Below are 57671 nucleotides of genomic sequence, written 5' to 3'. Positions count from 1 at the left end.
ATCGAGGTGGCGGCGATCGTCTCGGCCGCGGCTGTCTTTTCAAGGCCGTCGGAACACGGCATCCCTCGCTCGGCCCTGTGGTTGCTTGCTCTGGGCCTTGCCGTGTTCTGTTTTCAAATCGTGCCGCTGCCCGCCGCTCTGTTGAGCGGATTGCGGCCTGAGGTTCTACTTGCAAATCCGTGGCTGAGCGGTGAAACCGGGCTGCGTTTCGTCAGTGTCGGCGTGGGACGTACGATCGAGTGTCTGTTGTATTTCGTAGCGATGGCTGCATTCTTTCTGAGCGTCACCCGCTTGCGCCCAGATCAGGTCTACGGCCTTCTGCCCTTCTTTTTCATGGGTGTCATCTGTAACGGACTGGCTGCGGCGATCCAGTATTCGCTCTCCGATAGGGTTGCCATACAGGGTTTGTTGCCGTTCACGATCAATGCGGGACTGTTTGCCAACCAGAACCATTTTTCAGCTTTGCTCTTCGTCTCCATTCCCTTCGTTGTCTACTACGGCCTGTTTCGCGGGCACCTTCTGTCCGGGTCGCTCGGCTTGATAACGCTGCTGCTGTTGCTTCTGGCCGCCGGTTCGCGCGCCGGTATTCTGATAGGGCTGGCGATCACCATGGTATCAGTCGTCTTTCTGTCCGCGCGCTCGAGGCTGGGCGGGTATGGAATACTCGCTGTCTTCATCGGGCTTTCACTCTACACGCTCGGGGCGTGGACGAAGATCGATGCGGAAGTGGTTGACCCGGCCTTTGGACGGGCCGAATTTGCCCGCACGACGATCGCGGGAATTGAAGAGAACTGGGCGACGGGCGTCGGCTTTGGGAGTTTTCCGAAGGTCTATCAGATTTACGAAAAGGGAGAGATGATCTTCAAGCCCTACGTCAATCACGCCCACAATGATTATCTGGAATTGGCACTTGAAGGTGGCGCTCCTGTTGTCTTTCTGGTCGCAGCTTACGCGATATTGCTTTTTGTGTTTTCCGTTACGGCACGGCGAGATCCGCTGCAGAAAATGGCGTTTCTCTCAGTATCGTTTCTGCTCGTTCATTCCCTGGTCGATTATCCCTTGCGAACGGCGGCACTGGCGATGACCTTCGCCTATATGAATGGCGTTATCTTTCACAAGGGACTTGCTGAGCGGCTGAGCCAGAGAGGCGAGTCGACCGCCGCCCATGATGACAATCTGCTTGTTCCCGTCAGGCCGGCTTTGGCAAGACGATAGCAATGCGTCGCCTGAATTGGCCATGGATTGGCGCCGGATCGTGACCCAGTCATTTGACGAACGCCGAGATTGACAAGCCAGTGCATGGAACCTAAGCACGGGCGGCTAGGACCGGGGGGTTCAGGCATGTCAAGGAGAGCTTCTTGAAAGGAATTATCCTTGCTGGAGGCAGTGGAACGCGTCTTTATCCACTAACATTAGCAGTCTCTAAGCAAATTCTGCCGATATACGACAAGCCGATGATCTATTATCCGCTGAGCGTTCTGATGCTCGCGGGTATCCGAGAGATTCTGATCATTTCGACGCCGCGTGACCTGCCGGTTTTTCGCGATCTGCTTGGCGATGGATCGGAGTTCGGGCTCGACCTGTCCTATGCCGAGCAGCCGCAGCCCAACGGGCTGGCGGAAGCCTTCATCATCGGCCGCAATTTTATCGGCAAGGACAACGTGTCGATGATTCTCGGCGACAACATCTATTTCGGCGATGGGCTGTCGCAGCTTTGCCGCGACGCTGCCTCGCGCGAAAAGGGCGCTTCGGTGTTCGCCTATCATGTCGAGGATCCCCAGCGTTATGGCGTGGTTTCCTTCGACAAGGCCACGGGAACGGCGCTGACGATCGAGGAAAAGCCGCAGGTGCCGAAATCCAACTGGGCGGTCACCGGTCTCTACTTCTACGACAACGACGTCGTCGACATTGCCCCTGCCATCCGTCCCTCGGCGCGCGGTGAGCTCGAGATCACGGCGGTCAACAACGTCTACCTCGAGCGCGGCCAGTTGCATGTGCATCGGTTGGGGCGCGGCTATGCCTGGCTCGACACCGGCACCCATGACAGCCTGCATGAGGCCTCGTCCTTCGTGCGCACCATCGAGCACCGACAGGGCATCAAGGTCGCCTGTCCCGAAGAGATCGCCTTTGAACAGGGTTGGCTGACTGTGGACCAGGTTCTGCGTCGCGCCGACCATTTGGGCAAGAACGAATATGCCGCCTATCTGCGCCGGCGTGTCGTCGACCTGTCGGAGGCCTAGGTGCTGGAAGTCAGGCCCCTTGGCATCGATGGCGTTCTGGAAATCGTTCCGAAGCGACATGGCGACGCGCGCGGCTTCTTCGTCGAAACCTACAATGCCGAGCGCTTTTCGCAGGCCGGCATAGACTTGGCTTTCGTGCAGGACAATCATTCCTATTCCGCCGCGGCGGGCGTCTTGCGAGGGCTTCACTATCAGCTTGCGCCGCGCGCCCAGGACAAGCTGCTGCGCGTCATCCGGGGCAGCATTCTCGACGTTGCGGTCGACATTCGCCGCGGTTCGAAAACCTTCGGAAAATGGGTCGCTCTCGAAGTGTCGGCCGAAAAGGGCAACCAGATTCTGGTGCCGAAAGGCTTCGCGCACGGCTTCGTGACGCTCGTGCCCGACACCGAGGTCCTGTATAAGGTGACCGATACCTATTCGCAGGCGCATGACCGGTCGATCCGTTTCGACGATCCCGCCATCGGCATCGAATGGCCGTCATTGACTGGCGGGTTCCAGCTCTCGGACAAGGACCTCAAGGCGCCGCTGCTGGCTGCCGCCGAGGTGTTCGCCTGATGGGTTATTTGAGGACAGCGGCATGAATTTTCTGGTGACGGGCGGTGCTGGCTTTATCGGTTCGGCGGTATGCCGGCATCTATGCGCCAACCCGGCCTATCGGGTGACCAATCTCGACAAGCTGACCTATGCGGGAAACCTGGCCTCGCTGCGGCCGATCGAGAACGCACACAATTATCGCTTCGCGCAGGCCGATATCTGCGACGAAAGGGCCGTGCTCGATATCCTCCGGCGCGACGATATCGACATCGTCATGAACCTTGCCGCCGAGAGCCATGTCGACCGCTCGATCGATGGGCCGGGCACTTTTATCGAGACCAACATCGTCGGCACCTACAAGATGCTCAATGCCGCGCTGGAGTACTGGCGCGGCCTGCCCGAGGACAAGAAGAGCCATTTCCGCTTCCATCATGTCTCGACCGATGAGGTGTTCGGCGATCTTCCCTTCGATGGCGGCATGTTCGTCGAGGAAACGCCCTATGCGCCATCCTCGCCCTATTCCGCCTCGAAAGCGGCCTCGGACCATCTGGTGCGGGCCTGGCACGAAACCTATGGCCTGCCGGTCGTGCTTTCCAATTGCTCGAACAATTACGGACCCTATCACTTTCCCGAAAAGCTGATCCCGCTGGTCATCCTCAATGCGCTCGATGAAAAGCCGCTGCCGGTCTATGGCGCCGGCGCCAATGTGCGCGACTGGCTGTTCGTCGAGGATCACGCACGCGCGCTGGAACTTGTCGCGACCAGGGGACTGCCGGGCGAAAGCTACAATGTCGGCGGCAATTCCGAGCGGACGAACCTTGGCGTCGTCGAGACGATCTGCGATCTGCTCGACAGCAGGCGGCCGCGGGCAGGGGGCAAGAGCTATCGCGACCTGATTTCCTTCGTCACCGACCGCCCCGGTCACGATCGCCGCTATGCCATTGACGCCTCGAAGATAGGCCGGGACCTGGGCTGGACGCCCAATGAGAATTTCGACAGCGGCCTCGCCAAGACCGTCGACTGGTTTCTCGACAACAAATGGTGGTGGGGACCGATCCGCGAGCAGCGCTATGCCGGTGAACGGCTGGGCGAAGCACGCAAGGGGGCGGCGTGAGGCTGGTTGTCACCGGGCGCGACGGACAGGTCGCGGCAAGCCTTCTGGAGGCCGGCCAGGCGGCCGCCGGCGTTGAGGTCATCGCCATTGGCCGTCCGCAACTCGACCTTGCAAGACCCGACACGGTGATCGACGCCATCGCGGCCGCGAAGCCGGATATCGTCGTGTCGGCTGCCGCCTACACGGCGGTGGATCAGGCCGAGGACGAGCCCGATCTGGCGTTCGCGGTGAACGCCCTCGGCGCCGGCAAGGTGGCGCAAGCCGCGGCGGAGCTTGGCGTTCCCGTCATCCATCTATCGACCGACTATGTCTTCGACGGCACCGCCCCTGGCGCCTATGTCGAGACCGACGCCACTGCACCGCGCAGCGTCTATGGCGCCTCCAAGCTTGCCGGCGAACAGGCGGTTGCATCGGCCAATCCGCGCCATCTGATCCTGCGCACGGCATGGGTCTACAGCCCGTTCGGCAAGAATTTCGTGAAAACCATGCTGCGGCTGGCCGCCGACCGCGACGAGATCGCGGTGGTGGCCGATCAGTGGGGAAATCCAACATCGGCACTTGATATAGCCGACGCGATCCTGCATGCGGCGGCACGGCTGCACGAGGGCGCCGCCACATCCGGCATCTATCATCTGGCCGGAACCGGCGAGGCCAACTGGAGCGGCTTTGCCCGCCATATCCTCGACACAAGCCGCGTGTTGGGTGGTCCCTGGGCGCGGGTACGGGACATTGCTACGATGGACTATCCGACCAAGGCGCGCCGCCCCGCCAATTCCCGGCTATCGAGCGCGAAATTCGCCGACGTGTTCGGCTGGAATGCACCGGACTGGCGTCAATCGACGGAGGCAGTGGTGCGCCGGCTTCTTCGGTGTGCTTGACGATGTCCTTGCCCTTCGGGAACAACGCGCTTGCCTGGACTTGAAAAGACAGCGATGATTCCTTTCACTTCGACGGCATTCCGATTCCCTGACCTCGATGCTCCGTCCGCATGGATCGAGCACGTTCCATTCATATTCTGGCTTGTCGATGCGTTCCGGCCGCATCGGTTCGTCGAGCTTGGCACGCACACCGGTGTCTCCTATTGTGCCGCCTGCCAAGCCATCGAGCTGCTGCGTCTCCCCTGCAGTTGCTATGCGATCGATACCTGGAAGGGTGACGAGCATGCCGGCTTTTACGATGAGCGGGTCTATACCGATCTGGCCACCTACCACGCTCCAAAGTATGCGGCCTTCTCGAGTCTCGTGCGGTCGACTTTCGACGCGGCTGTTGACCATTTCGAGGATGAAAGCATCGACCTGTTGCACATTGACGGACTGCACACCTACGACGCCGTTCGCCATGACTTCGAAAACTGGCGGCCGAAACTTACGCGGAATGCCATAGTGCTCTTTCACGACACGAACGTGCATGAACGCGATTTCGGAGTCTATCGACTTTGGGGTGAGATCTCGGCGGGCCGGCCGCATTTCGAGTTCCTGCATGGGCATGGCCTGGGCGTCTTGGGGATTGGCGACAGCTACCCGAAAGCGGTCGAGGCACTTTTCGCTGCCGGTGAACAAGATCATGGCCGGGAGGCTGTACGAACCGCCTTCGCCCATCTTGGCCAGGCGGTTGCCCAGCGCAGAAATGCCGCAAATGCGATAAGGCAGGCGGAAGCGCAGTTTGCGCTGAGCCTTGAAGAACGGCGGCAACAGCACGAGAGCAACATTGCTGCGCTTCAGACCGAGCGCGACAGCGCTCGCGCTAATCTTGTTGAAAGAGTTGAAGACCTCCGGGTTCTGCAAGAAGAAGTATCGGCTGCGCATGCGACTGCGAGTGTGTTGCTGACCGAGCGCGACAATGCACGCTCTGAGGAAAAGCGCCTGCATGATGTCCTGGATGCCGTTTACGCCAGCACCTCTTGGCGTCTGACGAGACCCTTGCGAGGCTTCGCGCGCCGTGTCCGTGCGATCGCCAACATAATCAAGGTTCGCGGTTCTAATCCATTCAAATCAGGTCGACGCTGATGGCGAACAAACGGGTCAACGAAACATGGAATGCTGATTAATGTCCAAAATATGTGTCGTGACCGGCGGAGCCGGGTTCATTGGATGTGCGTTGTCGACCAAATTGGCAAACCGCTTCGGGCGTGTAATTGTCATCGATAGTTTGCATCCCCAGATTCACGCTGAACGGAAACGTCCTGCCGAACTGGACCCTCGCGTCGAACTCATGGTTGCCGATGTGACCGAGGCTTCGACCTGGGCGCAGGCATTGGAAACTGCCCGACCGGACGTCGTGGTGCATCTGGCGGCTGAAACGGGCACGGGGCAGTCGCTTACAGAGGGCTCGCGCCACGCGATCGCAAATGTCCTTGGCACTACCCGCATGTTGGATGCCTTCGCTGCGGTATCGCACGTTCCGGACCGTTTTGTCCTGGCATCAAGCCGTGCCGTCTACGGAGAAGGTGCATGGCGGTCCAAGAATGCAGGCGAGGTAACGTATCCCGGTCAGAGATCGAGGCAACAGCTTGAGCGCGCGCAATGGGACTTCCCCGGGCTTGAAGCTCTGCCAATGGATGCAGAAAAAACGATGCCGAATCCAACCAGCATCTACGGCGCGACGAAACTAACCCAGGAACAGATATTGCGGGCTTGGGCCCTGTCGTTCGGAACAACCGTCAACGTGCTTCGCCTTCAGAATGTATATGGTCCCGGGCAGTCCTTGACGAATAGCTACACGGGAATTGTGTCGTTGTTCATCAGAATGGCCAAAGAAGGCAAGAGTATCCCGATCTATGAAGATGGGGACATCGGAAGGGACTTCGTTTTCATCGACGATGTGGCGTCTGCTCTCGACAAAGCCGCAGCCGCGGATCTATCGCAGTCGCTCGCCTACGATGTCGGTACCGGCTCCAAGACCACGGTTCTTGACCTGGCAAGGATCATCGCAAAAAAATACGGAGCGCCGGAACCGCATGTCAACGGCATGTTCCGCAACGGCGATGTGCGGTCCGCTGTCGCCAACATTGATAGGACGGTTCGCGAACTGGAATGGCAACCTTTGAAAAGCGTGGATGAAGGGATCGGCCAGCTTTCCGGATGGATAGATTCACAACTTGGCTAGAACTACGACATCGTGACAAGGAAGTGTTCCGCCGTCGAGATACTTCCATGGGAGACGTGGTCCCTATGCCACGTGGGTTTGGTTTTGCGGGGAATTGGGAATGCGTCGTGGGGCAATTTTTTTCTTCTATAATGAAACAGGTCTTGTCGACGAATACATACTCTTCCTGCTGGGCGAACTGAGACCATTCGTAGAGACGATTATCTTTGTCTCCAACGGCGACCTCTCAAGATCGTCGGAAATTTCAGTCCGGTCTGCTGTGGACGAGATAGTCATCCGTGAAAATACGGGGCTCGACGTTGGAGCGTACAGCGATGGGCTCGAGTTTATAGGCTACGACAAGCTCGGCAACTATGATGAAATCCTTCTGCTTAATCACACGTTCTATGGCCCTCTTTTCCCATTCTCGGAGATGTTCTCGGAAATGGAGCGCCGAGATTGTGATTTCTGGGGCATATCCGGCCACAGAGAAATGGTACCCAATCCTTTCACCGGACAGGGGAGCTTGGCCAACCATCTAAACTCTCATTTCATTGCGATAAGAAGGACGATGCTTATCTCGCTCGCTTTCCGGAATTATTGGGAAAGTATGCCGATGATCAAGGACTATAAAGACTCTGTGTTGATTCACGAGTCGCGGTTTACGAAGTTTTTTGAAGATCTCGGATATGGTTCTGATGTTTACGTTGAATCAGAAAAGTATACATCAAAATATCCTGTTTTTATTGAGGTGGATGAGGCTATTTCGGATCGAAATCCGATTCTAAAGCGGCGCCTATTCTTCAATGATCCGATTTTTTTGGAGCAGAATGGCATTGATTTGCCGCGTGCGTTGCGTGTTCTCAAAGAGACGTCCGACTATGATCTTAACTTGATTTGGCGGAATGTTTTACGCAGCTCCGAGTTGAGGAATCTCAACACAAACGCTGCGCTGATGAGTGTCTTGCCGGATGAACGGGCGAAAGGTGATGGTGCTGCCGGCGACTACGGCAACGTCGCGGTCTGCGCGCATGTCTACTACACCGACATGCTCGACGAGATATTGGCGCTGACCGAGAACATTCCGGTTCCCTATGATTTTATCGCCACTACGGATACGCCGGAAAAAAGGGCCGAGATTGAAGTCGCCTTGGCAAAACGCCCTGGCATAAAGAAGGCCATCGTGCGTGTTATCGAGAAGAATCGCGGTCGTGACATGTCTTCGTTTTTTATCTCCTTACGCGATTTGCTCATCGACGACCGTTATGATCTCGTCTGCCGCTTGCATACAAAGAAGTCGCCTCAAGTGCAGTCGTCGCGGGGCAATCTGTTCAAGCGGCACATGCTTGAGAATCTGCTGAATACCCGTGGCTACGTTCACAACGTGTTGGATATGTTTCAGGGCAATCCCTCAGTCGGACTGGCCATTCCGCCGATCTTTCATATCTCGTATCCGACCATGGGACATTCCTGGTTTGCCAACAGGCCCAAGGTCGAGGAGATCGCGCGTCTGTTGAAGATCAACGTCAAGTTCGATGAGAGTACGCCGGTGGCTGCCTATGGCACCATGTTTTGGTTCAGGCCGCGGGCGCTGCGCAAGCTGTTCGAACACAAATGGAAATGGGAAGAGTTTAATGCCGAGCCGGATCATCTCGACGGCGGGTTGGCTCACGCGCTCGAACGGCTGATTGCCTATGCGGCTCAGGATGCTGGATACACCACGCACCACATCATGTGCGCGCACCAGGCGGCGCACAATTACACCATGCTGGAGTTCAAGCTGCAAAAGCTTGCCAGCCTGATGCCCTCGGGCGACTTCCAGTGGCAGTGTCACATGTTGTCTGAATGGAAGAAGGCCGGCTATCCCTCGGCAAACTATCTGCCAGCCCCCGTGCCGTGGGCGCAAACGTCGGTGAGACACTCTCTGGCCGGGCTCAATTTCGCCGTTAAAAGCTCGCTAAAGTTCAGAGCGCCTGTCCTGTTCAAAATACTCAGGCCGATCTATCGTGGCATGGCCTCCGTTTTAAAGCCGAACTCGTGAGCGTAACCATAGATAATCGCATTTCGCGACAATGATCGGCATCAGACAAGTAAAGTTTCCCGGTCTATTCAGGAGTGTCAGGTGCGTCGCATCGCCATATTTTCTCTCTATAACGAACGTGGGATAGCGGATGACTATGTCATATTTTTACTAAAAAAGTTGCGCGAGTTTTCTGAAAGGATTGTTATTGTCTCCAACGGGGATCTTTCAAAGGCTTCAGAAATAGCAATAAAAGATAAATGCGATCAAATCCTAATTCGGAAGAATGAGGGCTTTGATGTATGGGGATATAAGACTGGCATTGAGGCTGTCGGCTTTGATGGTCTTTCCGAGTATGATGAACTTATCCTACTAAACGACACCTGCTATGGCCCTCTTTTCCCATTCTCGGAGATGTTCTCGGAAATGGAAGGCCGGGATTGCGATTTCTGGGGCAGTGCTGCCCATCAGGAAATGACGCCAAACCCATTTACCGGTACAGGTCATCTGCCCCGTCATCTTACAGCGAATTTCATTGCTGTCCGGAAACACATGCTGAAATCGCGCGCCTTCAAAAGATACTGGGAGAACCTCCCGAAAATCGAAACGTACGTCGATGCCATTGTGCTTCACGAATCACGGTTTACCAAACATTTTATAGATCTTGGCTATACAGCCGAGGCTTATGTTGATCCGGATCGATACGGATCGCGATATCCCGCATTTATTAACGTTGATGAGACGATCGTCAGCCGATTTCCTTTGCTAAAGCGACGCCCTTTTTTTCACGACCCGATGTTCTTGAATGCTGAAGGCATTGATTTGCCGCGTGCGTTGCGTGTTCTCAAAGAGACGTCCGACTATGATCTTAACTTGATTTGGCGGAATGTTTTACGCAGCTCCGAGTTGAGGAATCTCAACACAAACGCTGCGCTGATGAGTGTCTTGCCGGATGAACGGGCGAAAGGTGATGGTGCTGCCGGCGACTACGGCAACGTCGCGGTCTGCGCGCATGTCTACTACACCGACATGCTCGACGAGATATTGGCGCTGACCGAGAACATTCCGGTTCCCTATGATTTTATCGCCACTACGGATACGCCGGAAAAAAGGGCCGAGATTGAAGTCGCCTTGGCAAAACGCCCTGGCATAAAGAAGGCCATCGTGCGTGTTATCGAGAAGAATCGCGGTCGTGACATGTCTTCGTTTTTTATCTCCTTACGCGATTTGCTCATCGACGACCGTTATGATCTCGTCTGCCGCTTGCATACAAAGAAGTCGCCTCAAGTGCAGTCGTCGCGGGGCAATCTGTTCAAGCGGCACATGCTTGAGAATCTGCTGAATACCCGTGGCTACGTTCACAACGTGTTGGATATGTTTCAGGGCAATCCCTCAGTCGGACTGGCCATTCCGCCGATCTTTCATATCTCGTATCCGACCATGGGACATTCCTGGTTTGCCAACAGGCCCAAGGTCGAGGAGATCGCGCGTCTGTTGAAGATCAACGTCAAGTTCGATGAGAGTACGCCGGTGGCTGCCTATGGCACCATGTTTTGGTTCAGGCCGCGGGCGCTGCGCAAGCTGTTCGAACACAAATGGAAATGGGAAGAGTTTAATGCCGAGCCGGATCATCTCGACGGCGGGTTGGCTCACGCGCTCGAACGGCTGATTGCCTATGCGGCTCAGGATGCTGGATACACCACGCACCACATCATGTGCGCGCACCAGGCGGCGCACAATTACACCATGCTGGAGTTCAAGCTGCAAAAGCTTGCCAGCCTGATGCCCTCGGGCGACTTCCAGTGGCAGTGTCACATGTTGTCTGAATGGAAGAAGGCCGGCTATCCCTCGGCAAACTATCTGCCAGCCCCCGTGCCGTGGGCGCAAACGTCGGTGAGACACTCTCTGGCCGGGCTCAATTTCGCCGTTAAAAGCTCGCTAAAGTTCAGAGCGCCTGTCCTGTTCAAAATACTCAGGCCGATCTATCGTGGCATGGCCTCCGTTTTAAAGCCGAACTCGTGAGCGTAACACTGCATAAACGAAGAGGCATACACATGCGGATCACGTTTCAATCAACTAAAGAGAGAGGTTGATGAAGCGTCTGGCCATTGCATTTTACTACGATCAATACGGCAAGATAGACGATTACTATTTTCACCTGATTGCATCGATCCGGCCTTTTGTCGAGAAACTGCTAGTGGTTTGCAACGGTTCGGTTGACAAAGAAGCTCAGTCTCGGCTTTCAGATGCTGCCGATGGCTTCCTGATCAGGGAAAACGAAGGGTTCGATGTATGGGCCTATCGAACCGGCCTCGAACACATCGGCTGGGATGAACTTTCGCACTTCGACGAGATCTTGCTTTTCAACCACACGTTCTACGGCCCGATTTTCCCCTTCTCGGAAATGTTCTCGGAGATGGACCAACGTCACTGTGACTTTTGGGGGATCTCCGCCCACAAGGCGATAAGGCCGAATCCGATCGACGTGCGGAAATCGGAGCTGCCTTTCCATCTCAACTCTCATTTCATCGCAGTACGGCGGTCCTTGCATCAGTCAGAGGCGTTTCGTGACTATTGGACCCGGATGGTGCCCATCAACTCCTATTTGGATTCAGTCGCGAAGCATGAGACGGTGTTCACAGCGCATTTTCAGGCTTTGGGCTACGCCTGCTCGGTGCTGCTCGATCCGGAACGATACAAGACGCCATACCCGGTTTTCATGGAGCCGGACAAAACACTGGAGGATCGCAGCCCGATCCTGAAGCGGCGCCTGTTTTTTCACGACACGCTATCGCTCGAACGCGGCGCCATCAACCTGCCGCGTGCCTTGGAGATAATAGAGAACCAATCAGATTACGATTTGTCGCTGATATGGAAAAGTGTTGGCCGCCTAGGTCAGCCTCGTACGCTAAGCGGCAACGCCGCGTTGCTCTCCGTTCTGCCGGATGTCCGTGTTGGTGCGCAAGGGAATTGGGACAAATACCGGATAGCCGTTCTTGCGCATGTATATCACGTTGACATGATCGATGAGATTCTGGGCTATGCCGAAAACGTACCGAAGGGCTATGACCTGATCATCACGACCGACAATGCCGACAAGCAAGCGTTGATTCAGCAAGCCGTCGCGAAGGCACGGAACGCCAGAAGTACCACGGTTCTGGTCGTCCAGAACGATGGCAGGGATACCTCCGCTCTCCTCATCGGATGCCGGGACTACGTGGTCGAGAACCGCTACGACCTTATCTGCCGCATCCATTCGAAGCGGTCGCCCCAAGATGGCCCGAGGGGAGAGTTATTCAAGCTCCACACTTTTGAGAACCTTCTTCACACGCCCGGATATGTCTCGAATTTGCTCGAACTCTTCGTCAACAACCCGGCGCTTGGTCTCGTTATGCCGCCGGTGGTTCATATTGGGTATCCGACCATAGGAAACTCATGGTCTGGCAACAAAGCCAGCGTTGCAAGGCTTGCCAGGCAACTGGGTCTGATCGTGCATTTGGATGATAGCACACCCGTCGCGCCCTACGGCGGAATGTACTGGTTTCGTCCCGCAGCTCTAAGGAAGCTTTTCGAAAACAAATGGAGCTGGGACGATTTTGCCAATATGGATTATCGGGATGGGAGTTTGGTCCACGCCATAGAGCGGCTCATGGCCTATGTCGCGATCGATGCCGGATACACCTTCCGACACGTGATGACCGCTGGGCATGCTGCTCACAACTACGTTATCTTGGAGGCCAAATTGCAGGCATTGTGCGCCAACGGAGCGCCGGTGGAATTTGGAAACCTGGGGGTGAGAAGAGCCTTTCATGGCCTCATCTTCTCGATCAAGAGATCAATCGTGGCCAAATCGCCAATAGCGTTCAGGATCCTCAGGCCGGTCTATCGCTGCCTGCAAAGGATAATTGCGCCCAGGGGTTAGCAGCCGGCTTTCGTGTCCTTCCTAGGCTGCTTCACGAACGACCAGTCGAGGCCGTTCTTTTCGTCCTGCCAATCGAGAGGCAAGCCGCTTGCCCCAATCGTTGGTCGGCCTTTCCAAGACGTTATAGGTCACCGCGGCAGTTGGAAGGACGCACGCCAGCGTCAGCACAAAGCAGGAAACAAACGTTTCTATCCTGCCCCCTCCCGACGCCTGTATCTGTTTAAAGATCGGGAACAGGGCAACGATGATCGGGCTGTGAACGAGATAGACCGAGTAACTGATGTCGCCAATCCAGGCCGTGGTTTTGTTGACGAGAATTCGGATCGGACAAAGGGCGAGGCCGACGACAAGGCAGGCGAACATGACGCCTAGCCAATGGTACGGCTCAATGAAAGGCACCGAACCTCCTACTATCGCATAGAACTGCACCGGGACGGAGGCCAGCAATGCGGCGCCGATGTGCTTGCTGTTGGGCCGATCCCTGAGCAAGGGCAGTCCCCAAAAAGCTACGAAACCGAACATGAAAATCGGCAGGTGGTGAAAGATCGAATACATCTGGTAACTGGCCGGGTCTACAGCGAACAGGGACACCGTCATGCTGAAGACCTTTGCCACCGCCAGACTGAGGAGCATTACGGTCGTCGCCTTCCATATGTCCTTCGTGCGGGCGTAGACGAACGGGAAGATCAGGTAGAACATCATCTCCGTGCCAATCGTCCAGCCGGCGAGAACCAGCGACGTCTGATGGCCATACCCCGGCACTAGGTTGAAGATGAATGTCACGTTCGTCAGGAACGTGCTGACATTGAGATTGAACCCAGCCGGATTGGTATTGAAGATATCCCTAGCCGGCTCGAAGACGGAGAGCAGTGTGAACGCCACCAACAGATAGAACAGCGGCGCAATGCGGAAGAAGCGGCGCAAGGCAAAACCCAAGAGCGGTCGCTGCTCATCAGCATGACTGGGCTGCATCAGGCAAAGAGAGAACGTGCTGACGACGAAGAACAGCTGGACCCCCCAGACGCCGTTGGCCACGTAGAGGTCGAACCAAGGTGGCAGCTCTATACCAGGCTGCGGCATGTGGGCGACATGGACCGATATCACCCAAAGAGCGGCAATACCACGCAGCGCGCTGAGATAGGCGTGTCGAACCTGTTTCTTCGTTTCCGCTGTATCCATTGGGGCGCCCCCATCTAAACGGTGATGGGTGTCGACTACAGGGAATGAGGTTGAGGCGCAACCTGACATCGACCAGCCAGCTTTATTGAACCCGCGCCGTTGAAGTGTGGTGTTCGCCGCTGCATGTAGCTGACTGCGGATCCGAATGCACTCTTGGTATCGATTAGGATACTGCGTTTGAGGCGAGTTAAGTCAGCGACTCAATCCGGCCAGCTCGAAGTGTCATTTTCTTCGTGCAAACGCGCTGGATGAGCGCATCGTCGTGGCTGGCCAGCACGATGATGCCGGCCTTTTCGGCCAGTTCGTCCATGCGTCGCTTGGCTTTTTCCTGGAATGAAGCGTCGCCGGCGCCAATCCATTCATCCATCAGCAGGATTTCAGGCTCAAGCGAGGTCGCTGCCGCAAATGCCAGGCGTGCCGCCATGCCCTGGCTGTAAGCCTTGAACGGCAGGTCGATGAAGTCGCCGAGTTCGCTGAAATCGATTATTTCTTCCATCTTCTCTTCGATCTCGTCCGCCGTCCAGCCGCTGATCAACCCCCTCAGCACGATGTTTCTGCGCCCGGTGGCTTCGGGACGAAACCCTATGTGGATGTTGAACAGGGCGTCGACCTTGCCCGCGATCGATATCGTGCCGCCCGACGGCTGATAGATTCCGTATAGGACCTTGAGCAATGTGGTCTTGCCGGCGCCATTCGGGCCGACAAGCCCCAACCGGTCGCCCGCCTTGAGTTCGAAGCTGACATCGTCAAGCGCCTGCACAACCTGCTTGGTGCCGGAGCCTGCTATGTTGCCGCCAAGAGCGCTCCGCCGCCGGCCAGGCGCCGAAAGCGTCAGCTTTTCGAACAGGCGATAAACGAGGCTGACATTGTTCAGTGTGATGGAGGTCATGGAACTCAGATCAGGAAAACGATGCGCTTGCGATAAAGGCCCAGCAGCAGCAACGCAAGCGCCCAGAGGCCGAGGCAGACGTAACCTGTCACGGCCAAGGCATGTCCCGGAAATATGCCCGCCGTGATCGGCTCACGCACGCCCTCCAGGAAATAGGTGAAAGGGTTCCAATGGTAGGCGTATTTTTGAACGCCGTCCTGCCCGCTATAGACCCAAAAGACCGGCGTGAAGAACATGCCCACCCGCATCAGGTTGCCGACGATGAACTCACTGTCGGGAAAGAAAGCGCCCAGGAACGCAAAAACCACGACAAATGCGGGAGTTGCCAAGATGATGAGCAGCAATCCCAGCAACGACAGCAGCCAGTTTGTGTTGATTCCATAACCGCTCAGCAGCAGAACAAGAACGCAGCCCGCCAGCGAATAACCGGCCCGGATGATGCATTGCATCGTCAATCGCATCACATAAACGAACAACGGCAGCGTCGTGCCTTGAATGAAGCTCGCTTCGCGCTGGAAGAGCGACACACTCATGGTGATGGTCTCGGTAAGATAAAACCACACCAGCATGCCAATGGCTACATAGGCTATATAGCTTGGGTTGCTTGCATCCTCTGTGACGAAAACAAAGGCAAATGTGCCGACGAAGGCAAAATAATTGACCAGCATCCAAAGCGGGCCGAGCGTCGTGCGTCTGTGCTGGTCGCCTATGTCCTCGTGGGCAAGCGCGATCCAGACCCGGTGTAATCTCATGGCCTTTGAGATGTCGTCAAAAGCGCCGTTTAGTGCCGCAATCATAGCTGGGAGTATCGCAATCCGTTATTCTGGCGCATTATTCTTCGCTGGCCATAGCGAACCACCAAGCCCGTCTCTAATAGCCATTTCGGTGGGCATATGGCAACGCATTGCGTCGTAACGCGGTGGGGAGCAGAGTCAACTGCGGCAAAACTGAACGCATGCTGATGCTGTGCGGCTTATCTATTAGCGTTTGGTAATGTTGAGTTTACGGCAATCGCCCGAGCATGATCCATATTCTCCACTGGATGCCTCTTCCCGAAAAAACCTCTAGCTATGCCCTCCGCCCCGCAGTATGCGATACACCACGGCGGGGGCCGGGGATGGCACTTAAGGTGGATTGGTCGCGAAGTATCTTCGTGTTCGCACTTCGCTGGTGTCGATGCCCTTGAGCCTGGAGTCTAGTGCCGTCCAATGAATTCCCACCTTGAAGCTGTGTTCGGGCTCAGGCCACAGATGCGGCGCGCCTTCATCATGGTCCAGGACGTGGTCATGGTCCTGGTCGCCGTGGCACTCAGCCTTATTCTTTCGCGGTCGAATCTTTCGTTCGAAGCGTTCTCCAACGAGGGTCTGGCGACATGGGCGGGCATCGTCGTCATCAGCCATCTGCTGTTCCGCTACAGTGGCCTTTACACCACCGTGTGGCGCTTCGCCTCGACGCCGGACTTTTTCAACATCCTGAAGAGCTGCGCGATTTTGACGTTCACTCTTTACATGGCGTCGCTGCTGCTGCGTTTTTACCGGCCGGTGGCGGGGCTCAACGAGCGTCAGTTCATCGTCTTCTTCCTCGTCTCCTTCACCATCATATCGGCACCCCGGCTGTTCTACCGCTTCCTGCGTGACGGCGCGAGCTGGGGGATTCTGAGCCGCAAGACCGACCAGCAGGCCAAGCGCGCTCTGTTCGTCGGCCGGCTCGGCGAGGCCGACCTGATCATTCGCTTCACCCGCACGGCGCAACCGGCGGACTATTCCATCGCAGGCATCATGGCCACCGAGCGCGGCGCACCGTTGGGCACGCGGATTCAAGGTGTTCCCGTAGTGGCGACAATGCCGCGCCTGATCGATGTCCTGGAAGACTATGCGACCGGCACCAAGAGCCTGGACTTGCTGATTTTCGGTAGCGGCGCCGAGCACGAAATCGAGGACTATTCGGAACTCGTGCGCATTGCCCGGCACGGCGACATAAATGTGGTGCAGTTCTCAGGCCTTTCGGAGTTGGAACAGCACGGAAAGCTGGTTCTCGACACCGTCGAGATGGAAACGATCCTGCGCCGGCCGACGGTCGCGTCCGATATCCAGCGCATCGGCGCCTTTGTCGGCGGCAAACGCGTTCTGGTGACCGGCGGTGCCGGTTCTATCGGTCAGACGCTGGTCAGGCGGTCGCTGGAACTCGGAGCCGAGGCGGTGCTGGTCGCCGACAACTCCGAGTTCGGCATTTTCCAGCTGAGCCAGTATGTTGACGAGAAGGACCACGACCGCCTCAAGGTCCGCATCGTCGATGTCGCGGACCGGCGCCAGATAACGCGTGTCGTCACGGAATTCCGGCCGGACATCATCTTTCATGCCGCGGCCCTCAAGCATGTTCCGCTGCTCGAGGAAAACTGGGATTCGGCCATCCAGACCAATATCTTCGGAACGCTCGTCTGTGCCGAGGTCGCCGCCAAGTGCGGGGTTGCGCAATTTGTCCTGATATCGAGCGACAAAGCGGTGGATCCCTCGTCAGTGCTCGGCATGACGAAGCGGGCCGCCGAACAGATCATCAGCGCCTTGCATGGCACGCCGGCAGGCGAGACAAGCGGGCGTCGCCCGGCCACCAAGTTCATTGCAGTGCGGTTCGGCAACGTCTTCGGCAGCAATGGTTCGGTGGCGACCATATTCCAGGCGCAGATCGAGGCCGGAGGGCCCGTCACCATCACCGACCGGCGCATGACGCGCTATTTCATGACCGTGGCCGAAGCCGTCGATCTCGTCATCATGTCGGCGGCCGATGCCGCGTCGCGGCAGAGCGGAGACGATTATGCCGTCTATATGCTCGACATGGGCAAGCCGGTACCGATCCTTGAAGTGGCCGAAACGATGATCCGCTTGTCCGGAAAGAGCCCATACAAGGACGTCGCGATCCGGTTCACCGGCATAAGGCCGGGTGAAAAACTCCACGAAACGCTGCATGGCGAAGACGAGGAACTTGTCGAACTCGGCATCTCGAAGATTTTCGGCCTCAGCACGGACGTCGTGGAATGGTCGGATGTCCAGGTCGCGCTCACGGCGCTGCAGCAGTCGGCGAAAAACCAGGACAAGGCTGCCGCGCTCGTCGCATTGGCAGGTCTCGACCGCGCCAAGAAGGCCAGGGCAAGTGCACGTCAAGACGCGATTCCGAAGACGGCCGGGCAGGCGACCTAGAACAATTCCGGGAAAAGCGCACGGCGCTTACCTTTGGGAATTGCGCCAAATCAAAGAGGTAGATCCAATCAGAATCAGAAAGCGATCTTGCTCGTGAGCAAAGATGATCTGCGCATCGCGGTCCTGATGGGCACGAAAGACGGCGCCGCCTTCATCGAGGAGCAGCTGCAGTCCCTGCTCGAGCAGTCGCACCCTCTGGTCGACCTGTGGATTTCAGACGATGGCTCCACCGATGGCACGACCGCCATCATCGAGGCATGGAAATCCCGCTGGCGGCCCAAGGGTCGAATGACGCTCGTCGAGGGGCCGCGGCAAGGCTTCGCCGCCAATTTCCGCTCCATGATCGTCGATCGACGCATCGAGGCGGACTGCTATGCCTTCTGCGACCAGGACGATATCTGGGAGCCCGACAGGCTGGAGAGCGCTATCGACTGGATGCGGACCCAGGATGCGAAAATCCCGCTGATGTTTTGTTCGCGAACCGCGACCATGACGGAAACAGGAAGCCTTGTCGGCCATTCGCCTTTGTTTGCCCGGCCGCCAACCTTTCGCAACGCGCTTGTGCAAAGCATCGCCGGCGGCAACACCATCCTGCTCAACGCAGCGGCACGCGACCTGCTGGCCAGGGCCTGCATGCGAACCGGGTTCGTCAGCCACGACTGGTGGGCCTATCTCATCGTGACCGCCGCCGGCGGCATCGTCCGCTACGATCCGCGGCCGCTGGTGCGCTACCGGCAGCACGCGGCAAACCTGGTCGGCGCCAACGTGTCCTGGAAAGCAAGGTTCTCTCGGCTTGGCCGCCTGTTCAAGGGGGAATTCGCCGGCTGGACGGACCTCAACCTCGACGGTCTCGCCGTCAATCGCGACCTCCTGACCGAGGACGCGATGGCGTGCCTCGACCTTTTCATCCGCGGGCGCAACGGTGGCCTTTCCCGCCGCTTGGCAGGCTTGCGCCAAAGCGGCGTCTATCGGCAGACCGTTTCCGGAAACATTGGGCTCTATCTCGCCTTCATCCTGGGGCGCATCTGAACATTGCGACGGCTGCGTGGCGCGCTTGGTCAAGAGATCGGCTCATGCTACGTCGACCGGATTGACGGCATTGGCCTGCGGCATTGCCTCGGGACTTCGGCAGGGAGCACTATCGGCCGTTCATGAAGGCAGCCAAGCAAATCTTCGATATTGCCGGTGCGGCTCTGCTGCTGGTGGCGACATCTCCTGTCTTGGCGCTCACCGTCCTTGCCGTTCGGGCATCGTCACCGGGCCCGGCTATTTTTTCGCAGGTGCGGGTCGGCCGTGACGGTCGGCTTTTCCGCTGCCACAAGTTGCGCACGATGTATGTAGGCACGCCGTCGCTACCCTCGCACGAGGCGCCGGCGGATTCCGTGACATCGGTTGGAAAGGTCTTGCGGAAGTTCAAGCTGGATGAGCTGCCGCAATTCTGGAACGTCTTGAAGGGCGAAATGAGCCTGGTCGGGCCGCGGCCCTGCCTGCCGACCCAGACGGAATTGATCGAGTGTCGCAGGCGGCTGGGGGTTTTGGCGGCGCTGCCGGGCATAACGGGCCTGGCCCAGATCAGGGGCATCGACATGTCTAACCCGGAGCTCTTGGCGCAAACGGATGCTGCCTACCTCCGCACCGCATCGTTCTGGCTCGATCTTCGGATCCTGTTTGGAACGCTCTACCGAAGCTGAGCAGACCATGATCCCAAAAGTGGAAACCGGTTTTTGGAAAAGATCATGGTCAAGCAAGAAAGTCAGGATCTGCTGAGCCGCGCCAGCTCGGCCAGCCGCTCAAGCGTGCCGGCTTCGGGCGTCCACCCCTGCGATACCAGCAGGGCGGGGTCGCATATCTGTGTCGCGGTCAGGCTGTCCCAGAACGCCCGCCTGCCGAGTGCGGCCACCACCGGCCGTATCAGCCCGGCCGGCACCGCCATCAGGCGCACAGGCCGCCCCAAACCTCTGCGAAAGGCGGCGATGACGGCGTCGAGGGCGACCGGCGGCACATCGGCGCCGACATAGATCGGGCGAAGCGGCCCGGAATGGCTGAGCAGGTGCGACACTGCTTGCACCGCGGCCTCGGAAGACATCAGCGAACGGATTCCGGTCAAGGCACCCGTCGGCAGCGGCAGCGGCGTATCGGCAAGGCGCATCAGCGTTGCCAGATTTCCCCTCATGCCGCTTCCATAGACCGGAGGCAGGCGCAACACGGCGGCGTCGGAGCGGCCATGCGACGCATAGGCGTTCAAAACCGTGATCTCGCTTTCGCGCTTCGAGCGTCCATAGGCGCATTGTGGGGCAGGAAGCGTGTCCTCGTCGATCGTTGCGCTGACGTGCGCGCCGATCACCGCCCGGATCGAGGAGAGATGAATGAAACGTCCGCTTATCTGGGCCGCCGCTGCATGCGCCAGCCTTGCGCTCAGTTCCACATTGGCCGCCTGGTAATCGGCTTCGGTTGCATTTCCCCGATCATTGTTGAGGCCAGCGCAATGGACGACGTCAGTCATATGCCGGGTCAGTTCCAGGAAGGCGGCGGCCGGCGCATCGAAGCCGGGCATCGGCACAGTCTCGTTCTCCGAACCAAGCCTCTCGGGATGGCGGGAGGCGAGGCGAAGCTCGGCACCGGCTTCGCGTAAGTGGCGCACGACAAGACGCCCGATGAAACCTGTCGCGCCCGTGACCAGAACCTTCATGGCCTTGCCCGAGACAGGTCTTGCGTGACTGGTGCAAGTGCCGGCTCGTCCAGCAAAGGAACATGGCGTCCGGAGGCGAGATATGTTCCGCTCACCAGGAAGACCATCAGCACCGAGTCCAGAATGTCATGGCCGACCAGGATGCCTGTCATTCCGGCCGTCAGATAGGTGATCACCACGACGACAATCATGGTGGCGCCGAACCGCTCGTTCGGATCGCTGCTGTTTCGCAAGACCCGGGCGGCATTTCCAGCGGCAACGATAAAGATCGCTGCCAGCGTCACGGCGCCCAGAATTCCTGCTTGCACCAAGGCGGTCAGGAAGCCGTTGTGGAAATGGTTGAAGCCTGTGTCCATCGCGAACTGCTCATGAAAGCCCTGTTTGATCAGAAGCTGGGTTGCACCCACACCGTGCCCGAACAGTGGCATGTCATGGAATGCTTTGAGGCCGATCTCCCAAAGCGCAACACGTATTCCCAACGAGGTGTCGTAGTTGCCGCTGGCTCCAAGCGCACCCCAATCGGAGCGCAAAAAGTCGACCCGCCCGGATATCGCCTGGAAGCTGGAAGCGGCGATCACGACGCCGACCGCCGCCAGCAACAGCAGCAGGCGAGCGGCATTCCTGCCCCTGAGCCTGTGCCTGTTGATCAGCATGACGGCTATGCCGGCGATCAGCAGTGCCAGCCAGATGGTACGCGAGCCGGAATAGATGACGGCGATCGTCCCGGCCAGTGTCGCGTAGAAGAGGGGTGTCCGGGCTTGCTCAATACTGGACAAGGCGCCAGCCACACACGTCACCACGGCAAGGCAGACGACGGTTGCGAAGACGATCGGATTTCCGGCTCCCCCCTCCGCCCTGACGCCAATCCAATATTGCTGGATGACGGCCATGAGCAGCGCGACAAAGCAGGCGGCCATGCTGGAAAGCACGACGATGCGGGCAAGCGTGGTTTTCTGCGTGTTGCTCCAGGTCGAATAGGACACGGGAAAAAACAGGAAGGTGACGAGCGGGATAAGATGCGGCGCATCCCGCACAAACGAGTTGTTGACGATGGACGCCAGGAGATTGGCGGCGCAGTAGGCATAGATCGCGACCGTCATCCAGATCATGGGCCGGTCGGCGTTGAAGCGCCTTTTCCCTAAAGCAATCAGCAGGGCGGACGAAAGGCCTCCGCCATTGAACACAAAGCTGACCACCGACCCCAGAACCGGTGGAAAAAAGAAGCAAAGGATGGAGAAGTAGTTGTTGATCCGCGAAGGCGAGAATTGCTGTGTGAGGGATGAAAGCCGGCTCAATTTTCGGGCTCGCTGTTTTCGGCAAGTGTCATGCGGCGGATCTTGTTTAGCGAAGTTGAATGCGCTCGCCTCGAAATTGCCCAGGCCTCATAACGCGCTTGCCCGCTGCCGAAGCTGGTATAGCGGCCGCCCCCCGTTTTCGATAGTGTATCTGGTGGATTGCCACCGAAAATCGGCGGCAGGCGACGGTCGGCCAAGGGAAGTCGCTTGAAAGCCGTAGCCGGCCATTCAAGCAATATTTTCCCCGCGTTTTCTCGGTTGTTGAGCTTGCGGGCAGGAATTTCCGGGTTTGATGGTATCTGTGGAAAATTCATTCTCGAACCATGTGCGGCCGGGCCAGTCTTGCATTGTTCTTGACAACGGCGATCTGCTAGAACGCCGGCACGAGGAAGATTGTCCAGAAACAAGGCTCGAACCGGGCGCAAAAGCTCGATGATTTGAGGCAGGTCTTCTGTTGGAAATACGAAAGAACGCCCACGGTCCATGACAACAGCGCTTACGCATCTTCAGCGGCTTGAGGCCGAGTCCATCCATATATTCCGCGAGGTTGCGGCCGCCTTTGCCAAGCCGGTCATGCTCTATTCGGTCGGCAAGGATTCATCCGTGTTGATGCATCTGGCGATGAAGGCGTTTTATCCCGCCAAGCCGCCATTTCCCTTTCTTCACGTCGACACGACGTGGAAGTTCCGCGAGATGATCGCCTTTCGCGATCAGATGGCGCAGAAACTCGGCTTCGATCTCCTGGTTCATGTCAACGAAGACGGCGTGCGCGACAACATCAATCCGTTCGACCATGGTTCGAACACCCACACCCATGTCATGAAGACCGTGGCGCTGCGCCAGGCGCTCGACAAATACGGCTTCGACGCGGCCTTTGGCGGCGCACGTCGCGACGAGGAGAAATCGCGCGCCAAGGAGCGCATCTTTTCCTTCCGCAATGCCCAGCATGTGTGGGATCCGAAGAACCAGCGCCCCGAAATGTGGAAGATATTCAACACCCGCATCGCATCGGGTGAATCGATCCGCGTCTTTCCGCTGTCGAACTGGACCGAGCTGGATATCTGGCAGTACATCCTGCAGGAAAGTATCCCGATCGTGCCGCTCTATTTCGCCAAGGAACGGCCGGTGGTGGAACGCGACGGCATGCTGATCCTGCGGGACGACGAGCGCATGAAACTCCGCCCCGACGAGACAGTGGAGAACCGGCTCGTGCGGTTCCGCACGCTTGGCTGCTATCCGCTGACTGGCGCCATCGAATCGGAGGCCGACACGCTGGAAGCCATCGTCGGCGAAATGCTGACGGCACGGACATCCGAACGGCAGGGGCGCCTGATCGACCGCGATGAAGCCGGCTCGATGGAAAAGAAGAAGCGCGAGGGGTACTTTTGACCATGCGCCACATCATGGCAAAGAGCCTCGCCCCCACCGACGGCGTTCGCGACTATCTGGCGGCGCAGGAGAAGAAGTCGCTGCTGCGCTTCCTGACCTGCGGCTCGGTCGATGACGGCAAGTCGACGCTGATCGGGCGCCTGCTGTCCGACACCAAGCAGATTTTCGAGGACCAGCTCGCCGCGCTCGAACGCGATTCGCGCAAGCATGGCACGACGGGCGACGACATCGATTTCGCACTGCTGGTCGACGGCCTCGAGGCCGAGCGTGAGCAAGGCATCACCATCGACGTCGCCTACCGTTTCTTTGCCACGCCGAAGCGCAAATTCATCGTCGCCGACACACCTGGTCACGAGCAATACACCCGCAACATGGCCACCGGCGCCTCGACCGCCGACCTGGCGATCGTGCTGATCGATGCCCGGCAGGGTGTGCTTCGCCAGACAAGGCGACATTCGATCATCGCCTCGCTGCTCGGCATCCGCCACGTCGTGCTGGCCGTCAACAAGATCGATCTTGTCGATTTCGATCAGACGGTTTTCGACCGGATCGTCGAAGACTACGGGCAATTCTCGCGCGATCTCGGCTTCCAGACCATTGTGCCGATCCCGATGTCGGCCCGTTATGGCGATAATGTCAGCCGTCGGTCGGAAAGCATGGAATGGTATTCCGGCCCAACGCTGATCGAGCATCTCGAAACCGTGTCGGTCGACCAAGCGATGGTCGAACTGCCGTTCCGTTTCCCGGTCCAGTATGTCAATCGTCCCAATCTCGACTTTCGCGGCTTTGCCGGCACGGTCGCTTCCGGCTCGGTTGCGCCCGGCGACGAGGTCGTTGTCGCCAAGTCGGGCAAATCCTCGCGCGTCAAGCGGATCGTCTCGTATGGCGGCGATCTCGCCCAGGCGGCTGCCGGACAGGCCGTCACGCTCGTCCTCGACGACGAAGTCGAAATCTCGCGCGGCAACATGCTGGTTTCGCCTGCCGCACGGCCGCAGGTCGCCGACCAGTTCGCCGCCAACATCGTCTGGTTCGACGAGCATGCGCTGCTGCCGGGCCGCTCCTACATCCTGCGCACCGAGACCGACCAGACCAGCGCCACCGTCACCGATCTGAAATACCGGATCAACGTCAACGACTTTGCCCATGAAGCGGCCAAGTCGCTCGAAATGAACGAAGTCGGCATCTGCAACATCTCGACGCGGACGCCGATCGCCTTTGATCCCTTCGCCGAAAACCGCACAACCGGCGCCTTCATCCTGATCGACCGCATCTCCAACGCCACGGTCGGCGCCGGCATGATCCTGCACTCGCTGCGTCGTGCCGAAAACATCCATTGGCAGTCGCTCGATGTCGGCAAGCGCGTGCGCGCCGACATGAAGAACCAGCGGCCCGCCGTGTTCTGGTTCACCGGGCTGTCGGGATCCGGCAAGTCGACCATCGCCAACCTGTTCGAAAAGAAGCTGTTCGCCACCGGCCGTCATACTTATATCCTCGACGGCGACAACGTCCGTCACGGTCTCAATCGCGATCTTGGCTTTACCGATGCCGATCGCGTCGAGAACATCCGCCGCGTCGCCGAGGTGGCGCGTTTGATGGCCGATGCCGGGTTGATCGTCATTGTTTCGTTCATTTCGCCGTTCAGCGCCGAACGGCGCATGGCACGTGAATTGATGGCCGACGGAGAATTCGTCGAGGTGTTCGTCGATACGCCCTTCGAGGAATGCGCCCGGCGTGATCCGAAGGGCCTCTATGCGCGCGCGCTGAATGGCGAGATCAAGAATTTCACCGGCGTCGATTCCCCTTATGAAGCGCCGGAAACCCCGGAGATCCATCTGCAGACACTCGGCAAATCGGCCGAAGAGATGGTCGACGCCCTGGAACACTGGCTGAACGAGCGCGACATTGCCGAAGACCAATACGATAGCGGCGGCGGCATCTGACGACAGGCTGATGCTTGAAATCTTCGAGCGCCTGGCCTTGTCGGCCGGGCGCGAGGTGATGCGCGTGTTCCACGCCGGCTGTGCGGTTGACCGCAAGTCCGACGCCTCGCCGGTGACCGAGGCGGACCGCGAGAGCGAAAAGATCATTCTCGCCGGACTGCGTGCCGCATTTCCCGATATCCCCTGCGTGGCCGAGGAAGAAGCTTCCGCCGGCATCGTGCCGCCCGACCTAAATGGGGCTTTCTTCCTGATCGATCCGCTCGACGGCACCAAGGAATTCGTCAACCGCCGCACCGATTTCACCGTCAACATAGCGCTGGTTCGCGATGGCGTGCCGGAGGTCGGCGTCGTCTTTGCGCCCTGCACGGGCCGCTTCTTTTCCGGCCTGCCGGGAAGGGCGGAATCTCTCGAAATCGATGGCGGCTACCAGATCGTCGGCCGCCGGCCGATCTCGGTGAGAACGGCCGTGGCGCCTCTGGCCGTCGTCGCCAGCCGTTCCCACAACACGCCGGAAACCGAGGCCTATATTCGCGACCTTGGTGCCGCCGAAATCGTCTCGGTCGGTTCCTCCTTGAAATTCTGCCTTCTCGCCAGTGCCGAGGCTGATGTCTATCCGCGCTTCGGCCGCACCATGGAATGGGACACGGCGGCAGGCGACGCCATCCTGCGCGCCGCCGGTGGCATGACGCGCACGCTCGATGGCCAGCCTCTGGTCTATGGGAAGCGCCGGCAAAGCGACGACGAGGATTTCGCCAATCCGCATTTCATTGCCAGCGGCGGGGCAGGGGTCAGCCCCGCCTGAGAAGGCCCGGTAGCTTACTCGGCCGCTGCCTGCGCCGAATTCGAGCCTATATAGTTGCGGATCGTCTCGATGATGCGGTCCTGGTCGGCTTCGCTGAGATAAGGGTGCATCGGCAGGCACAGGATCCGCTTCGGCAGGTCTTCCGAAACGGCAAGGCCGGTCGGCGTGCGCGGATAATCGCGATAAGCGACCTGGGCATGCAGCGGCTTCACATAGTAGATGACAGACGGAATGCCCTTTTCGCCGAGATGCGCCCTCAGCCCGTCGCGCTTCGGCGTCTCGATGGCGTATTGCGCCCAGGCCGAACGGCTGCCGTCCAGATTGCGGGCGGCGGTAACGACGTCGCCAAGCCCATCGGCATAGCGCTGTGCCACGACCTGCCGGGCGACCATCTCGTCTTCGAGAATGGCCAGCTTCTCGATGAGGATCGCCGCCTGTATCGTGTCGAGCCGCGAATTGATTCCGACGCGGACATTGTCGTACTGCGTCTCGCCCTTGCCATGAAAGGCGAACGAGCGAAGCTGTTCGGCCAGCGCATCGTCATTGGTGAACATCGCGCCGCCGTCGCCGTAGCAGCCAAGCGGTTTTGCCGGATAGAAGCTGGTCGAGCCGACCGCACCGAAGGAGCCGCACATCTTGCCGTCGAGCGAACCGCCCATCGACTGGGCGGCATCCTCGATCACCATCAGGCCTTCGCGGTTGGCGATCGCCATGATCGCCTCGTAATCGGCGGCAAGGCCAAACAGATCGACGGGAATGATTGCCTTCGGCTTCAGCCTTCCTTCCTTCTTGATCATGGCAATGGCCGCTTCGAGGCTGGCAATGTCGATGTTGTAGCTGTGCGGGTCGACATCGACGAACACCGGCTCGGCCTTGGCCAGCGCCACCACTTCGGCGGTGGCGGCGAACGTGAAGCTCGGCACGAACACCGCGTCACCCGGGCCGACGCCGGCTGCAAACAGCGGCAACAGCAGCGCGTCGGTGCCGTTGGCGCAGGCCACGACATGCTTGGTACCGATATAGGCGGCAAGCTTGTTCTCGAATTCGGTGACTTGCGGGCCAAGAATATAGCGGCCCTCGTCGACGACACGGTCGATCGCGGCCTTCAGCCGGTCGCGGATTCGTTCGCGTTGCGCGCCAAGATCGATGAACTGCATGTCGGCCTCAAAATGGGTTAGCCAGATAATCGGCCGCTGGTACCAGAGTTGCGCTTGCCGAGAAAGCCGGGCAGGCGGAGCCCTAAATTGCGGAAGTGTCGCAGTCCGTTACCAGTTTTCCCGGCGAATGTCAGTCAGATGCCGGAAATCCGGGCTTCGTCGGGCGCCATCCCGCCCTTATAGCCTTGGAAAGAGCCCCTGCGAAACATAAAGTGATCGATTGGGCTCAACTTATGTTGAGCGTTGCTCAGGCGATTTCATGTCGCCAGGGTGGATTGGCGCCGGCCCGCGACACGGTCACTGCCGCCGCCTTCGCGCCGAGCGCCAGCGCCTTATGGATGGCGTCTTCCGACAGTCCGGAAATCGCCGCTTTCGTCAGCAGGCCTTGCTCGTGCAGCGAGGCGAGGATGCCGGCGTTGAACGTGTCGCCGGCGCCGACCGTGTCGACCACCTCGACCCTTTCGGGCACGACGGCAACCGCATGTTCCCTGGTATAGCCGACCGCGCCTTCGCCGCCATGGGTGACGACGATCAGCTTCGGGCCGCGGTCCAGCCAATTGCGGATGACATCCTCATGCGAGCCGGCTTCGCCGAACCAGTTCAGGTCTTCGTCCGACAGTTTCACGATGTCGGCCATCGCCATCATGGTGCGAATGCGCTTGAGGTGCTTGGCCTTGTCCGGGATGAAGTTCGGCCGGATGTTGGGGTCGAGCATCATGACGCGGCTTTCATGCTCGCGCCGCATGAACTCTTCATAGGCACTGCCGGCGGGCTCGGAAATCAGGCTGATGGCGCCGAACAGCATGGCTTCGATCTCGTTGCCGAGCTGCGGCAAATCGTCGATCGTCAGCATGCGTCCGGCGGTGTTCTCGTCATAGAAAGTGTACGTCGCCTGGCCGTTGGTGAGCTTGACGAAGGCCAGCGTGGTTGGCCGTGGCGAGGTGTGTGCATAGGTGGAACTGACCTTGCTCGCCCCAAGCGCATCCCGGAATTGGCCACCGAACAGATCCGACGACAGGCCGGAAAAGAAGCCGGCCGGCGCGCCGAGCCGGCCAAGTGCGATTGCCGTGTTGAACACGGCGCCGCCGACATAAGGCGCAAAGGCCGGCTCGCCCGCTGTCGTCGTGCGCGGCAGCATGTCGATCAGGGCTTCGCCGCAGCAGAGAATCATGGCTTCTTGGTCTCCGGCGGATAGATCACGCCCTTGCGTATGATGATGTTGGCGTAGAGCCGCGGCTCGCTTGTCGCGACGATGGCATGCGCCGATTTGACTCGTGCATAGAAGTCGGCGCCGGCCAGCGCAACCACCTTGCGGCCTGGTACCCGTTTGGCGCAGATCGCTTCGATCTCATGATGGACAGGATCGGCAAGCGAGGGATCGCCTCGGACCGAGGCGCGAAACAGCGCCTCCGGCACGGCGTCATCGACAGGCAGGACACTCAATATCGCGTCGAGTACCGGGATAAGAGGGTGGCCATCGGCGCGTACCAGTCGGGTTGCCTGCTGTTCCGCCGGATAGTTTCCGTCGACAAGGGCGATTTCGTCGCCATGGCCCATGCCGCGCAGGATCGCCAGAAGCTCCGGACCGAGCAGCGCCGGGATTCCGATCAGCATCAGGCGCTCCTGGAAATCGTCGTCGAGCCGATCAGGAAGCGTTCGGAAAGTGGCAGGCTGGCGCCGCCGAGCGCCCGGGCATGGATACCGACGGTTCCCTCGCGAATGGCGGGCAGCTTCAAGCCTTCGCCGTCGATCGTGGCGATTGCCGCAATGATGGCGTCGACCAGCTGGCGGCGCACCGCCTTCGGCATCCAGCCGTCGATCACCGCCGCTTCGAAATCGATGATCGAGGATGCGGCGACGATGGCGTAAGCGAGCGCCCTTGAGGCGCTGGCGATCCAGCCGTCGAGTTCGGGTCCGATCTCGCCCCAGTCTTCCGGCGAGGTCCACAGATGCGAGGCCTCGATGCCGCGCGCATTGAGCGCCTTTTCGAGCATGGCGATGGAAGCGACATCGATCAGTTGGGTCGGCTTGCCGTCCGGCCCGGGCACGGGCATGGAGCCGAGCGCTCCGGCATTGCCGGTCGGGCCGCCGAAAAGCCGGCCGTTCAGCACAATGCCGCCACCGGCGAAGGCGCCGATATAGAAATAGACGAAGTCACGCGCAGCGCCCGCCTGCCCGAAGACGAGTTCGGCGCCGCAGGCCGACGTGGCGTCGTTCTGCAAATAGACCGGAAAATCGCATTGCGCCTGGATGTCTGCCCTGATGTCGCGGTGACGCCATTCGTCCATCACGTCGCGCGGGGCGCCGGCGGTATCGGCCCAGTTCCACAATTCGAACGGCATGGCGATGCCCAGCCCGGCGATGCGCTTGTCTTGCGCGGGCGTGAGCTCGCCGCGCATCTGCCGCATGCCGTTGCTGACGAAGTCCACCGTCTCGCGCGGCGCCGGGTAGCGATAGGAATGCTGCAGCATCGAACGGACATTGCCAAGGAAATCGATCAACACCAGTTCAGCGCTGCGGCGGCCGATCTTCAGGCCGATGAAGAAAGCGCCTTCGGGATTGAGCGCCATCGGGATGGAAGGCTGGCCGATCTTGCCGCGCAACGGCGCCTGACGCAGCAGGAGGCTTTCTTCCTCCAGCTCGCGCATGATGACGGAAACCGTCTGCGCCGAAAGTCCGGTCATGCGGGCGATGTCGGATTTTGCCAGGCTGCCGTGTTGACGCACCAGCGACAGCACCAACCGCTCATTGTGGTCGCGCATGCCGCTCTGGTTGGTGCCGCGGTGAATGAGACTGTCATTCACCTCGGGCGAACCGTGCCTCGCAATGGCCGTTTCCACCCTGTTCCTCCCGTCGTTTCCCCTCAATGCTTTTGGGCCAGAATGGGTGAACGAAGCAATGCTGTCAATAATAAATAAGAGTGATTTAATTATTGACACAGGCTTCGGCCTGGTGTCTGTTAAGGCAGCGTCCACGCTGGGAGAATTTCGTTGGATGCGCTGCAGGTGCCGGTTGGCCGGCATCGGAATGGTTCCACTGGGAGGAAAATCGTGACCAATACAAAATTGTTGAAATCGACCGTGTTTGCCGCCGCGGCTCTGGGGCTGATGGCGTTTGCCTCGTCCGCATCCGCGGCCGGTGTCGGCGCCTGCCTGATCACCAAGACCGACACCAATCCCTTCTTCGTCAAGATGAAGGAAGGCGCGACCGCGAAGGCCAAGGAACTCGGCGTCGACCTCAAGACCTATGCCGGCAAGATCGACGGCGACAGCGAGAGCCAGGTCGCGGCGATCGAAAGCTGCATCGCCGATGGCGCCAAGGGAATCCTGATCACCGCATCCGACACCAAGGGCATCGTGCCGACCGTGAAGAAGGCGCGTGATGCCGGCCTGCTGGTGATCGCGCTCGACACGCCGCTCGATCCGATCGACGCCGCCGATGCGACCTTCGCGACGGACAATCTCGAGGCAGGCAAGCTGATCGGGGCCTGGGCCGCCGCCACGCTCGGCGACAAGGCCAAGGACGCCAAGATCGGTTTCCTTGACCTGACACCTTCGCAGCCGACTGTCGACGTGCTGCGCGACCAAGGCTTCATGATGGGCTACGGCATCGACGTGAAGGATCCCAACAAGATCGGCGACGAGACCGATCCGCGCATCGTCGGCCATGACGTCACCAACGGCAACGAAGAGGGCGGCCGCAAGGCGATGGAGAACCTCCTGCAGAAGGACAACACCATCAACGTCATCCACACCATCAACGAGCCGGCCGCTGTCGGCGCCTACCAGGCGCTCAAGGCTGTCGGCCTCGAAAGCCAGGTGCTGATCGTTTCCGTCGACGGCGGCTGCCCCGGCGTGAAGTCGGTGGCCGAAGGTGTCATCGGCGCCACTTCGCAGCAATACCCGCTGCAGATGGCTGCACTCGGCATCGAGGCGATCGCCGCCTTTGCCAAGGACGGAACCAAGCCGAAGCCGACCGAAGGCAAGAACTTCTTCGACACCGGCGTCAACCTGGTGACCGACAAGCCGGCCACCGGCGTCAAGTCCATCGACACCAAGGAAGGCCTCGCCAAGTGCTGGGGCTGATGCCGTTCTGACCGGCATCCAAGGAACCTGAGCGGTCGGGGCTTGATCCCCGGTCGCTTCGGGTGGACGATGGCTCGCGTGACCGCGAACAATCCCGGCAGCAGACCGGAAAGGCGTGGACTGGCGTCGGCGTTTGGCTGAAGCCTACGGGGAGAAAACATGGCTCAAGCTCAGGAATTCGAGAAGGTTCTCTCGAGCAGCGACACCAGCGTCGCTGCTTTTGACGAGCACAAATCGGCCGTCAAGCGTATCCAGCATTTCTTGCATTCGACGCCGGCCGCGGTGCCGCTGATCGTCCTGGTTCTGGCGATCATCGTCTTCGGCATCACCATCGGTGGGCGTTTCTTTTCGTCCTACACGCTGACGCTTATCCTGCAGCAGATCGCCATCATCGGCATTCTGGGGGCTGCGCAGACATTGGTCATCCTGACCGCAGGCATCGACCTGTCGATTGGTGTGATCATGGTGATTTCAGCGGTGATCATGGGCAATTGCGCGGTCTCCTACGGCATGCCGAGCGCGCTCGCAGTGGCGATCGGGCTTGCCGCCGGCGCCGCCTGCGGGCTGCTCAACGGGGTGCTTGTCGCCTACATGAAGCTACCACCCTTCATCGTGACGCTTGGCACCTGGAACATCGTCATGGCCACGAACTTCATCTATTCGGCCAACGAGACGATCCGCGACACCGACGTCGATACCCAGGCGCCGCTGCTGCATCTCTTTGCCATCAGCTTCAAGGTCGGCACTGCGGTGCTGACGCTCGGCGTCATTGCCACGGTCCTGCTCGTGATGATCCTCTGGTACGTGCTCAATCACACGGCGTGGGGCCGCCATGTCTACGCCGTTGGCGATGACCAGGAGGCGGCGAAGCTGTCGGGCATCCAGACCAAGAAGGTGTTGATGACGGTCTACACCTTGGCCGGCCTGATCGCCGCTTTCGCGGCCTGGGTCTCCATTGGCCGCAACGGCTCGATCTCGCCGTCGGCTGCCGTCACCGACTACAATCTGCAGGCCATCACCGCGACGGTGATCGGCGGTATTTCCCTCTTCGGCGGACGCGGCTCCATCCTGGGCACGCTGTTCGGCGCGATGATCGTCGGCGTCGTTTCCATGGGCCTGAACATGCTGGGCGCCGATCCGCAATGGAAGGTGCTGCTCACCGGTGTGCTGATCATCGGCGCCGTGGCAGTCGACCAATGGATCAGAAAGGTGTCGGCATGACCATGACCCAGGAACCCATCCTCACCGCGCGTGGCCTGATCAAGCGCTATGGCCGTGTCACCGCCCTCGACAATGCCGACTTCGACCTTTATCCCGGCGAAATCCTCGCCGTCATCGGCGACAACGGCGCCGGCAAGTCGTCGCTCATCAAGGCGATTTCCGGCGCGGCCGTGCCCGACGAAGGCGAGATCCGGCTTGAAGGCAAACCCGTCGCCTTTAAATCGCCGATGGAGGCACGCGAAGCCGGCATCGAGACCGTCTACCAGAATCTGGCACTGTCGCCGGCGCTCTCGATCGCCGATAACATGTTCCTTGGCCGCGAGATCCGCAAATCGGGTTTTCTGGGCGATTGGCTGCGTATGCTCGACCGTCCGGCGATGGAAAAGCGCGCCCGCGACAAGCTTACCGAGCTTGGCCTGATGACCATCCAGAACATCAGCCAGGCTGTGGAAACGCTCTCGGGGGGCCAGAGGCAGGGCGTTGCGGTGGCGCGCGCGGCCGCCTTCGGCAGTCGTGTGGTGATCATGGACGAGCCGACGGCCGCCCTTGGCGTCAAGGAAAGCCGCCGCGTGCTCGAGTTGATCCTCGACGTCAAGAAGCGCGGCCTGCCGATCGTGCTGATCTCGCACAACATGCCGCATGTGTTCGAAGTGGCCGACCGCATTCACATCCACCGGCTCGGCCGTCGCCTCTGCGTCATCGATCCCAAGCAATATACGATGTCCGATGCCGTGGCCTTCATGACCGGAGCAAAGGTTCCGCCCGAGGCAGCGCTGGCGGCCTGATACATGTCGCCCAAGTGCTGGAGGGTTGGCGGCACGGCAACCACGGAACAGGAATTTGAGCGCGTCGCGCGACCGTCTTGGCGCGTCACACTTGCGAATTGCCAAATTGCCGCAGGGGGCGTGCCGGTTCGGGCTTGTTTAAATCGATTGAATATATAGCGGTATCAGCTAGCATGGGCTGGGAGGAGCGATGAAAGCCGGTATGATCATGGCAACCGCACGAGAGGCATCATGACGAGCGCGATGACATCCGAACCCCTTCCTCCACTGCTCGAAAATCCTGATCCCAAGACACTCGCACGTGAAGTCTTGGTGGCCCTCAAATACCGGGTCGGCAAGGATACCACCGTTGCGACCCAGTACGACTGGCTGACCGCCTCGATCAAGGTCGTGCGCGACCGGATCGTCGATCGCTGGATGCAGGCGACGAAGGAGGCGTACGATCAGAAGGAAAAACGCGTCTATTATCTGTCTCTGGAGTTCCTCATCGGCCGCCTGATGCGCGATGCCTTCTCCAATCTCGGCCTGATGGACAACATGCGCGAGGCCCTGTCGTCCCTGGGCGTCGATCTCGATCTCATCGCCGCACTCGAGCCGGATGCCGCACTTGGCAATGGCGGCCTCGGGCGGCTTGCGGCCTGCTTCATGGAAAGCATGGCGACCGTCGACATTCCCGCGCATGGCTACGGCATCCGCTATGCCAACGGCATGTTCCGCCAGGAGATTCACGACGGCTGGCAGGTCGAATTGCCTGAAACCTGGCTCGATCACGGCAACCCGTGGGAATTCGAACGCCGTGAGCGCTCGTTCGAGGTCGGTTTCGGCGGTTCGGTGGAATCGATCACCTCCAAGGACGGCCGCCTCGAACGCCATGTCTGGAAGCCGACCGAGCATGTGCTGGCCGTCGCCTATGATACGCCCGTCGTCGGCTGGCGGGCCAACCGCGTCAACACGCTGCGGCTCTGGTCGGGCATGCCGGTCGATCCGATCCTGCTCGACAAGTTCAATGCCGGCGACCACATCGGCGCGCTCGCCGAAAGCAACAAGGCCGATGCCTTGTCTCGCGTGCTCTATCCCGCCGATTCCCACAAGGCCGGGCAGGAACTGCGGCTTCGGCAGGAATATTTCTTCTCCACCGCATCGCTGCAGGACATCGTCCAGCGCCATCTCAGCCAATATGGCGACCTGAAGTCCTTGCCCGACAAGGCTGCGATCCACCTGAACGACACCCATCCGGCCATCGCTGTGCCGGAGTTGATGCGCCTGTTGATGGACGTCCACGGCATGGACTTCGATCAGGCCTGGGACATCACCCAGCGCACCTTCGGCTACACCAACCACACGCTGCTGCCCGAGGCGCTGGAAAGCTGGCCGGTGCCGCTGTTCGAGCGGCTTTTGCCGCGCCACATGCAGATCGTCTATGCCATCAACGCCGAAGTGCTTCTGGAGGCGCGTGCGTCCAACCAGTTCTCGGACGAGCAGATCGGCCGCATCTCGCTGATCCAGGAAAATGGCGACCGCCGGGTGCGCATGGGCAATCTGGCCTTTGTCGGTTCGCACTCGATCAACGGCGTTTCGGCGCTTCACACCGACCTGATGAAGGAGACGGTGTTCGCCGATCTGCACAAGCTCTATCCCGATCGCATCAACAACAAGACCAACGGCATCACGCCGCGGCGCTGGCTGATCCAGTGTAATCCCGGGCTGACGTCGCTTGCCCGCGAGGCGATCGGCGACCGCTTTCTCGATGACATCGACGCCATCAAGGATCTCGACGGTTTCGCCGGCGATGCCGCCTTTCGCGACAAGTTCGCCGCCGTCAAGCGAGCCAACAAGGCGCGGCTGGCCAACCTCGTCGCCGACCGGCTCGGCATCAAGGTCGATCCCTCGGCGCTTTTCGACATCCAGATCAAGCGTATCCATGAATACAAGCGCCAGCTTCTGAATATCCTCGAGGCGATCGCCCTCTACGACCAGATCCGCTCGCATCCCGAGCGCGACTGGATGCCGCGCGTGAAATTCTTCGGCGGCAAGGCGGCGCCCAGCTACCACAATGCCAAGCTGATCATCAAACTCGCCAACGATGTCGCCAAGGTCATCAACCGCGATCCGGCCGTGCGCGGTCTCCTGAAGGTGGTGTTCGTGCCGAACTACAATGTCAGCCTTGCCGAGATCATGATGCCGGCCGCCGATCTGTCCGAACAGATCTCGACCGCCGGCATGGAAGCGTCGGGCACCGGCAACATGAAGTTCGCGCTGAACGGTGCGCTGACCATCGGCACGCTCGACGGCGCCAATGTCGAGATCAAGGAATGCGTCGGCGACGACAACATCTTCATCTTCGGCCTGACCACCGCCGAGGTCGCCGAGCGGCGCAACAACGGCTACGATCCGCGCGCCGTCATCGAAGGCTCGCCTGAGCTGGCGCAAGCGGTTGCGGCTGTTTCGTCAGGCGTCTTCTCGCCGGACGATCCGGAGCGTTACCGCGATCTCATCAACGGTCTCTACAACAGCGACTGGTTCATGGTTGCCGCCGATTTCGATGCCTATGCCGCCGCCCAGCGCGAGGTCGATGCGGTCTGGCGCAACAGTCCCGACTGGTACGCCCGGGCAATCCGCAACGTTGCGCGTGTCGGCTGGTTCTCCTCCGATCGCACGATCCGCCAATATGCGAAAGAAATCTGGAACGTGCCTGTCTGATGTGATTGCATGAGGCCGCAAACAATGTGGTCCCGGTGATGTGAATTTGAATGTTGGATTCACATCACTAGAAACAAACACTTGGTGCCCGGGGAGGGACACTGCCTGATGAAGAAGCCGCGCGCGACCGCTGCGACAAGCGGGCCGGATGGACTGGCGCCAGCCGGCGATGTCGCGGCGATTGTTGCCGGCACGCACGGAGATCCCTTCGCCGTCCTTGGTGTCCATGAGGTCGGCAAGAGCCTGTATGCCCGGTGCTTTGTTCCGAATGCCGAATTCGTCACCGCCTACACGCTGACCGGCACCATCGCGGGTGAATTGTCCAGGCGCGACGATGGCGGCTTTTTCGAAGGCAAGCTCTCGATCAAGAAGCGGCAACCCCTGCGCTATCATGCCAGGAACGCCGGCGGCGACTGGTGGCTGACCGATCCCTATTCGTTCGGTCCGGTGCTGGGCCCGATGGACGATTACTACATCGCCCAAGGCTCGCATCTCAGGCTGTTCGACAAGCTCGGCGCCCATGTCATCGATCACGAAGGCGCCACCGGAGTGCATTTCGCCGTCTGGGCTCCCAATGCGCGGCGCGTCTCTGTGGTCGGCGACTTCAACGAGTGGGACGGCCGCCGGCACACCATGCGAGACCGCCGCGACACCGGTATCTGGGAACTGTTCGTACCCGACATCGGTGCCGGACGACCCTACAAATACGAGATCATCGGCCCCGATGGTGTGAGGCTGCCGCTGAAGGCCGACCCGTTCGCCTTCAAATCCGAACTGCGTCCGGCTACTGCTTCGGTCGTGGCGGTGCCGCCGGCGCACGAGTGGGGCGACGAGGCGCATCGCAATTTCTGGCGCAATGCCGATCACCGGCGAGAAGCCATCTCGATCTACGAGGTCCATGCCGGCTCCTGGCAGCTCCGCGACGACGGAACGTTCCTGTCATGGGACGAGTTGGCCGACCGGCTGATCCCCTATGTGGTTGAGACCGGTTTCACCCACATCGAATTCATGCCGATCTCTGAACATCCCTACGACCCGTCCTGGGGCTACCAGACGACCGGCCTTTACGCGCCGTCGGCCCGCTTTGGCGACCCGGACGGCTTTGCCCGTTTCGTCGATGGCGCCCACCGCGCCGGCGTCGGCGTCATCCTCGACTGGGTGCCGGCACATTTCCCGGTCGACGCGCATGGCCTGGCCAATTTCGATGGCACCGCGCTCTATGAACATGCCGATCCGCGCAAGGGTTTTCATCCCGACTGGAACACCGCGATCTACAATTTCGGCCGCCGCGAGGTGGTGTCGTTCCTGGTCAACAATGCGCTGTTCTGGGCCGAGAAATACCATGTCGACGGTTTGCGCGTCGACGCGGTCGCCTCGATGCTCTACCTCGACTATTCGCGCAAAGCCGGCGAATGGATCCCCAACGAGAAGGGCGGCCGCGAGAATCTCGAGGCGGTCAGCTTCCTGCAGAAGATGAACAAGGAGGTCTACGGCCATCATCCGGGCGTCATGACCATAGCCGAGGAATCGACCTCATGGCCGAAGGTCTCGGCACCGGTGCATGAAGGCGGCCTCGGCTTCGGCTTCAAGTGGAATATGGGCTTCATGCACGACACGCTGGAGTATTTCTCCAAGGAGCCGATCTTCCGAAAGCACCACCACAACGACCTCACCTTCGGCCTGACCTACGCCTTCTCGGAGAATTTCGTGCTGCCGCTCTCGCATGACGAGGTTGTACACGGCAAAGGCACGTTGCTTGGCAAGATGGCCGGCGACGACTGGCAGAAGTTTGCGACGCTGCGTGCCTACTACGCTTTCATGTGGGGCTATCCCGGCAAGAAGCTGCTTTTCATGGGGCAGGAGTTCGGGCAGCGCCGCGAATGGAGCGAGGCGCGCGCGCTCGACTGGAACCTGCTTGAATTCCGGCCGCATCGCGGCGTCTGGCAGACGGTGCGCGATCTCAACTATCTCTACCGTTCGCGCCCGGCGCTGCATGGCCGCGACTGCGAACCGGAAGGGTTTTCCTGGCTGATCGTCGACGACAGCCAGAATTCGGTTTTTGCCTGGCTGCGCAGTGCGCCGGGCGGCAGCCCGGTGGCCGTCATTTCCAATTTCACGCCGGTGCCGCGCGATAATTATCGCGTGCCGTTGCCGACATCAGGCAAATGGCGCGAGATCATCAACACCGATGCTTCTGAATATGGCGGTTCCGGTAAGGGCAATGGTGGCATGGTCGAGGCGCGGGCGGAGGAAGGAAGCATCGCCGCGACGATGCTCTTGCCGCCGCTGTCCACGATCATGCTCGAGCTCGTCGCCGACTGAACCCATCGACACTGAGTAAGATGTCGAGATCGAGTAACTTGGGAGGGTAGAAATGGCAGACTTGAAAGGGACCCAGCCGCTGGCGCGCGATGCCATGGCCTATGTATTGGCCGGCGGCCGTGGCAGCCGCCTCAAGGAACTGACCGACCGGCGTGCCAAGCCGGCCGTCTATTTCGGCGGCAAGACGCGCATCATCGACTTCGCGCTCTCCAACGCGCTTAACTCCGGCATTCGACGCCTCGGCGTTGCCACCCAGTACAAGGCGCATTCGCTGATCCGTCATCTGCAGCGCGGCTGGAACTTCCTGCGCCCCGAGCGAAACGAAAGCTTCGACATCCTGCCGGCCAGCCAGCGCGTCTCGGAAACGCAGTGGTATGAGGGCACGGCTGACGCCGTCTATCAGAACATCGACATCATCGAGGCCTACGGGCCCGAATACATGGTCATCCTGGCTGGCGACCACATCTACAAGATGGACTACGAGATGATGCTTCGCCAGCACGTCGACGCCAATGCCGACGTCACCGTTGGCTGCCTCGAAGTGCCGCGCATGGAAGCCACCGGCTTCGGCGTCATGCATGTCGATGGCAAGGACAACATCATCGCCTTCGTCGAAAAGCCCGCCGATCCGCCCGGCATTCCCGATAAGCCGGAGTTTGCCTTGGCCTCGATGGGCATTTACGTCTTCAAGACCAAGTTTCTGATGGAGCAGTTGCGCCGCGATGCGGCCGAGCCGGGCTCGAGCCGCGACTTCGGCAAGGACATCATCCCCTATATCGTCCAGCACGGTAAGGCGATCGCGCACCGCTTCGCCAAGTCCTGCGTCCGTTCGACCGCCGAGAACGAGGCCTACTGGCGCGATGTCGGAACGGTCGACGCCTATTGGGAAGCCAATATCGACCTGACCGATATCACGCCGGAGCTCGACCTCTACGACCGCGACTGGCCGATCTGGACCTATGCCGAATTGAAGCCGCCGGCAAAGTTCGTGCATGACGAGGATGGCCGCCGCGGTTCGGCTGTGTCTTCGCTGGTTTCGGGCGATTGCATCGTCTCGGGGGCTTCGCTGAAAAAAAGCCTGATCTTCACCGGCGCGCGCATCAATTCCTATTCGACGCTCGAAGAAGTCGTCATGCTGCCCGACGTTCATGTCGGCCGGAACGCAAAGTTGAAGCGCGTGGTCATCGACCATGGTGTTAGGATACCGGAAGGGCTGGTGGTCGGCGAAGATCCTATTCTCGACGCCAAGCGCTTCCGCGTTTCCGAAAAGGGCATCTGCCTGGTCACCCAGGACATGATCGACAAGCTGGGGCTCTGACGCATGCAGGTTCTGTCGGTCACGCCGGAAATTTTCCCGCTCATCAAGACCGGTGGGCTTGCGGACGTGACCGGCGCGCTGCCCATTGCCTTGGCGGCCAAGGGCGTGACCGTGCGCACGCTCATGCCCGGCTTTCCGACCGTCATGGCTGCCTTCAAGAAAAAGCGGGCGGTTCTGCAATACCCCTTGCTGCAGGGCGGCAAGGCCTCCGTCCATTCCGTCCAACTCGCCGGGCTCGAACTGTTCGTGCTCGATGCGCCGCATCTGTTCGACCGTCCCGGCGGCCCCTATGGCAATGCGACTGGCGTCGACTGGCCAGACAATTGGCGGCGTTTCGCGGCACTGAGCCAGGTCGGCGGCGACATCGCCGGCGGCGCCATCTCGGGCTACCAGCCCGACATCGTGCACGCCCATGACTGGCAGTCGGCGATGACGCTGGCCTATATGCGCTATGGCAAGGCGGTCGGCGTGCCTTCGATGATGACCGTCCACAACCTCGCCTTCCAGGGCCAGTTCGGCGCCGGCATTTTCGGCGAGCTTGGCTTGCCGGCGGCGGCGATGGCGCTCGACGGCGTCGAATATTATGGTGGTGTCGGCTTCCTCAAGGCGGGCCTGCAGGCCGCCTGGGCGATCACCACGGTCAGTCCGACCTACGCGCAGGAAATCCGCTCGCCCGAATTCGGCATGGGCCTCGACGGCCTCATCAACATGCGCTCCAGCGATCTCCATGGCATCGTCAACGGCATCGACACCGGCATCTGGGATCCGGAAACCGACAAGCATCTCGTGTCCAACTACACGGCCAGCACGCTGAAGGCCCGCGCGCCCAACAGGATTGCCGTGGAGGACCGCTTCAGCCTTGAGCGCGATGACAGCCCGATCGTCTGCGTGGTCAGCCGCCTGACCTGGCAAAAGGGCATGGACATATTGGCGCTGGTGGTCGACGGCATTGTCGCGACGGGTGCGCGGCTCGCCATCCTGGGATCGGGCGATGCCGGTCTCGAAGGCGCGCTGCTTGCCGCTGCCGCCCGGCATCGCGGCCGCATCGGCGTCGTCGTCGGCTACGACGAGGGGCTGTCGCACATCATGCAGGGCGGCTGCGACGCCATCGTCATTCCCTCGCGCTTCGAACCGTGCGGGCTGACGCAGCTTTACGGCCTGCGCTATGGCTGCGTGCCGGTGGTCGCGCGCACCGGCGGCCTCGCCGACACGGTCATCGACGCCAATGAGGCTGCCGTCTCTGCCGGCGTCGCTACCGGCTTCCAGTTCGCGCCCAACAATGGCGGCGCCCTCCTGCACGCTATCCGCCGCCTCGTCGACGCCCATGCCAGTCCGACGGTCTGGGAATCGCTGCAGCGCCAGGGCATGAAAGCCGATGTGTCGTGGGACAAGAGCGCCGAAAAATATGTCGAACTCTATCGTTCGCTGCTTTCGAAAAGGGTTGCCTGAAGCATGATACGGACCGTTCCCACCAAGCCTTATTCCGACCAGAAGCCCGGCACGTCGGGCCTGCGCAAGAAGGTGCCTGTCTTTCAGCAGGAGCACTATGCCGAGAATTTCATCCAGTCGATCTTCGACGCGCTCGACGGTTTCAAGGGCAAGACCCTGGTGATCGGTGGCGACGGCCGCTTCTACAACCGCGAGGTCATCCAGAAGGCCATCGCCATCGCAGCCGCCAACGGCTTCGGCAAGGTGATGGTCGGGCAGGGCGGCATCCTGTCGACGCCAGCCGCTTCGCATGTCATCCGCAAATACAAGACCTTTGGCGGCATCATCCTGTCGGCCAGCCACAATCCGGGCGGCCCGCATGAGGATTTCGGCATCAAGTACAATGCCGGCAATGGCGGCCCGGCGCCGGAAAAGCTCACCGACGCGATCTTCGAAAAGACCAAGGCGATTTCGAGCTTCAAGATCGCCGATATCGATCCGATCGACATCGACACAACAGGAACGGTCAAGGCCGCCGGCATGACGGTCGAGATCATCGATCCGGTCGTGGACTATGCCGCGCTGATGGAAAGCCTGTTCGATTTCGACGCCCTGCGCAAACTCTTCAAGTCCGGCTTCCGCATGCGCTTCGACGCCATGCACGCGGTGACCGGCCCCTACGCCAAGGAGATCCTGGAAAACCGGCTCGGCGCGCCCAATGGCACCTGCCGCAATTTCAAGCCGCTGCCGGATTTCGGCGGCCACCATCCGGACCCGAACCTTGTCCACGCCAAACACCTCTATGACGAGATGATGGGACCGGACGCGCCGGATTTCGGTGCCGCCTCGGATGGGGATGGCGACCGCAATCTGATCATCGGCAAGGGCATTTTCGTCACCCCGTCGGATTCGGTCGCCATGCTCGCCGCCAATGCGCGTCTGGCGCCCGGCTACAAGGCCGGTTTGAAAGGCATTGCACGCTCGATGCCGACCAGTGGCGCGGCCGATCGCGTTGCTGAAAAACTCGGCGTCGGCATCTATGAGACTCCGACCGGCTGGAAATTCTTCGGCAATCTGCTCGATGCCGACATGGCGACGATCTGCGGCGAGGAGAGTGCCGGCACCGGCTCCAACCATGTCCGCGAAAAGGACGGCCTGTGGGCGGTGCTTTTGTGGCTCAACATCCTTGCCGCGCGTGGCGAAAGCTGCAAGCAGATCGTCACCGAGCACTGGGCGACCTACGGTCGCAACTACTATTCGCGGCACGATTATGAAGAGGTCGAGAGCGACCGCGCCAACGCGCTGGTCGACGAACTGCGTGCCAAGCTCGGCTCGCTGCCTGGCACCAGCGTGCGCGGCCTGAAAATCGCCAGCGCCGACGATTTTGCCTATCACGATCCGGTCGACGGTTCGATCAGCGAGCATCAGGGCATCAGGGTTCTGTTCGAAGGTGGTTCGCGGGTCGTCTTTCGGCTGTCCGGCACCGGCACGTCGGGCGCGACGTTGCGCGTCTACATCGAGCGCTACGAGCCGGACAAGTCTCGGCACGATCTCGACACCCAGGCCGCCCTTGCCGATCTGATTGCCGCGGCTGACGATATTGCCGGGATTCACAGCCATACCGGCCGCCCCAAGCCGAGCGTGATCACTTGAGAGTGGCTGCGCGCGTTTCACCTTCTCCCCTTGTGGGAGAAGGTGGCCGAGCGAAGCTCGGTCGGATGAGGGGTGCTCCAGCTTGGCGCAAACCGATGTCCAGATCACCAACGCCGCGGTCCTTCCAACACCCCTCATCCGTCTCGGCGCTGCGCGCCGATCCACCTTCTCCCGCGAGGGGAGAAGGTGAGGCGCGGGCATGACCCAGCTCGGCGCCACAGTCACCCGCGAAGGCATCCGCTTTGCCGCCTGGTCGCAGGCCGCCCGTCGGCTTTGGGTCTCGATCTTCGAGGAGCAGGGCATGCGGGAAATCGAACGGCTCGAACTGCAGCGGGAAGGCGAGGGCGTCCATGCGCTGTTCGTTGCAGGTCTTGGCTCCGGAACCCGCTACGGTTTCCGCGCCGACGGGGACTATGCGCCGGAGCATGGACTGTGGTTCGACCCCGACAAATTGCTGACCGATCCCTACGCCGTCGAGATTGACAGGCCCTATGCCTACGACTGGCGGCTGGCCGATCGCCGGGGCGAGGGGGGCGATACCGCGTCGCTGATGCCGAAGGCGATCGCGGCTGCGCTACCGAAGCCTGTGCAGGCTGCGCCGCCGCTCTTCCGCGCCGGCGGCCTGGTCTACGAAATTCCGGTGCGCGCCTTCACCATGCTGCATTCGGACGTTCCCGAAAAATTGCGCGGAACAGTCGCCGCACTTGCTCAACCGGCGATCGTCGAGCACCTGAAAAAACTCGGCGTTGGCGCGGTCGAACTGATGCCGGTGACCGCGTCGATCGACGAACGGCATCTGCCGCCGCTCGGGCTGCGCAACGCCTGGGGCTACAATCCCGTGACGTTCATGGCCCTCGATCCGCGCCTTGCGCCGGGCGGCATCATGGAACTGCGAAACACGGTCGCTGTGCTGCGCCAGGCTGGTATCGGCGTCATCCTCGACCTCGTCTTCAACCACACCGGCGAGAGCGACAGGCTTGGTCCAACGCTGTCGCTGCGCGGCTTCGACAACCAGGCCTACTACCGGCACACACCTGATGGCGGGCTGGCCAACGACACCGGTACCGGCAACACAGTCGCTTGCGACCATCCTGTGGTCCAGGAAATGGTCCTCGACACGCTTCGCCATTTCGTCAGGGATGCCGGTGTCGATGGCTTCCGCTTCGACCTCGCTCCCATTCTGGGGCGGGTCGAGGGCACATTCGATGCCGAGGCGCCGTTGCTGAGAGGGATGCGCGATGACGCACTGCTGGCCGATCGCGTGTTGATCGCCGAGCCGTGGGACATCGGCCCCGACGGCTATCAGCTCGGCAATTTTCCAGCGCCCTTCCTCGAATGGAACGACAAGTATCGCGACGATGTCAGACGGTTCTGGCGTGGCGAGGCCGGCATGGTCGGCGCCCTGGCGACCCGGCTCGCCGGTTCGTCAGATGTGTTTGCCGCGAACGGGCAAGGCGCCAGCCGCAGTGTCAATTTCATCGCCGCCCATGACGGCATGACGCTCGCCGACATCGTGCGCTACGAGCGCAAGCACAACGAAGCCAATGGCGAGCAGAACCGCGACGGCCACAATGAAAACCTGTCCTGGAACAACGGCGTGGAAGGTGATGCGGACAACCCGGCCGTGGCAGCGGCTCGCCAGAACGACCAGCGCGCTCTGCTCGCCGCGCTGTTTGCCTCGCGCGGCACCATCATGCTGACCGCGGGCGACGAATTCGGCCGCACCCAGCAAGGCAACAACAACGCCTATGCCCAGGACAACGAGATCACCTGGCTCGACTGGGCCGGCCGCGACCAGGCGCTGGAGCGCTACACGGCGGAACTCTCGAGGCTGCGCCGATCGATGCCGGCGCTTTCCGACACAAGCTTCCTCACTGGCCAGCCGCCGGCAGGTTCGGAGATACCGGACGTCGCATGGCTTGCTGAGACGGGCGCGCCGCTCGATGAACAGAGCTGGCAGGATCCGCAGCGGCACCGTCTTGTCATGGTCCTGAGTGGCGCCAGCGATGACGGCCGCCGTCTTGCGGTGCTTATCAACGGCGATCGCCGGGCCTGCATGTTTACCTTGCCTGAACGAGACGGATTCTTCTGGGCCCCAGCTATCGAAGCGCCGGATGCGGCGGATATCTCGCGGCCAATATCCGGGCGGACGATGATCTTCATGATCGAACGAGCGCAGGCCGACACAAGGGAGAAGCGCAATGGCGGCGAGTGACAAGAAGGGATGGTGGCGCGGTTGCGTCATCTACCAGATCTATCCGCGCTCCTTCCAGGACACGACCGGCGATGGCAGCGGCGATCTCGCCGGTATCACATCGAGGCTCGCCCATGTCGCCTCGCTCGGTGTCGACGCCATCTGGCTGTCGCCTTTCTTCAAGTCGCCGATGGCCGATATGGGCTACGACGTGTCGGACTACTGCGATGTCGATCCGATGTTCGGCACGCTCGAGGATTTCGATGCGCTGGTCGCCGAGGCGCATCGTCTCGGCCTGAAGATCATCATCGACCAGGTGCTGTCGCATTCATCCGACAAGCACGACTGGTTTGTCGAAAGCCGCGCCAGCCGCGATAACCCCAAGGCCGACTGGTATGTCTGGGCCGATACCAAGCCAGATGGCAGCGCGCCAAACAACTGGCTCTCCGTCTTCGGTGGCCCGGCCTGGGAATGGGATTCGACCCGTCGGCAGTATTACATGCACAATTTCCTCCCCTCGCAGCCCGATCTGAATTTCCACAATCCGGAGGTTCAGGACGCGCTTCTGGAAACCGTGCGCTTCTGGTTGGAGCGCGGCGTCGACGGTTTTCGGCTCGATACGGTCAATTACTATGTCCACGACCGCTGGCTGCGCAGCAATCCACCCTTGGCATCAAGCGTCGCCGGCACCAACAGCGAGACCAACACCTACCTTTACCAGGAGCACCTGTTCGACAAGACGCAGCCGGAAAACCTGGCATTCCTGCGCCGCTTCAGGGCGCTGCTCGACGAATATGACGACCGTGCTGCCGTCGGCGAGATCGGCGATGAAGGCCGCTCGCTGCAGACGCTCGCCGCCTATACCTCAGGCGGCGACAAGCTGCATATGTGTTACACCTTCGACCTGCTCGGTCCGCAGTTCTCGGCCGCGCATGTGCGTGGCTGCGTCGAAGCCTTCGAGGCGGCCGTCTCCGACGGCTGGGTCTGCTGGGCCTTCTCCAACCATGACGTGGCGCGCCATGTCAGCCGCTGGACAAGGCCGGACAGCGAGCCCGACGCGGTCGCAAGATTCTCGATCATGCTGCTCGCCTGCCTGCGCGGCTCGATCTGCCTCTATGAGGGCGAGGAACTCGGGCTGGAGGAGGCGGAGCTGGCCTATGAAGATCTGCGCGATCCCGTCGGCATCCGCTTCTGGCCAGGCGTCAAGGGCAGGGATGGGTGCCGCACGCCGATGGTGTGGGAGGCCGGCGCCGACAATGCAGGCTTCTCCACGGCCAGGCCCTGGCTGCCGATACCGGCCAGCCATCGCGCTCGCGCCGTCGACGTCCAGAATGCCGACACGGTCTCTGTGCTCGCGTCCTACCGGGCTGCGCTGGCCTTGCGCGGGGAGCATGAGGCGCTGATATCCGGCTCGATCCGCTTTCTCGACGCCGAGGGTGACCTGCTCGCTTTCATCCGCGACGGCGGCGGTGAAAGACTGCTCTGTGTCTTCAATTTCGCCGGAGGACAGGCCAATTGGCCGTTGCCGGGGGACATCCGAGCGGTTGCGCAGCTGGATGGCAATGCCGCGGTCGTCGAGACTGAGCTTTTGCTGCCAGCGCTCGGAGCCTTTTTGGGCAGGCTCGACTGATATCCCGACGTTACTGCACCAGCACGGCACGTCCGCATGTCGCGCCGGTGACCCGGACATCGGCCACGCCGAGATGCACGCCGAGCGTATCGAGCAGGCTGTAAAGCAATGTGTCGACTGGTGCGGTCACGGTTTTCAGAAGCGTCGTCACAGCTGGCTTCACGGTGCCGAGCAACGCCGTTACGTCAAGCCCGAGGATACCAAGCGCATTGACGGAAAGCGACAACTTGTCGACCAGTGACGTCGTCAGCGTCTGGGTAATGTCCCGTGTCGGCGTCGTCTTGATGGTTTTGGCGGCGATCTCGGTTTTGTTGAAGACCAGATTGGTCGGGCTGACGTTGGTGATGTCGGCTCCCGCCGAACCCTTCACCAGTATTAGCGGGATTTTTAACAGCAGCAGATTGAGGCTGACATCCGCGATGTTGGCGTCGGAGAACGACTGCGGGTTGCTGAAATCGGCGAAGGCGGTGGGGCTGTTATCGGCATCGCTGGCGGCAAGGTTCACCGCCGCGATGCCGGGCTTCGCGGCAATGGTAACCTTCAGGCTGTCGGGGCCGGTCGGGCAGTTGATGTCGGTCAGCTTGGCCTCGGCGTAGGCTACTTCGACATTCAGCGGCAGCTTGACCGACAGCAGGCTGATACCGCCGCCCAGGTTTGGGTTGCCGACGCCGACCGTGACAAGCAGCTTGATGCGCGTTTGCGCGGTGCGAACCACGGTGCCGGCTTCTCCAACCGCCAGCCATGGCGAGGATTGCGGTGGTTCGCCGATGGCGATGGCGAGCGTGGTCGACAGCACCCCGGGAATGGTGGCGCCGAGGGCGACGTCGACCTGTTTTGAACCGTTTGCCAGTCCGGCGGCGGCCGTCAGCATTCCCAAGGCGCTGGCGTCGACGCCGAGGCCGGCGGGCCTTTGGCCGAGGCCCAACTTGCCGACGGAGCCGAGATCGACCAGATGACTGAGCGGGATCTGGACCGTGCTGGTCGACTTGGACGCGATCGTCTGCAGGGCGACCTTGGCCGTGTTGCCAAGCCCAGGCACATTGGCCATGGCCGTGGCGATCTGGCCGACGGTCGCCTTCGATGCCAGCACATCCGAATACGAGACGCCAGTTAGGTTCAGCTGTGTGGCAAGGCCGTCCACGAAGGAGAGCACGCTCACATCCGCGGAGATCAGCGCGTTGTAGTCCATGACGCTGAGCGAGATGTTGCTGCCGAGAAGCCCGCCGAGAAGCGCGTTGAGGATACCGCCATCGAGGCTGGCGAGCCTCGATCCGACCGAGAATGTCGCCTGTGGCGTCATGCTGGCGGTGGCTTGGGTGCCGATGACGGGAGTGGGGATCAGCGAACTCGCGAAATAGCGGGCGGGGATCTTCTTCAGGGTGACGCGGACGGCATTGTAGGGGGTTATGCTGGCCTGGAAACGCTGGCCCACATTGGCCCCGGATGCCACATATCGCCCGGGCGTGACCGTCACGACGGTTTTGCCGACCGCTGGCTCGATCGTCTGTCCCGAGCTTTGAACGACAACCCCTGGCATGCCGTTGTCGGTCAGCGTGGTAACGACCGCTGTATTGACATTGGTCATGTTCGAGGCGGCGGTGATCGCCGCCAGATCCACCATTGCCTGCGCTTCGCGGCGCTCGGTGTAGATCGAGGCTTCGTCGATGGCCACTGCGGCCAGCGCCAGCGCCACCGGCGCGCTCAATGCCGCCATGACGGTGAAGTTCGCTTTCCTGTCACTCAGCATCAACCGGGCAAGCCGACCGATCCCATTGCACGCATGCAGCAGCATTCAAATGCCCCCGACCCTGATCGTTGACTGGCGCCTGATCGTGGTCCCGGGCATGGCCATGCCCGGGAAAAGGTTCCAGATCGGCAGGTTGCGGGCGTCGTATTGTATGGACACCACGAACTGGCTTCCATCGGCCGAGCTGTCGTTGGCCTGGTAGGTCAACTTGCTGACATCCACGAAGGGATATCCGCCGGCATTGTTGGTGACGAAGCTGGCTACGAGCGTTTGACGTTCGGTTTGGTTCAACCCGGCAATTGCCGTGCGGGCGGCATCCGCTGCGATCTGCTGGATCGAGTTGGCGGCGCCGAAGTATATACCGTATGCAACCATTCCGAGTAGAAGAAGAATGAAAATCGGTGAAAGCAAGGCAAATTCAACCGCAGAGGTACCGCGCTCTTCTTGAAAGTTCCGCATTAGTTGACGGATTTTGGGCAAATTACTTGCTCCGTTACTCATAGCCGCCGCGCGTCTGAAGCTCGAACCGTATAGAAGGTGCTCGTAATGTAACCTCAGGTTGCTTAAGAACGCATTAAGACATTCCGGCAAACTGGCATGGCTCCCGATTCGCGGTGAAAAATAGCGTCGAGGTGAAGAAACCAAGTCAAGCTTTTGGTTTCGGCTGGTGTTTCAGCGGCCACACCATAGCTTTCGTCCGCCTTACTTTGGGTGACCCAGAGAGTCTGTTGAAATAAAAATTCTCCGCGTTAGTGTCTGGGCACGAGCCGCAGGACGGGAACCAGCGGCGCGCTCAAAGGGGTCAGATATCGGCTCCAGGGCGTCAACACTTAATAGGCGCGCCAACGGCAGCGCCGATAGGGAGAACTTCATGCTGAAAAACATGCTGAAGGCGACTGTGTTCGCCACGACGATGACGCTGGCCGCCGGGACGTTCTACACGCAGGCCTTTGCCGAGACCGTCTATAACAGGGGCACCGCCGCTGAATCGGAGTCGGTCGATCCGCACAAGACCTCGACGGTTTACGAAGCCAATGTCCTGCGCGACCTGTTCCAGGGCTTGGTCATGCAGGACCAGAAGGCCAATCTCATTCCTGGTGCCGCCGAGAGCTGGACGGTTTCGGACGACGGAACCGTCTATACGTTCAAGCTGCGCAAGGACGGCATGTGGTCGGATGGCAGCCCGGTTACGGCGGACGATTTCGTCTATGCCTTCCACCGGCTGGAGGATCCGGCGACCGGCGCCGAATATGCCTCGATGCTGTATCCGGTAAAGGGTGCGGAGGACGTCAACACCAAGAAGGGCAAGCCTGAGGACATGGGCGTCAAGGCGATTGACGCAAATACGCTGGAGGTCACGCTGAAGGCGCCGACGCCCTACTTCCTGGAGATGCTGACCCACCAGGCGACCTATCCGGTGAGCAAGGCCTCCATCGAAAAGCTCGGCGCCGATTGGATCAAGCCCGGCAATCTCGTTTCGAACGGCGCCTATACGCTGGCCGAATGGGTTCCCAACGATCATATGAAGCTGGTCAAGAACCCGAAATTCTGGGATGCGGCGACCGTCAAGTTCGACGTCGTCAACTACATCCCGACCGAGGACCGCTCTTCGGCGATGAAGCGCTTCGAGGCAGGCGAACTGGACAGCTACGACGACCTTCCGACTGAACAGCTCGCCGATCTCAAGACCAAGTTTGGCGACCAGATCCACGTCGGACCGTATCTCGGCACCTATTATTATGCGATCAAGACCGACAAGGCGCCGTGGGATAATGTAGAGCTGCGCAATGCCATCTCGATGGCGATCGACCGCGACTTCCTCGCCGAAAAAGTCTGGCAGAACTCGATGCTGCCCGGCTATTCAATGGTGCCTCCCGGCATCGAAGGCTACACGCCGGCAATGGCCAAATATGCGGACATGCCGCAGATCGACCGCGAGGATGCGGCCAAGAAGATCCTCGAGAAACTCGGCTATACGCCCGAAAAGCCGCTGAAGATGGAAATCCGCTATAACACGTCGGAAAACCACAAGAACACTGCGGTGGCGATCCAGGAACAGCTGAAGCCGCTTGGCGTCGACGTCACGCTGCTCAACACCGACACCAAGACCCACTACTCCTTCCTCGAGCAGAAGGGCAACTATGATCTGGCACGTGCCGCCTGGATCGCCGATTACAAGGATCCGGAAACCTTCCTCGGCATCTCGCGCAAGGCCAGCGGCAACAATTATTCGGACTACAACAGCCCGGCCTATGAAGCGGCCATGGACAAGGCGGCCGCCGCCGGCGGCAACCCCGAACAGCGCATGAAGGAATTGGCCGACGCCGAACGCATCCTGGTCGACGACGTCGGCCAGATACCGCTCCTCTATTACAGCTACCACGATATCGTCTCCTCGAAGCTGCATGGCTTCGTCGACAACGTGATGGACGTGCATCCGTCGCGCTTCGTCAGCAAGGACTAACCCTGGCCAAGCCACCGCGCCCTCCAGGCGCGGTGGCGATGGTTTGCCATCGCATCGGCCCGGTTACCGGAATTCGATTTCGGCAATGCCGGTGCGAAGATTTGAAAGCTGGAGCGCGGCCGTCCAACTGGACGCGCGCGGCTCTGGATCAAGCGGGGCACCGATGCTGCGATACGTATTACGGCGGCTTCTGACCGCCATTCCAACGCTGTTCGTCATCGTGACAATGGCGTTTTTCCTGATGCGCGTCGCGCCGGGCGGTCCATTCAACCAGGAGCGGGGGCTCAGTCCCGAGATCAGGGCCAATCTCGAAGCCCAGTTCGGCCTCAACGACCCGCTCTGGCTACAATTCGTCCACTATCTCGGCAATCTGTTGCGCGGCAATTTCGGCCCGAGCTACAACATGCCGGATTTCACCGTCACCGAACTGTTCGCCAAGGGGCTGCCGATTTCGGTCCAGCTCGGCGCCTCGGCGCTTGTCCTGGCGCTGCTGCTCGGTTCCGTGCTCGGCACCATTGCGGCGCTCAATCAGAACAAGCTTGGCGACTATACGGTGATCGCGCTGGCGACGGCCGGCAGCACCATCCCAACCTTCGTCATCGCGCCGGTGATCCAACTCCTGTTCGGGCTGACTTGGAGGCTGCTGCCGATCGGTGGGTGGGGCGATGGCGCTTTCATCAACAAGGTCGGTCCGGTGCTGACGCTCGCCCTGCCGCAGATCGCCATCGTCGCCCGGCTGATGCGTGGCTCGATGATCGAATCCTTGCGGTCCCACCACATCCGCACGGCGCGCGCGCTGGGCCTGTCCGACTGGTCGGTGGTGGTCAAGCATGCTTTGCGCGGCGCCATCCTGCCGATCGTCTCCTTCACCGGTCCGGCGGCGGCGGCACTGCTGACCGGCTCGGTCATCGTCGAGACGATCTTCTCCATCCCAGGCGTCGGCCGCTATTTCGTCGATGCCGCGCTCAATCGTGACTACACGCTGGTGATGGGAACGGTGGTGGTGATCGCCATCTTTACCATTGTCTTCAACCTGATCGTCGACGTCATGTACGCGGTCGTCGATCCGAGAGTGCGCTATGACTGACATCGCGGCCACAGTCGCCCCCACCGTCATCGGCCGTTCGCTCTGGGGGGATGCCTGGGCGCGGCTCAAGGCCAATCGCGCCGCCATGTTCAGCCTGTATTACCTTGCCCTGATCGGGGTCGTCAGCGTGTTCGGGCCATGGTTCGTGCCGCATCAATACACCACCATCTATGCCGACTATGTGCGCATGCCGCCAAGCCTGTCAGCCTATCCGAAGGCCGACATGATCGAGACGGCGCTCACCGAAGCGATCAAGCGCATGCGGGTCGACATCAAGGAATGGCGGCAGGAAGGCAACCAGGTCTTCGTCACCGTCAAGTCGACCAGGCCGATCGACGATCGCAACATCCGCTATCTTGACCGATCCGATGCCTTTGACGACACCAAGATCGAGAGCAAGTCGCCGGACGGTCTCGAAGTGACGATGAGCGCCTCGATCAAGCAGCAATATTTCCTGTTCGGCACCGACAACACCGGACGGGACCTGTTGTCGCGCACGCTGATGGCCGGGCGTATATCGCTGGCCATCGGCCTGCTCGCGGGCGTCGTGGCGGTGGTCATCGGCGTGGTCTACGGGGCCGCTGCCGGTTTTGCCGGAGGCAAGGTCGACGAGGTGATGATGCGCATCGTCGACGTGCTCTATTCCTTGCCCTTCATCTTCTTCGTCATCATGCTGGTGGTGTTCTTCGGCCGCAACTTCGTGCTGATGTTCCTGGCCGTCGGCGCCGTGCTGTGGCTCGACATGGCGCGCATCGTGCGCGGCCAGGCACTGTCGATCCGCCGCCAGGAATATGTCCAGGCGGCGGAAGCCATGGGCGTCGGCCAGCGCGGCATCCTGCTGCGCCACGTCATCCCCAACCTGCTCGGCCCGGTGGTCATCTACATGACGCTGCTGGTGCCGCAGGTGATCATCCTGGAAAGCTTCCTATCGTTTCTCGGCCTCGGCGTGCAGGAGCCGATGACCAGCTGGGGCGTTCTGATCTCGGTCGGCGCCAAGAACATCGGCACCGCCAACTGGCTGCTCCTGTTCCCCGCCTTCTTCCTCGTCTCGACGCTGTTTGCGCTGAACTTCGTCGGCGACGGCCTGCGCGACGCACTCGACCCGAGGGATCGCTAAGATGGGGATCGCTAAGATGCGGATCGATAAAGAGGGAAACCGCTGAGATGGCTGCTTCCGAAACGATCCTCAGCGTCAAGGATTTGCGTGTCCGCTTCCGCACGCTCGACGGCGCCGTCGAGGCGGTCAAGGGCATAAACATCCATGTCAAATCGGGCGAGACCGTTGCCGTGGTCGGCGAATCCGGCTCCGGCAAAAGCCAGACGATGATGGCGGCGATGAGCCTGCTGGCGTCGAATGGCGAAGCGACAGGCAGCGTCGACTATCGTGGCCGCAATCTTCTAACACTCAGCAAATCCGAGCTCAACAAGGTCCGTGGCCGCAAGATCAGCATGATCTTCCAGGAGCCGATGACTTCGCTCGATCCGCTCTATTCAATCGGCAACCAGTTGATCGAACCGATCCGCCGGCATCGGGGCCTGAATGTCGCCGAGGCACGTGAAGAAGCGCTCAAACTGCTGCGGCTGGTGCATATTCCCGATCCCGAGCGGCGGATGAAATCCTATCCGCACGAAATGTCGGGTGGCCAGCGCCAGCGTGTGATGATCGCGATGGCGCTCGCCAACGACCCTGACATATTGATCGCCGACGAGCCGACGACGGCGCTCGATGTGACCATACAGGCGCAGATCCTGATGCTTCTGGCCGAATTGCAGCGCAAGCTCGGCATGGCGATCGTCTTCATCACCCACGATCTTGGCATCGTCCGCCGCTTTGCCGATCGGGTCTATGTCATGCGCCAGGGCGAGGTTGTCGAGGAGGGGGAGGCGGAGGCCATCTTCGTCAACCCACAGCATGCCTACACGAAAATGCTGCTGGCGGCCGAGCCGACCGGCAGCAAGGCGCCGCCGCCCGCCAACGCCCCAGTGCTGCTCGAAGGCAGGAATGTCGAAGTGACGTTCAGGATCGGCGGCGGGTTTCTTGCTGGCGAACCGCTGATGCTGCGTGCAGTCGATCACATCTCGATCCGGCTGCAGCGCAACCAGACCATCGGCATCGTTGGTGAATCCGGCTCGGGCAAGTCGACGCTTGGCCGCGCCTTGCTGCGGCTGTTGCCGAGTGACGGGCTCATCCGTTTCGGCGATCGCGACATTTCCCAAGCCGACCGGCAGGCGATGCGGCCGCTGCGGCGCCAGATGCAGCTCGTCTTCCAGGACCCGTTCGGCTCGTTGTCGCCGCGCATGACTGTCGGCCAGGTCATCACCGAAGGACTTCTGGTGCATGAGCCTGACCTTTCGGGCAAGCAGCGTGATCAACGCGCGGTCGAGGCATTGCGCGAGGTCGGCCTCGACCCCAACGCCCGCAACCGCTACCCGCACGAATTCTCCGGCGGTCAGCGGCAGCGCATCGCCATTGCCCGCGCCATGATCCTGAAGCCCAGGCTGGTGGTATTGGATGAGCCGACTTCGGCGCTCGATCGCTCTGTGCAGAAACAGATCGTCGAACTGCTGCGCAAGCTGCAGGCGGACCACGAATTGTCCTATCTCTTCATCAGCCACGATCTGTCGGTCGTGCGCGCCATGGCCGACTACATCATCGTCATGAAACAGGGCAAGATCGTCGAGGAAGGGCCGACCGAGGCGATCTTCAGCAATCCGCAGCACGCCTACACACAGACGCTGATGGCCGCCGCGATCGACGTGACGCGATTTCGCCTGAGCGCCTGAACCGGGCTCTGCACCGAGGCGTTGGCTGTCCGCTCAATTCGCGGACCTCTGGCACTTGCGCGCTCGCACGGCGGCAATGGCATCCTGTTGCTGCTTAAGCCGGTCGATCCTGGCTGTTTCACGGTTGGCTACCGCGGTCTTCACGCGTGAGCCGCCGAGCAGCCAGCGTGGAACATTGGTGTTGGCGACCTTGCCGCGCGTGATTGCCGTTTGCGAGATGTCACGGGCGACGTCTCCCATCGCGCTGTTGAGGTCGGTGCACGTCATTGAATCGTATTTCGCTGGATCGACGGTTCTGCCGAGCGATGAACAGCCAGCGACGAGAACCAGCGTCATCACAAGAATCAAGGGCGGGGCTGTGGTTGAATTCAAATTCATGTCGCACTCGGCCCGCCGTTTCACTCATTCCATCAGGTCCATCGACCCTAGAGCCGACGGGCCTTTTCGTCAAAATATGCGGCCGCGAAGGAACCTGCCACAGGGCTCGGCCATGCGGTCGACAGCAGGAACATCCCCAGTCTGAATTGCTATTTGCCGGGTGTGGAGTTCAATCGCTGGCAAACGGAGAGTGCCGGTTCCGGCGACGTCGAGGCGGCTTTCCTAAGCTGCTTCGGCCACCAACGTCGACGGGGGACCGCCGAGCACTGTCTGAGCGATCTCGGCGTCATTTTCATCGACATGCGCCGTCACCAGGACGACGCCTTCGGCCACGTCCTGATCATCCGCCTTCATGGCGCGCAGGGCGAATGTTCCAAACAGACCGCCGGCAACGCCGCCACAGACCGCGCCAGCCACCGCTGTTGGCAATACGCTCGCAGCAACAGGATTGATGCCAACTGCCGCAACGGCGCTCAGACATGCCAACCCGCCGGCGGCAGCGCCCAGTACCGATCCCAAAGCGGAAACCCAAACAGATCCTGTCTCGTCATTGTAAGGCCCGATGATCGCGATCTGTACGCGAGGAATTCCGGCCGCCACCAGGTTGCTAGCGACCCGCGTCGCATCGGCGTGGGAATCAAAAAGTCTGCTAATCGTCGGCATGGTCGCTTAACGCTTCGGGCTGTTCAGCAGCGTGTCGGTGAGGAATGACGCGGCAATCAGGTCGTCAACCTCGATTCGGCCCTCGCCGCCCTCCATGATGGCCGCGACCTTCTGGAAGGTCTTCATCTCGTCTTCGGTAATCTGGGCTTGCTGCATCCTGGCCTTGATCTCTGTTACTCGCGTGCTCAGGGCATCGGATCGTTTGGTCTCACGGTTCGACATGCTGCTGCTCTTGGTTTCATCGATGATTTTTGCCCGCCACCCCGAATTTGGGGCAAGCGCATGCGTTTCCAACCTGGACTTCGGTCGGGCAGGGGTCAGACCTAAGTCTGGCTAGGGGCAATTGTCTTGCCGACGGTGCTGCCAAAAGCATGATCAAACGGCCTCTCGTGGCCCGATTCCTTCAAGAATCGGGCCGGAGATCTGTGGTCAGTACCCGTCGTTCTCGATCACCACGGGATGGTGCCGATGGTGGTGGCGATGGGTGGAGACGGAACCTGTCACGACAACGGTATCGCGGTGATGATGCCGGCGCCCATGGTCGTAGAACGCCACAGTACCATGGCGGCGGTGGTGCAAGCGCTGACCGTCTTCGTTGATGATCTTGACGCTGCCGTGATGTCGATGATGGGTTCTAACAACCACATCGGCTTCGGCTGCCGAAGCCACGACGGGCAGTCCAATGGAAAGCGCCAACGCGCACATGATCATTGTTTTCATTGCAATTCCTCCGTTTTCTTAATTAGCCCTTCATTGGATTAACTGCCCCTGATCGCTTTGGTTCCGGTGGTCCGGCATCGGCCCGAACGTTCACTGTCACCGCCGGATCTCGTCAACGACGGAACATTAGACGTGCCTGATGGTTTTATTTCTCGCAGCCGGGATCACGATTTGGTGTCTGCTGCGGATCAGTCGGCAAAGACTGGTCGGCCCGCGTTCTCCGCAAGAGGCGCGGGCTTCCCCCAGGCAACAGGAGAGAGATCATGAACAATATCATTTGGCTCGTTGGAGCTGTGGTCATCGTGATAGCGATCTTGAGCTTTTTTGGCCTCCGCTAGCCGGACGCGCGTACCAGTTGAGATGTTTTCCGGAATCTGTCCGCGAGCGCACGCACGAAGGCATCAGGCGGCCGGTTGAGACCGTCTGGTTGCTGTCCAGTGCAACAGGCATCGCTGTCGGCCGGCGGGGAGACGCGAGTAATCTCGCTTGAGGGGCAGGTGGAGCGCCGAAGTCGGGATGCGCTAACTCTTTGTTTTTTCTGGTCGGAGTGGCAGGATTTGAACCTGCGACCCCCTCGTCCCGAACGAGGTGCGCTACCAGGCTGCGCTACACTCCGTGACCAGACCGCGGGCTTATAGCCGCCACACTTCGTTCCTGCAAGCGGCATGGCAGCACTTCTGTCGCATTTCATCGGCTTTCGTCGAGCATAGCCCGAAAGGCTCGGATTCCCTCCTGGGATAAACGTGGCTTAAAGCCTTCTGTGCTAAGCCGCAGTCCTCGACAACTCGTAATTTCCGCCACTCGGAGTTTTCCAGTCTTGTCCTTCAGCATCGTTGGCGACGCCCGGCCCAACAGTTTCGAGTTCGAAACCGAAGCGCTGATCAAGCCATCCGGCTTTCGAGAATATGATGCGCGCTGGTGGTTTGGCCATCCCGGCTCCGCGCAACTGCCGGAGCTCAATCTGATTGGCGTCCAGGCGCTCGGAATGGGGCTTGGCACGCTGATCCGCCGTGTCGGTGCCGGTCCCGATATCGTCACCGGGCA

Annotated in this window: 46 protein-coding genes, 1 tRNA gene and 1 pseudogene (1 of these 48 running past the window's edge); 31 read left to right on the top strand and 17 right to left on the bottom strand. The window is 60.4% G+C overall.

Annotation, left to right across the window (positions count from 1 at the left end; genetic code table 11):
• The 10 genes from AC0L2D_RS25565 to AC0L2D_RS25520 all read left to right on the top strand — a co-directional run.
• On the top strand, positions 1-1215 hold the 3' portion of the coding sequence (locus AC0L2D_RS25565; protein WP_473542956.1) for an O-antigen ligase family protein. Its footprint begins 117 nt before the window's first position; 1215 of the gene's 1332 nt are visible here — the last part of the coding sequence; its start codon lies off the left edge, out of view; the stop codon is at positions 1213-1215.
• 143 nt (positions 1216-1358) lie between these two features.
• Entirely contained in the window at positions 1359-2240 is an 882-nt protein-coding gene (rfbA, locus tag AC0L2D_RS25560) for a glucose-1-phosphate thymidylyltransferase RfbA (protein WP_013532727.1), read from the top strand.
• The gene (rfbC, locus tag AC0L2D_RS25555; RefSeq protein WP_024503666.1) at positions 2241-2795 is read left to right on the top strand and encodes a dTDP-4-dehydrorhamnose 3,5-epimerase; all 555 of its coding nucleotides are present in this window, start codon (positions 2241-2243) and stop codon (positions 2793-2795) included.
• Between the two features lie 22 nt (positions 2796-2817).
• Positions 2818-3888 (top strand): dTDP-glucose 4,6-dehydratase, encoded by a 1071-nt coding sequence (rfbB, locus tag AC0L2D_RS25550; protein WP_473542953.1) that lies wholly within the window; start codon positions 2818-2820, stop codon positions 3886-3888.
• Complete coding sequence (gene rfbD / locus AC0L2D_RS25545; protein WP_473542952.1) at positions 3885-4766, top strand: dTDP-4-dehydrorhamnose reductase; 882 nt, start codon at positions 3885-3887, stop codon at positions 4764-4766. Before rfbB ends, rfbD begins: the two co-directional genes overlap by 4 nt.
• A gap of 30 nt (positions 4767-4796) precedes the next feature.
• Positions 4797-5894: a class I SAM-dependent methyltransferase gene (locus AC0L2D_RS25540; RefSeq protein ID WP_473542950.1), complete on the top strand. Its 1098-nt coding sequence runs from the start codon at positions 4797-4799 to the stop codon at positions 5892-5894.
• Positions 5895-5934: 40 nt separating this feature from the next.
• Complete coding sequence (locus tag AC0L2D_RS25535) at positions 5935-6993, top strand: NAD-dependent epimerase/dehydratase family protein (RefSeq protein WP_473542948.1); 1059 nt, start codon at positions 5935-5937, stop codon at positions 6991-6993.
• A 100-nt stretch (positions 6994-7093) separates the two neighbouring features.
• Positions 7094-9013 (top strand): rhamnan synthesis F family protein, encoded by a 1920-nt coding sequence (locus tag AC0L2D_RS25530; protein WP_473542946.1) that lies wholly within the window; start codon positions 7094-7096, stop codon positions 9011-9013.
• A gap of 81 nt (positions 9014-9094) precedes the next feature.
• Entirely contained in the window at positions 9095-11014 is a 1920-nt protein-coding gene (locus tag AC0L2D_RS25525) for a rhamnan synthesis F family protein (protein ID WP_473542944.1), read from the top strand.
• 70 nt (positions 11015-11084) lie between these two features.
• A complete protein-coding gene (locus AC0L2D_RS25520) occupies positions 11085-12914 on the top strand; it encodes a rhamnan synthesis F family protein (protein WP_473542942.1) in 1830 nt (609 codons plus the stop codon).
• 21 nt (positions 12915-12935) lie between these two features.
• Here the strand turns inward: AC0L2D_RS25520 and AC0L2D_RS25515 are convergent, their stop codons facing one another.
• From AC0L2D_RS25515 to AC0L2D_RS25505, 3 genes are all read right to left on the bottom strand, one after another.
• Complete coding sequence (locus AC0L2D_RS25515; RefSeq protein ID WP_473542940.1) at positions 12936-14093, bottom strand: acyltransferase family protein; 1158 nt, start codon at positions 14091-14093, stop codon at positions 12936-12938.
• A gap of 187 nt (positions 14094-14280) precedes the next feature.
• The gene (locus tag AC0L2D_RS25510) at positions 14281-14982 is read right to left on the bottom strand and encodes an ABC transporter ATP-binding protein (RefSeq protein WP_473542938.1); all 702 of its coding nucleotides are present in this window, start codon (positions 14980-14982) and stop codon (positions 14281-14283) included.
• A gap of 5 nt (positions 14983-14987) precedes the next feature.
• Positions 14988-15779, bottom strand: coding sequence for an ABC transporter permease (locus tag AC0L2D_RS25505; RefSeq protein ID WP_473542936.1), 792 nt, complete (start codon positions 15777-15779; stop codon positions 14988-14990).
• A gap of 411 nt (positions 15780-16190) precedes the next feature.
• Between AC0L2D_RS25505 and AC0L2D_RS25500 the strand changes: the two genes are divergently transcribed.
• The 3 genes from AC0L2D_RS25500 to AC0L2D_RS25490 all read left to right on the top strand — a co-directional run bounded on the left by AC0L2D_RS25500 (position 16191) and on the right by AC0L2D_RS25490 (position 19867).
• Positions 16191-18176, top strand: coding sequence for an SDR family NAD(P)-dependent oxidoreductase (locus AC0L2D_RS25500; RefSeq protein ID WP_473542934.1), 1986 nt, complete (start codon positions 16191-16193; stop codon positions 18174-18176).
• A 93-nt stretch (positions 18177-18269) separates the two neighbouring features.
• On the top strand, positions 18270-19205 hold the full coding sequence (locus AC0L2D_RS25495; protein ID WP_473542932.1) for a glycosyltransferase family 2 protein: 936 nt from the start codon (positions 18270-18272) through the stop codon (positions 19203-19205).
• 122 nt (positions 19206-19327) lie between these two features.
• Positions 19328-19867 carry a sugar transferase gene (locus AC0L2D_RS25490; protein WP_473542930.1) on the top strand — a complete coding sequence of 180 codons (540 nt, stop codon included), beginning with the start codon at positions 19328-19330 and terminating at the stop codon, positions 19865-19867.
• A gap of 62 nt (positions 19868-19929) precedes the next feature.
• Here the strand turns inward: AC0L2D_RS25490 and AC0L2D_RS25485 are convergent, their stop codons facing one another.
• From AC0L2D_RS25485 to AC0L2D_RS25475, 3 genes are read right to left on the bottom strand one after another with little or no spacing between them, the layout of a single operon-like run.
• A complete protein-coding gene (locus tag AC0L2D_RS25485) occupies positions 19930-20865 on the bottom strand; it encodes an NAD-dependent epimerase/dehydratase family protein (protein WP_473542928.1) in 936 nt (311 codons plus the stop codon).
• Positions 20862-22160, bottom strand: a complete 1299-nt coding sequence (locus AC0L2D_RS25480) for an O-antigen ligase family protein (RefSeq protein WP_473542926.1) — start codon at positions 22158-22160, stop codon at positions 20862-20864. Before AC0L2D_RS25480 ends, AC0L2D_RS25485 begins: the two co-directional genes overlap by 4 nt.
• Positions 22157-22645: a hypothetical protein gene (locus AC0L2D_RS25475; protein ID WP_127224166.1), complete on the bottom strand. Its 489-nt coding sequence runs from the start codon at positions 22643-22645 to the stop codon at positions 22157-22159. Before AC0L2D_RS25475 ends, AC0L2D_RS25480 begins: the two co-directional genes overlap by 4 nt.
• Here AC0L2D_RS25475 and cysD point away from each other — a divergent pair.
• From cysD to cysQ, 3 genes are read left to right on the top strand one after another with little or no spacing between them, the layout of a single operon-like run.
• A complete protein-coding gene (gene cysD, locus AC0L2D_RS25470) occupies positions 22644-23549 on the top strand; it encodes a sulfate adenylyltransferase subunit CysD (RefSeq protein WP_013532711.1) in 906 nt (301 codons plus the stop codon). The two genes, AC0L2D_RS25475 and cysD, sit on opposite strands and share 2 nt — an antisense overlap.
• 2 nt (positions 23550-23551) lie before the next feature.
• Positions 23552-25489, top strand: coding sequence for a sulfate adenylyltransferase subunit CysN (cysN, locus tag AC0L2D_RS25465; protein ID WP_024503688.1), 1938 nt, complete (start codon positions 23552-23554; stop codon positions 25487-25489).
• 10 nt (positions 25490-25499) lie between these two features.
• Positions 25500-26291: a 3'(2'),5'-bisphosphate nucleotidase CysQ gene (gene cysQ, locus AC0L2D_RS25460; RefSeq protein ID WP_024503689.1), complete on the top strand. Its 792-nt coding sequence runs from the start codon at positions 25500-25502 to the stop codon at positions 26289-26291.
• Positions 26292-26305: 14 nt separating this feature from the next.
• On the opposite strand, the gene AC0L2D_RS25455 is transcribed toward cysQ, so the two are convergent.
• The 4 genes from AC0L2D_RS25455 to AC0L2D_RS25440 form a co-directional block, all read right to left on the bottom strand.
• Complete coding sequence (locus AC0L2D_RS25455; RefSeq protein WP_064995168.1) at positions 26306-27448, bottom strand: DegT/DnrJ/EryC1/StrS family aminotransferase; 1143 nt, start codon at positions 27446-27448, stop codon at positions 26306-26308.
• 247 nt (positions 27449-27695) lie between these two features.
• Positions 27696-28619, bottom strand: a complete 924-nt coding sequence (locus AC0L2D_RS25450; RefSeq protein WP_064995169.1) for a carbohydrate kinase family protein — start codon at positions 28617-28619, stop codon at positions 27696-27698.
• Complete coding sequence (locus AC0L2D_RS25445; RefSeq protein ID WP_027164094.1) at positions 28616-29062, bottom strand: RbsD/FucU family protein; 447 nt, start codon at positions 29060-29062, stop codon at positions 28616-28618. The genes AC0L2D_RS25450 and AC0L2D_RS25445 overlap by 4 nt, the downstream gene beginning before the upstream one ends.
• A complete protein-coding gene (locus AC0L2D_RS25440) occupies positions 29062-30288 on the bottom strand; it encodes an ROK family transcriptional regulator (protein ID WP_024503692.1) in 1227 nt (408 codons plus the stop codon). The genes AC0L2D_RS25445 and AC0L2D_RS25440 overlap by 1 nt, the downstream gene beginning before the upstream one ends.
• A 267-nt stretch (positions 30289-30555) precedes the next feature.
• On the opposite strand from AC0L2D_RS25440, the gene AC0L2D_RS25435 reads away from it, so the two are divergent.
• From AC0L2D_RS25435 to bglA, 10 genes are all read left to right on the top strand, one after another.
• A complete protein-coding gene (locus AC0L2D_RS25435) occupies positions 30556-31533 on the top strand; it encodes a sugar ABC transporter substrate-binding protein (protein WP_395316708.1) in 978 nt (325 codons plus the stop codon).
• 159 nt (positions 31534-31692) lie between these two features.
• Complete coding sequence (locus AC0L2D_RS25430; RefSeq protein ID WP_013532703.1) at positions 31693-32754, top strand: ABC transporter permease; 1062 nt, start codon at positions 31693-31695, stop codon at positions 32752-32754.
• On the top strand, positions 32730-33539 hold the full coding sequence (locus AC0L2D_RS25425; protein ID WP_473542921.1) for an ATP-binding cassette domain-containing protein: 810 nt from the start codon (positions 32730-32732) through the stop codon (positions 33537-33539). The genes AC0L2D_RS25430 and AC0L2D_RS25425 overlap by 25 nt, the downstream gene beginning before the upstream one ends.
• A gap of 231 nt (positions 33540-33770) precedes the next feature.
• Entirely contained in the window at positions 33771-36239 is a 2469-nt protein-coding gene (locus AC0L2D_RS25420; protein WP_024503694.1) for a glycogen/starch/alpha-glucan phosphorylase, read from the top strand.
• 108 nt (positions 36240-36347) lie between these two features.
• Positions 36348-38561 (top strand): 1,4-alpha-glucan branching protein GlgB, encoded by a 2214-nt coding sequence (glgB, locus tag AC0L2D_RS25415; protein ID WP_127370874.1) that lies wholly within the window; start codon positions 36348-36350, stop codon positions 38559-38561.
• Positions 38562-38613: 52 nt separating this feature from the next.
• Entirely contained in the window at positions 38614-39879 is a 1266-nt protein-coding gene (glgC, locus tag AC0L2D_RS25410) for a glucose-1-phosphate adenylyltransferase (RefSeq protein ID WP_473542919.1), read from the top strand.
• A gap of 3 nt (positions 39880-39882) precedes the next feature.
• Positions 39883-41328, top strand: a complete 1446-nt coding sequence (glgA, locus tag AC0L2D_RS25405) for a glycogen synthase GlgA (RefSeq protein ID WP_127370875.1) — start codon at positions 39883-39885, stop codon at positions 41326-41328.
• Between the two features lie 3 nt (positions 41329-41331).
• Positions 41332-42960: an alpha-D-glucose phosphate-specific phosphoglucomutase gene (locus tag AC0L2D_RS25400; RefSeq protein ID WP_013532697.1), complete on the top strand. Its 1629-nt coding sequence runs from the start codon at positions 41332-41334 to the stop codon at positions 42958-42960.
• Positions 42961-43159: 199 nt separating this feature from the next.
• Positions 43160-45175 (top strand): glycogen debranching protein GlgX, encoded by a 2016-nt coding sequence (gene glgX / locus AC0L2D_RS25395; RefSeq protein ID WP_473542917.1) that lies wholly within the window; start codon positions 43160-43162, stop codon positions 45173-45175.
• Positions 45162-46784 carry a beta-galactosidase BglA gene (gene bglA, locus AC0L2D_RS25390; RefSeq protein ID WP_473542915.1) on the top strand — a complete coding sequence of 541 codons (1623 nt, stop codon included), beginning with the start codon at positions 45162-45164 and terminating at the stop codon, positions 46782-46784. Before glgX ends, bglA begins: the two co-directional genes overlap by 14 nt.
• A 10-nt stretch (positions 46785-46794) precedes the next feature.
• Here bglA and AC0L2D_RS25385 read toward each other — a convergent pair whose 3' ends face one another.
• Complete coding sequence (locus AC0L2D_RS25385; protein WP_224674109.1) at positions 46795-48576, bottom strand: TadG family pilus assembly protein; 1782 nt, start codon at positions 48574-48576, stop codon at positions 46795-46797.
• Positions 48577-48990 (bottom strand): TadE family protein, encoded by a 414-nt coding sequence (locus AC0L2D_RS25380; RefSeq protein WP_473543036.1) that lies wholly within the window; start codon positions 48988-48990, stop codon positions 48577-48579. It lies immediately after the preceding gene.
• Between the two features lie 412 nt (positions 48991-49402).
• Between AC0L2D_RS25380 and AC0L2D_RS25375 the strand changes: the two genes are divergently transcribed.
• The 4 genes from AC0L2D_RS25375 to AC0L2D_RS25360 all read left to right on the top strand — a co-directional run bounded on the left by AC0L2D_RS25375 (position 49403) and on the right by AC0L2D_RS25360 (position 54866).
• Positions 49403-50995, top strand: a complete 1593-nt coding sequence (locus AC0L2D_RS25375; RefSeq protein ID WP_013532692.1) for a peptide ABC transporter substrate-binding protein — start codon at positions 49403-49405, stop codon at positions 50993-50995.
• A 163-nt stretch (positions 50996-51158) separates the two neighbouring features.
• Positions 51159-52082, top strand: a complete 924-nt coding sequence (locus AC0L2D_RS25370) for an ABC transporter permease subunit (RefSeq protein ID WP_013532691.1) — start codon at positions 51159-51161, stop codon at positions 52080-52082.
• Positions 52075-53199, top strand: coding sequence for an ABC transporter permease (locus AC0L2D_RS25365; RefSeq protein ID WP_013532690.1), 1125 nt, complete (start codon positions 52075-52077; stop codon positions 53197-53199). The genes AC0L2D_RS25370 and AC0L2D_RS25365 overlap by 8 nt, the downstream gene beginning before the upstream one ends.
• Positions 53200-53246: 47 nt before the next feature.
• Positions 53247-54866 carry an ABC transporter ATP-binding protein gene (locus tag AC0L2D_RS25360; RefSeq protein WP_013532689.1) on the top strand — a complete coding sequence of 540 codons (1620 nt, stop codon included), beginning with the start codon at positions 53247-53249 and terminating at the stop codon, positions 54864-54866.
• 33 nt (positions 54867-54899) lie between these two features.
• Here AC0L2D_RS25360 and AC0L2D_RS25355 read toward each other — a convergent pair whose 3' ends face one another.
• From AC0L2D_RS25355 to AC0L2D_RS25335, 5 genes are all read right to left on the bottom strand, one after another.
• Positions 54900-55244 (bottom strand): hypothetical protein, encoded by a 345-nt coding sequence (locus AC0L2D_RS25355; RefSeq protein ID WP_013532688.1) that lies wholly within the window; start codon positions 55242-55244, stop codon positions 54900-54902.
• 222 nt (positions 55245-55466) lie between these two features.
• Entirely contained in the window at positions 55467-55907 is a 441-nt protein-coding gene (locus tag AC0L2D_RS25350; protein WP_024503704.1) for a hypothetical protein, read from the bottom strand.
• A gap of 6 nt (positions 55908-55913) precedes the next feature.
• Complete coding sequence (locus AC0L2D_RS25345) at positions 55914-56129, bottom strand: hypothetical protein (protein WP_024503705.1); 216 nt, start codon at positions 56127-56129, stop codon at positions 55914-55916.
• A 207-nt stretch (positions 56130-56336) separates the two neighbouring features.
• Positions 56337-56627 (bottom strand): hypothetical protein, encoded by a 291-nt coding sequence (locus tag AC0L2D_RS25340; protein WP_024503706.1) that lies wholly within the window; start codon positions 56625-56627, stop codon positions 56337-56339.
• 539 nt (positions 56628-57166) lie between these two features.
• Positions 57167-57243, bottom strand: a tRNA-Pro gene (locus AC0L2D_RS25335).
• A gap of 201 nt (positions 57244-57444) precedes the next feature.
• Between AC0L2D_RS25335 and AC0L2D_RS25330 the strand changes: the two are divergent.
• Positions 57445-57671 (top strand): annotated as a pseudogene (locus AC0L2D_RS25330) (phosphomannomutase/phosphoglucomutase); the annotation flags it as partial.

It is taken from the genome of Mesorhizobium sp. WSM4833, assembly GCF_055811095.1.
Note: the sequence above shows the minus strand (reverse complement) of the source record. Positions and strands in the feature narration are given on the sequence as shown.

Bases quoted from the DNA above. Each gene is read 5' to 3' on its own strand.
- rfbB (WP_473542953.1), top strand. From the start codon at position 2,818: ATGAATTTTCTGGTGACGGGCGGTGCTGGCTTTATCGGTTCGGCGGTA.
- AC0L2D_RS25535 (WP_473542948.1), top strand. From the start codon at position 5,935: ATGTCCAAAATATGTGTCGTGACCGGCGGAGCCGGGTTCATTGGATGT.
- AC0L2D_RS25530 (WP_473542946.1), top strand. From the start codon at position 7,094: ATGCGTCGTGGGGCAATTTTTTTCTTCTATAATGAAACAGGTCTTGTC.
- AC0L2D_RS25520 (WP_473542942.1), top strand. From the start codon at position 11,085: ATGAAGCGTCTGGCCATTGCATTTTACTACGATCAATACGGCAAGATA.
- AC0L2D_RS25515 (WP_473542940.1), bottom strand. From the start codon at position 14,093: ATGGATACAGCGGAAACGAAGAAACAGGTTCGACACGCCTATCTCAGC.
- AC0L2D_RS25510 (WP_473542938.1), bottom strand. From the start codon at position 14,982: ATGACCTCCATCACACTGAACAATGTCAGCCTCGTTTATCGCCTGTTC.
- AC0L2D_RS25505 (WP_473542936.1), bottom strand. From the start codon at position 15,779: ATGATTGCGGCACTAAACGGCGCTTTTGACGACATCTCAAAGGCCATG.
- AC0L2D_RS25500 (WP_473542934.1), top strand. From the start codon at position 16,191: ATGAATTCCCACCTTGAAGCTGTGTTCGGGCTCAGGCCACAGATGCGG.
- AC0L2D_RS25490 (WP_473542930.1), top strand. From the start codon at position 19,328: ATGAAGGCAGCCAAGCAAATCTTCGATATTGCCGGTGCGGCTCTGCTG.
- AC0L2D_RS25485 (WP_473542928.1), bottom strand. From the start codon at position 20,865: ATGAAGGTTCTGGTCACGGGCGCGACAGGTTTCATCGGGCGTCTTGTC.
- cysD (WP_013532711.1), top strand. From the start codon at position 22,644: ATGACAACAGCGCTTACGCATCTTCAGCGGCTTGAGGCCGAGTCCATC.
- AC0L2D_RS25475 (WP_127224166.1), bottom strand. From the start codon at position 22,645: ATGGACCGTGGGCGTTCTTTCGTATTTCCAACAGAAGACCTGCCTCAA.
- cysN (WP_024503688.1), top strand. From the start codon at position 23,552: ATGCGCCACATCATGGCAAAGAGCCTCGCCCCCACCGACGGCGTTCGC.
- cysQ (WP_024503689.1), top strand. From the start codon at position 25,500: ATGCTTGAAATCTTCGAGCGCCTGGCCTTGTCGGCCGGGCGCGAGGTG.
- AC0L2D_RS25455 (WP_064995168.1), bottom strand. From the start codon at position 27,448: ATGCAGTTCATCGATCTTGGCGCGCAACGCGAACGAATCCGCGACCGG.
- AC0L2D_RS25450 (WP_064995169.1), bottom strand. From the start codon at position 28,619: ATGATTCTCTGCTGCGGCGAAGCCCTGATCGACATGCTGCCGCGCACG.
- AC0L2D_RS25445 (WP_027164094.1), bottom strand. From the start codon at position 29,062: ATGCTGATCGGAATCCCGGCGCTGCTCGGTCCGGAGCTTCTGGCGATC.
- AC0L2D_RS25435 (WP_395316708.1), top strand. From the start codon at position 30,556: ATGGCGTTTGCCTCGTCCGCATCCGCGGCCGGTGTCGGCGCCTGCCTG.
- AC0L2D_RS25430 (WP_013532703.1), top strand. From the start codon at position 31,693: ATGGCTCAAGCTCAGGAATTCGAGAAGGTTCTCTCGAGCAGCGACACC.
- AC0L2D_RS25425 (WP_473542921.1), top strand. From the start codon at position 32,730: ATGGATCAGAAAGGTGTCGGCATGACCATGACCCAGGAACCCATCCTC.
- AC0L2D_RS25420 (WP_024503694.1), top strand. From the start codon at position 33,771: ATGACGAGCGCGATGACATCCGAACCCCTTCCTCCACTGCTCGAAAAT.
- glgB (WP_127370874.1), top strand. From the start codon at position 36,348: ATGAAGAAGCCGCGCGCGACCGCTGCGACAAGCGGGCCGGATGGACTG.
- glgC (WP_473542919.1), top strand. From the start codon at position 38,614: ATGGCAGACTTGAAAGGGACCCAGCCGCTGGCGCGCGATGCCATGGCC.
- glgA (WP_127370875.1), top strand. From the start codon at position 39,883: ATGCAGGTTCTGTCGGTCACGCCGGAAATTTTCCCGCTCATCAAGACC.
- AC0L2D_RS25400 (WP_013532697.1), top strand. From the start codon at position 41,332: ATGATACGGACCGTTCCCACCAAGCCTTATTCCGACCAGAAGCCCGGC.
- glgX (WP_473542917.1), top strand. From the start codon at position 43,160: ATGACCCAGCTCGGCGCCACAGTCACCCGCGAAGGCATCCGCTTTGCC.
- bglA (WP_473542915.1), top strand. From the start codon at position 45,162: ATGGCGGCGAGTGACAAGAAGGGATGGTGGCGCGGTTGCGTCATCTAC.
- AC0L2D_RS25385 (WP_224674109.1), bottom strand. From the start codon at position 48,576: ATGCTGCTGCATGCGTGCAATGGGATCGGTCGGCTTGCCCGGTTGATG.
- AC0L2D_RS25380 (WP_473543036.1), bottom strand. From the start codon at position 48,990: ATGCGGAACTTTCAAGAAGAGCGCGGTACCTCTGCGGTTGAATTTGCC.
- AC0L2D_RS25375 (WP_013532692.1), top strand. From the start codon at position 49,403: ATGCTGAAAAACATGCTGAAGGCGACTGTGTTCGCCACGACGATGACG.
- AC0L2D_RS25370 (WP_013532691.1), top strand. From the start codon at position 51,159: ATGCTGCGATACGTATTACGGCGGCTTCTGACCGCCATTCCAACGCTG.
- AC0L2D_RS25365 (WP_013532690.1), top strand. From the start codon at position 52,075: ATGACTGACATCGCGGCCACAGTCGCCCCCACCGTCATCGGCCGTTCG.
- AC0L2D_RS25360 (WP_013532689.1), top strand. From the start codon at position 53,247: ATGGCTGCTTCCGAAACGATCCTCAGCGTCAAGGATTTGCGTGTCCGC.
- AC0L2D_RS25355 (WP_013532688.1), bottom strand. From the start codon at position 55,244: ATGAATTTGAATTCAACCACAGCCCCGCCCTTGATTCTTGTGATGACG.
- AC0L2D_RS25350 (WP_024503704.1), bottom strand. From the start codon at position 55,907: ATGCCGACGATTAGCAGACTTTTTGATTCCCACGCCGATGCGACGCGG.
- AC0L2D_RS25345 (WP_024503705.1), bottom strand. From the start codon at position 56,129: ATGTCGAACCGTGAGACCAAACGATCCGATGCCCTGAGCACGCGAGTA.
- AC0L2D_RS25340 (WP_024503706.1), bottom strand. From the start codon at position 56,627: ATGAAAACAATGATCATGTGCGCGTTGGCGCTTTCCATTGGACTGCCC.